General features: G+C 51.9%; 35 protein-coding genes and 2 pseudogenes (1 of these 37 running past the window's edge). 14 read left to right on the top strand and 23 right to left on the bottom strand.

Features of this window, described 5'->3' with window-relative positions; genetic code table 11:
* The 12 genes from QLH52_RS05755 to qatD all read left to right on the top strand — a co-directional run.
* Positions 1-225, top strand: partial view of a hypothetical protein gene (locus QLH52_RS05755; protein WP_319960879.1) — the 3' end only. Its footprint begins 312 nt before the window's first position; the window shows 225 of its 537 coding nt (coding positions 313-537); its start codon lies beyond the left edge, outside the window; it ends in the stop codon at positions 223-225.
* Between the two features lie 4 nt (positions 226-229).
* A complete protein-coding gene (gene pglX / locus QLH52_RS05750) occupies positions 230-3,790 on the top strand; it encodes a BREX-1 system adenine-specific DNA-methyltransferase PglX (protein ID WP_319960878.1) in 3,561 nt (1,186 codons plus the stop codon).
* Between the two features lie 72 nt (positions 3,791-3,862).
* Positions 3,863-4,951 (top strand): PDDEXK nuclease domain-containing protein, encoded by a 1,089-nt coding sequence (locus QLH52_RS05745; RefSeq protein ID WP_482194186.1) that lies wholly within the window; start codon positions 3,863-3,865, stop codon positions 4,949-4,951.
* The gene (gene pglZ / locus QLH52_RS05740; protein ID WP_319960876.1) at positions 4,944-7,493 is read left to right on the top strand and encodes a BREX-1 system phosphatase PglZ type A; all 2,550 of its coding nucleotides are present in this window, start codon (positions 4,944-4,946) and stop codon (positions 7,491-7,493) included. The genes QLH52_RS05745 and pglZ overlap by 8 nt, the downstream gene beginning before the upstream one ends.
* A gap of 12 nt (positions 7,494-7,505) precedes the next feature.
* A complete protein-coding gene (gene brxL / locus QLH52_RS05735) occupies positions 7,506-9,605 on the top strand; it encodes a BREX system Lon protease-like protein BrxL (protein ID WP_319960875.1) in 2,100 nt (699 codons plus the stop codon).
* Positions 9,598-12,174, top strand: a complete 2,577-nt coding sequence (locus QLH52_RS05730) for an AAA family ATPase (RefSeq protein WP_319960874.1) — start codon at positions 9,598-9,600, stop codon at positions 12,172-12,174. Before brxL ends, QLH52_RS05730 begins: the two co-directional genes overlap by 8 nt.
* A gap of 198 nt (positions 12,175-12,372) precedes the next feature.
* Positions 12,373-13,629 carry a metallophosphoesterase family protein gene (locus QLH52_RS05725; RefSeq protein ID WP_319960873.1) on the top strand — a complete coding sequence of 419 codons (1,257 nt, stop codon included), beginning with the start codon at positions 12,373-12,375 and terminating at the stop codon, positions 13,627-13,629.
* Positions 13,630-13,636: 7 nt separating this feature from the next.
* A complete protein-coding gene (locus QLH52_RS05720) occupies positions 13,637-17,095 on the top strand; it encodes an AAA family ATPase (protein ID WP_319960872.1) in 3,459 nt (1,152 codons plus the stop codon).
* Between the two features lie 587 nt (positions 17,096-17,682).
* On the top strand, positions 17,683-19,569 hold the full coding sequence (locus QLH52_RS05715) for a KAP family P-loop NTPase fold protein (RefSeq protein ID WP_319960871.1): 1,887 nt from the start codon (positions 17,683-17,685) through the stop codon (positions 19,567-19,569).
* A complete protein-coding gene (qatB, locus tag QLH52_RS05710; protein WP_319960870.1) occupies positions 19,569-20,435 on the top strand; it encodes a Qat anti-phage system associated protein QatB in 867 nt (288 codons plus the stop codon). Before QLH52_RS05715 ends, qatB begins: the two co-directional genes overlap by 1 nt.
* A complete protein-coding gene (qatC, locus tag QLH52_RS05705; protein ID WP_319960869.1) occupies positions 20,432-21,697 on the top strand; it encodes a Qat anti-phage system QueC-like protein QatC in 1,266 nt (421 codons plus the stop codon). The genes qatB and qatC overlap by 4 nt, the downstream gene beginning before the upstream one ends.
* Positions 21,694-22,434: a Qat anti-phage system TatD family nuclease QatD gene (gene qatD / locus QLH52_RS05700; protein ID WP_319960868.1), complete on the top strand. Its 741-nt coding sequence runs from the start codon at positions 21,694-21,696 to the stop codon at positions 22,432-22,434. The genes qatC and qatD overlap by 4 nt, the downstream gene beginning before the upstream one ends.
* Positions 22,435-22,704: 270 nt before the next feature.
* Here qatD and QLH52_RS05695 read toward each other — a convergent pair whose 3' ends face one another.
* The 3 genes and pseudogenes from QLH52_RS05695 to QLH52_RS05685 form a co-directional block, all read right to left on the bottom strand.
* Complete coding sequence (locus QLH52_RS05695; protein ID WP_319960867.1) at positions 22,705-23,520, bottom strand: retropepsin-like aspartic protease family protein; 816 nt, start codon at positions 23,518-23,520, stop codon at positions 22,705-22,707.
* Positions 23,521-23,907: 387 nt separating this feature from the next.
* Positions 23,908-24,056: pseudogene (locus tag QLH52_RS05690) on the bottom strand (cold-shock protein).
* A 65-nt stretch (positions 24,057-24,121) separates the two neighbouring features.
* Positions 24,122-24,244, bottom strand: a complete 123-nt coding sequence (locus QLH52_RS05685) for a hypothetical protein (protein WP_319960866.1) — start codon at positions 24,242-24,244, stop codon at positions 24,122-24,124.
* A gap of 60 nt (positions 24,245-24,304) precedes the next feature.
* On the opposite strand from QLH52_RS05685, the gene QLH52_RS05680 reads away from it, so the two are divergent.
* Entirely contained in the window at positions 24,305-24,538 is a 234-nt protein-coding gene (locus QLH52_RS05680; RefSeq protein ID WP_096876861.1) for an AbrB/MazE/SpoVT family DNA-binding domain-containing protein, read from the top strand.
* Positions 24,525-24,941: a PIN domain-containing protein gene (locus QLH52_RS05675; RefSeq protein ID WP_096876862.1), complete on the top strand. Its 417-nt coding sequence runs from the start codon at positions 24,525-24,527 to the stop codon at positions 24,939-24,941. Before QLH52_RS05680 ends, QLH52_RS05675 begins: the two co-directional genes overlap by 14 nt.
* A gap of 185 nt (positions 24,942-25,126) precedes the next feature.
* On the opposite strand, the gene QLH52_RS05670 is transcribed toward QLH52_RS05675, so the two are convergent.
* The 20 genes and pseudogenes from QLH52_RS05670 to QLH52_RS05570 all read right to left on the bottom strand — a co-directional run.
* Complete coding sequence (locus QLH52_RS05670) at positions 25,127-26,164, bottom strand: hypothetical protein (protein ID WP_319960865.1); 1,038 nt, start codon at positions 26,162-26,164, stop codon at positions 25,127-25,129.
* Entirely contained in the window at positions 26,136-27,548 is a 1,413-nt protein-coding gene (locus QLH52_RS05665; RefSeq protein ID WP_319960864.1) for an MBOAT family O-acyltransferase, read from the bottom strand. Before QLH52_RS05665 ends, QLH52_RS05670 begins: the two co-directional genes overlap by 29 nt.
* 16 nt (positions 27,549-27,564) lie before the next feature.
* On the bottom strand, positions 27,565-27,921 hold the full coding sequence (locus QLH52_RS05660; protein WP_319960863.1) for a hypothetical protein: 357 nt from the start codon (positions 27,919-27,921) through the stop codon (positions 27,565-27,567).
* Positions 27,922-27,929: 8 nt separating this feature from the next.
* Entirely contained in the window at positions 27,930-28,421 is a 492-nt protein-coding gene (locus QLH52_RS05655) for a thermonuclease family protein (RefSeq protein WP_319960862.1), read from the bottom strand.
* A gap of 14 nt (positions 28,422-28,435) precedes the next feature.
* Entirely contained in the window at positions 28,436-29,068 is a 633-nt protein-coding gene (locus QLH52_RS05650; protein WP_319960861.1) for an IncC plasmid conjugative DNA transfer DtrJ family protein, read from the bottom strand.
* 2 nt (positions 29,069-29,070) lie between these two features.
* Positions 29,071-29,469, bottom strand: a complete 399-nt coding sequence (locus QLH52_RS05645) for a hypothetical protein (protein ID WP_157199239.1) — start codon at positions 29,467-29,469, stop codon at positions 29,071-29,073.
* On the bottom strand, positions 29,447-31,291 hold the full coding sequence (gene traD / locus QLH52_RS05640; protein WP_319960860.1) for a conjugative transfer system coupling protein TraD: 1,845 nt from the start codon (positions 31,289-31,291) through the stop codon (positions 29,447-29,449). Before traD ends, QLH52_RS05645 begins: the two co-directional genes overlap by 23 nt.
* Positions 31,291-33,375 carry a MobH family relaxase gene (mobH, locus tag QLH52_RS05635; RefSeq protein WP_319960859.1) on the bottom strand — a complete coding sequence of 695 codons (2,085 nt, stop codon included), beginning with the start codon at positions 33,373-33,375 and terminating at the stop codon, positions 31,291-31,293. Before mobH ends, traD begins: the two co-directional genes overlap by 1 nt.
* A 15-nt stretch (positions 33,376-33,390) precedes the next feature.
* On the bottom strand, positions 33,391-33,840 hold the full coding sequence (locus tag QLH52_RS05630; protein WP_319960858.1) for a hypothetical protein: 450 nt from the start codon (positions 33,838-33,840) through the stop codon (positions 33,391-33,393).
* Positions 33,841-34,849: 1,009 nt separating this feature from the next.
* On the bottom strand, positions 34,850-35,887 hold the full coding sequence (locus tag QLH52_RS05625; protein ID WP_319960857.1) for a phosphorylase family protein: 1,038 nt from the start codon (positions 35,885-35,887) through the stop codon (positions 34,850-34,852).
* On the bottom strand, positions 35,884-38,376 hold the full coding sequence (locus tag QLH52_RS05620; RefSeq protein WP_319960856.1) for a GAP1-N1 domain-containing protein: 2,493 nt from the start codon (positions 38,374-38,376) through the stop codon (positions 35,884-35,886). Before QLH52_RS05620 ends, QLH52_RS05625 begins: the two co-directional genes overlap by 4 nt.
* Positions 38,373-39,200, bottom strand: coding sequence for a TRAFAC clade GTPase domain-containing protein (locus tag QLH52_RS05615; RefSeq protein WP_319960855.1), 828 nt, complete (start codon positions 39,198-39,200; stop codon positions 38,373-38,375). Before QLH52_RS05615 ends, QLH52_RS05620 begins: the two co-directional genes overlap by 4 nt.
* Positions 39,187-40,170, bottom strand: a complete 984-nt coding sequence (locus QLH52_RS05610; protein WP_319960854.1) for a TRAFAC clade GTPase domain-containing protein — start codon at positions 40,168-40,170, stop codon at positions 39,187-39,189. Before QLH52_RS05610 ends, QLH52_RS05615 begins: the two co-directional genes overlap by 14 nt.
* Positions 40,171-40,178: 8 nt before the next feature.
* Positions 40,179-41,486 (bottom strand): GTPase-associated system all-helical protein GASH, encoded by a 1,308-nt coding sequence (locus QLH52_RS05605; protein WP_319960853.1) that lies wholly within the window; start codon positions 41,484-41,486, stop codon positions 40,179-40,181.
* 755 nt (positions 41,487-42,241) lie between these two features.
* Entirely contained in the window at positions 42,242-44,413 is a 2,172-nt protein-coding gene (locus tag QLH52_RS05600) for a putative Ig domain-containing protein (RefSeq protein ID WP_319960852.1), read from the bottom strand.
* A gap of 50 nt (positions 44,414-44,463) precedes the next feature.
* Positions 44,464-45,342 (bottom strand): transglutaminase-like domain-containing protein, encoded by an 879-nt coding sequence (locus QLH52_RS05595; protein ID WP_319960851.1) that lies wholly within the window; start codon positions 45,340-45,342, stop codon positions 44,464-44,466.
* Positions 45,339-46,244, bottom strand: a complete 906-nt coding sequence (locus QLH52_RS05590) for a rhodanese-like domain-containing protein (protein ID WP_319960850.1) — start codon at positions 46,242-46,244, stop codon at positions 45,339-45,341. The genes QLH52_RS05595 and QLH52_RS05590 overlap by 4 nt, the downstream gene beginning before the upstream one ends.
* A gap of 126 nt (positions 46,245-46,370) precedes the next feature.
* Positions 46,371-46,901, bottom strand: a pseudogene (locus QLH52_RS24580) (REP-associated tyrosine transposase).
* Entirely contained in the window at positions 46,837-46,989 is a 153-nt protein-coding gene (locus QLH52_RS05575; protein WP_319960847.1) for a hypothetical protein, read from the bottom strand. The pseudogene QLH52_RS24580 and the gene QLH52_RS05575 overlap by 65 nt, the downstream one beginning before the upstream one ends.
* A gap of 127 nt (positions 46,990-47,116) precedes the next feature.
* Positions 47,117-57,671 (bottom strand): RHS repeat-associated core domain-containing protein (locus tag QLH52_RS05570; protein ID WP_319960846.1); only part of this gene is annotated, 10,555 nt, incomplete at its 5' end.

Raw genomic sequence — 57,671 nt, 5'->3', positions numbered from 1 at the left:
AAGGTGGAAAAGCCTGTTCACTATGTCTGCCTTATTACTTTCGACAACGCGCTGAATACCCGTATGCAGAAAGCACTAAAGCAGGAACTTCCCGTTGGCAAAGCATCACGCCGCTGGGTTCAATCGCTAGCAACAAGTTGCCAAGTAGTCAACTTAGATAAGTGGAATGAAAACTTCCCCAAGTGGCCGGTCACACGCTTAGCTGCTGCAACCGGTGGAGCATAAAAGGATGGAAACTACCAAACTACGCCGCTTTGCCCAATATGCCCGCCGCAGCCTGATCGAGCAGGTATCGGCCAAGCTCAAATTAGTATTGTCTGAAGATAGCGCTGCTCGGCGTGAAAGTGTGGAAGCGGTCAGAAAACTGGAAGATGCGATCCATCTCCTGGGTAAAGACCAGGTCATCGAGCGGGTCGCCTACATTTGGTTCAACCGTTTCTGTGCTCTGCGCTTCATGGACGTGAACCGCTACAATCGCGTCGGCATCGTTTCGCCTGCCGATCCTGGACAATTCCAACCCGAGATTCTGGCCGAAGCCAAGATGGGCCATATCGATGACGAGATGGTGCATGATAAGGTGCGACAGCAAATCTTTGCGTTACTCGATGGCAAAGCGCCCAGCCGTGATCCGCAAGGCGAGGCCTATAGGCTATTGGTAGTCGCCGCTTGTAACTCCTGGAACAAGGCCATGCCGTTCTTATTCCAGCGTATCGAAGACTATACCGAATTGTTGATGCCGGATGATTTACTCTCGGGCAACTCCATCCTTGCCTATACCCGCGAGGCGATGACACCCGATGCCTGCGAGGACGTCGAGGTGATTGGCTGGCTCTACCAGTTCTACATCTCTGAGAAAAAGGACGAGGTATTCGACGGGCTGAAGAAGAACAAGAAGATCACACCGGAAAACATCCCCGCCGCCACCCAGCTGTTTACCCCACACTGGATTGTCCGCTACCTGGTGGAGAACTCGCTCGGTCGTTTGTGGCTGCTCAACCGTCCCGGCTCGAAACTGGCCGAGCAAATGGACTATTACATCAAACCCGAACAGCCCGAGACGGACTTCCTGCGCATCAGCAAACCGGAAGAAATCAAAATCTGCGATCCGGCTTGCGGTTCCGGCCACATGCTCACCTATGCCTTTGACTTGCTTTACGCCATCTACGAAGAGGAAGGTTACGAGCCTGCCGAGATACCGGAGAAGATTCTCACTCACAACCTATACGGTATCGAGATTGATGAACGTGCCGGCGAACTGGCCGCCTTCGCGCTAACCATGAAGTCCCGCGCCAAGCATCGCCGATTTTTCAACAAAGAGGTCAAACCAAATATCTGCGTACTTCAGAACATCGACAGTATTACGCATGAACCAGAGTGGCTCAAAACTTTGGAAGCGATGCAAAACAGTGGTGTTGACAGAAGCAGCTTGATCCAAAATATCACCCTATTTGCTGAAGCAAACAATTTCGGCTCTCTGCTTCGACCAACCCTGACAACCGAGCAGGCTCAAAAAGCAATCGCTGCGCTGACGGCCTACGATGAATCAGTGAAAACCCCAATGATCGGACATCGGGAGCTTATCGATCAATGTAAAACAGCTTTGCTTCAAGCTGATTATCTGAGCCAGAAATACCATATAGTGATTGCCAACCCACCTTACATGGGTGGTAAAGGCATGAATGGACGAATGGCAGCCTGGCTTAAAGATAACTATACGGATGTGAAATCTGATTTATTTTCTGCCTTTATGGTCCGCAACACCGAACTGGCTTTGCCAAAAGGACAGCTCGGATTTATGTCACCATTCGTGTGGATGTTTATTTCGTCCTACGAGAAGCTGCGTACTTTTCTGATTAACCAGAAAACTATCACTTCGCTCGTCCAGTTGGAGTATTCAGGCTTTGATGGGGCAACGGTGCCAATTTGCACCTTCACGGTTGAGAATGCTCAACACCCAGATTTCAAAGGAGGCTATGTACGACTTTCAGATTTTCGAGGTTCGGATAACCAAGGGCCGCGAACGCTTGAAGCTATAAAGAATCACGACTGTGGATGGTTTTATCGTGCCTCTACTGTTGACTTCAAGAAGATACCTGGCTGTCCGATTGCTTATTGGGTGAGTGATAAAGTAAGAGAAATGTTCTCAAGTTCTGAGAAACTTGTTGGTGACGTTGCTAATCCAAATCAAGCCTTAGTAACTGGTAGCACAGATTTATACATAAGGAAATGGCATGAGCTTCCGTTCTTTAATATTGGCTTCGGTTGTAATTCGAGAGATGAATCAAAGACATCAAAAAAACGATGGTTCCCGTATAACAAAGGCGGTGATTTTAGAAATTGGTATGGCAATTTAGATCATGTCGTAGATTGGGAAAATGATGGTTATAAGCTGCAGACTACCTTGCATCCATCGGGGAAACGAATTTGGGCTCACAACTTCGTCCTTGATAGCATTTTTAACGAAGCGCTTGTCTGGAGCAAGATAACATCAGGAAAGCCATGTTTTCGCTATTCACCTGAAGGCTTTTTATATGACGACGCCTCCGGTGTATGCTCTTTCGAAAATGGAAAAAAAGAAGTATTGCTTGGTCTGTTTTGTTCGAAGGTTAACTACTTGATACAAAAGTTAATCAATCCTACGCTTAACATTCAACCTGCAAATCTACGCGCAGTACCATTACCAAAGAAAGAGTTGGTCGGAGTTAAAAATACTGTCAACCTCATTCTGAATATTTCCAAATATGATTGGAATTCCTATGAAACCTCCTGGGATTTTACCAGCCTGCCGCTGCTGAATCCCGACTATCGCCAGCCGACCCTAAAAGTCACCTACCAAAAACTCCGTTCCCACTGGCGGGAGATGACTGTTGAGATGCAGCGTCTAGAGGAAGAGAACAACCGCATCTTCATCGAAGCCTACGGCTTGCAGGATGAGTTGACGTCAGAAGTACCGCTCAACGAAATCACCCTGACCTGCAATCCACATTATCGCTATGGCAAGGACAAGAGCGAGGATGAGCTGGAGGCGCTGCTACTGGCCGACACCATGCGCGAGCTGATCTCCTATGCCGTGGGCTGCATGTTCGGTCGATACGCGCTGGATAAGCCGGGCCTGATTTTGACCAACCAGGGCGAAACCATCATGGATTACCTGAAACAGATTCCAGAGCCGAGCTTCCCGGCCGATGACGACAACGTCATCCCCATGCTCGATGGCGACTGGTTCACCGACGACATCACTGAGCGCTTCCGCCAGTTTTTGCGCGTAGCCTTTGGTGAGGGACACTACGAGGAAAACTTGAAATTCGTCGAGCAAGCGCTCAACGTAAAAGGTAAACGTGAGTACACTATTCGTGACTATTTCCTGGGCGAGTTCTATACCGACCACGTCAAGCGCTACAAGAAACGGCCCATCTATTGGCTGTTTTCCAGTCCTAAAGGCAGCTTCAACGCGTTGATCTATATGCACCGTTACCGCTCGGATACGGTCAGCGTAGTGCTCAATGACTATCTGCGCGAATTCCGCACCAAACTCACTGCCCATAAAAATCATTTGGAAGCGGTCAGCATCAGTGGCAGCGCCGCCCAGGGCGAGAAAACCAAGGCTCTAAAGGAAATCGAGAAGATCAATAAGATGATCGCGGAGCTGGAAGAGTACGAGCGCGAAGTACTCTACCCACTGGCTACCCAACAGATCGATATTGATCTGGATGATGGGGTGAAATTCAACTATGTCCAATTCGGAGCTGCATTGAAAAAGATTGTTGGCTTGGATGCACAGGAGGATTAAGGCATGACTAAGCCTCTTGCCGCAGCTGACTTCGCCACACTGGTAGCCACTATTGCCGAGATTCACCATTCCTTGGCCGAGCAAGCCGCGCGTGCCGTCAATGTAAGCCTGACTTTACGGAATTGGTTGATAGGCGCTTATATCCGTGAATATGAACAAAAAGGTTCTGATCGAGCCCAATATGGCGAAGCCTTGCTTGAACGCCTGAGCCAAACCTTGGCGCAAACCGGGACAGTTCGTTATCACGCGCGAGAACTGCGCCGATGTCGGGCGTTTTATCTGACTTACCCCGAAATTCGGGGGACACTGTCCCCTCAATTCACTGATCTGCCAGAGCTGGTTATTCCTGCGGTACCAGACGGCGTGGACTCTGCTTTTGCGGAAGTTCCAAATCGGGGGACACTGCCCCCCGAATTGGCAATTCCAGCGCAGCGGTTGGTCAAGTCATTATCTTTTAGTCATTTCGGCGAATTGCTTGCCGTCGAGGACCCGCTGAAGCGGCGCTTTTACGAGATTGAATGTCTGCGTGGTAACTGGTCGGTACGCGAATTGAAACGCCAGATTCACAGCCTTTACTACGAACGCAGTGGGCTTTCCACGGACAAAAACAAATTGGCCGACTATGTGCTAACTCAGGCGGAACACGCCCTGCCGGTGTTGAACGTTAGGGATCCATACGTTTTCGAATTCCTTGGTTTGAAATCCAAAGAGGTGATGTACGAGTCTGTACTGGAAGATGCCATTCTCGATAATCTCCAGGAGTTTTTGCTCGAACTGGGACATGGCTTTTGTTTTGAAGCCCGGCAGAAACGCATATTGATCGGCGACGAGCATTACTTTATTGACCTGGTTTTTTATCACCGCATACTGAAATGCCATGTATTGGTCGAGCTAAAGCTGGCGGAATTTAGTCATGAAAATATTGGCCAGCTTAATACCTACGTGAGTTGGTACAAAAAAAATATGACGCGTGATGGTGACAATCCACCGATTGGCATTTTGCTTTGCACCCATAAAAAACATTCGTTGGTCGAGTTTGCCCTGGCCGGGATGGACAATCAGCTCTTTGTCTCCAAATACCAACTAGAGTTGCCTAAGCGGGAGGAAATTGAGCGATTTCTTGCAGAGAAACTTGAGGAAGCGAGGGATATCAATGAGTGAAAACAAAATTGCCCTCGCATTGAATCGGTTGTTTGATAAGCATCGGATTGTGTTTTGGTTCGACGCCAAGCAGGAACTACGCGACGACTTTGAGGCACTTGCATTACCCGACATTGAGAAGCTAGAACTAATCAACAACGAGTACGCCATCAAATACCGGATATTGCGCGAGCAGCCTGAACAAAAATTCCTACTGTATCGGGATGGTCCGCAACCGGTCGACTTAGACAATTGGCTACTGGATGTGCAGTTGGCTCATGGCGAGTTTCGAACCGATCAAGCTGCGCTGTGGCTGTCAGAGCTGGAGCTTGGCTTCCAGTTTGTCGATTTGGTCCAAACGCATGCCGAATTCTTTCAAGCCATTAAGCGTAGAGATGCCCTCAAAAAGTGGCTGAAGCCTGACGACACCAACGGGCTGATTCGGTTGAAAATGCTAGCGGTCTGTGCTGGCAGCGAGGCGCGCATAGACGCCGTCATTGAAAATTTATTTCAGGAATTGGCGGATGGCCGCAACGATAAAAGCAAACTAATCGAACGCTGTGGATTGGATGTGTTTTTATGGGAACAGTTGTTACGAATCTACGATTACCATTCTCCAGAGAAAAGTCTTAAAGATTTTCTGATTCGGCTGTTTCATGACTGCTATGAAATGGAACTTGAACCCGGAAAATACGCCGACCTGAGAAAACGAGTCCACGGGGGGGAGAAATTACCTTCCCGGATGTCTCAAGACATCCAGGTTTTTATCAAACGCTGGAAAGATAGTCGACAATTTGAAACGGGTTTTGAAACGCTTTCTGCTGAAGTGGCTGAATTGCTGGGGATTGAGCAGGATCTTGCGAAGCGGGATTTTCGGCAATTGATCGAGCTGGATTACTTTCGTCTCATCGACCAAAAAATTATCAGCGATCTAGTCAAGGTAGTGGTTGAACGGACCGTTTCCGGCGGAGATGTAGCGTTATGGGTGCGCCGGCGTCGGCAGGGACACTGGTACAGAGAGTTTCGGCATTTATACGAGGCAATCGATTACGCCGCGCAGTTTATCAATACACTCGGTGAAGCCAATCTTACGATGGATGGTCTGGTGGACGGTGTGCAACGTTACAGCCGCTATTGGTATCAACTAGACCAGCTTTACCGTAAGTTCACATTTCATGTGCGAATGTCAGGTCAGGCGTCGCTGATGAGCATCCTGACCGAACAAATCGAAAATCTTTACACCAATAATTTTTTGCTGAAGATCAACGATTGCTTTCAGGCTTTTGTCGATGACGTCCAGGTTTGGAACGCCTCCCCGGTTACTTTGCAACGAAATTTCTTCGAACACTGGGTGCGACCGTTTTTGCGGAAAGATAACAAGGTTTGCGTGATCATTTCCGATGCTATGCGATATGAGATTGGGGATGAACTGCTCAGTCTTATCCGTCAGGAAGATCGCTATAGCGCAGAGCTTGAGGCCGCATTATCGATGCTGCCGAGTTATACCCAATTGGGTATGGCGGCGCTTTTACCAAACGAGACGCTTGCGATTACCGACAATGATACCGGCACGGTGCTGGTCGATGGGCAAAGTTCCCAAGGGACGGCCAGCCGTAGCAAGATTTTGCAGGCCTCACTCAATGGTCGAGGACAGGCTGTAACCGCTGAAGACTTTATGTCCATGAACCGTGATGACGCACGCGAGCTGCTCAAGGCTAACGATGTGGTTTACATCTACCACAATCGCATTGATCACACCGGCGATAAGATGCATTCCGAAGGGCAGGCATTTGAAGCCGCAGAGCAAACGCTTGATGATCTGGTTCGTTTGGTGAAAAAACTCGCAGCCGCCAACGCCAATAATTTACTGATCACTGCCGACCATGGATTCATTTATCAGCACCGTGTACTGGATGAAAGTGACTTTTCCAGCGTAGAGGCCGAGGGAGCCAATATTCTTTACCGTGATCGTCGCTTTGTATTGGGCAAGGGGCTCAAGTTATCACCGGCACTACACACCTTCTCACCCGCACAATTAGGCTTGGAAGGTAATGTTGAGGTTCAGATACCCAAGTCGATCAACCGCTTACGCCTTAAAGGTTCTGGGAGCCGCTTTGTGCACGGCGGAGCATCTTTGCAAGAAGTTGTTATTCCGGTGCTGAAGATCAATAAGAAGCGCCAGAGCGATGTCACTAGCGTTGAGGTTGAAATCTTGCGAGGAGCCAGTTCGGTTATTACCTCTGGCCAATTGGCGGTAACCCTCTATCAGTCTGGCCCTGTTACCGACAAAATCCAGCCCAGAGTGCTACGTGCAGGCATTTACACTGAGGCAGGAGATTTAATATCCGATAGCCATGAACTGACCTTCGATCTTAGCTCGGAGAACTCACGAGAAAGAGAACTGCAAATACGGTTTGTACTCACGCGTAAAGCCGATGATGCCAATGGCCAGGAAGTTATTCTTAAGCTGGAAGAAAAGCATGCCGGTACTTCACATTATAAAGAATATAAATCGCTTCGCTATGTGATGAGACGTTCGTTTACCAGCGATTTTGACTTTTAGGACAGGTGATAAATGAACCAGCTTGACGAGAAAATCAATACCCATTTCCCAGGGCTTGTCGTTCGAAAAGATCTCGTCAAGACCGTTAAGGGGAATGCGATCGTTCCCTCTTACGTGTTGGAATATTTGCTCGGCCAGTATTGCGCGACCAGTGACGAGGCAACGATTCAGACGGGTATTGAGACGGTCAAGGAGATCCTTCGCAAGCATTATGTCCATCGCAACGAAGCCGGCCTGGTGCGATCGACCATTAAGGAGAAAGGTCGCTACAAAGTGATCGATAAAGTCAGTGTCGATTTAAACGACAAGGCAAACGTTTACGAGGCAATCTTTGAAAACTTGGGCTTAAAAAAGGTCTTGATCGATTCAGGAACCATAAAGAAGCATCCTAAATTGTTAGTCGGTGGTGTTTGGTGCATTTGCGACCTTGAATATGATTTTACGGAAGATCAAAACGCATCGCCGTGGATATTGTCATCGTTAAAGCCCATTCAGCTTTCCCATTTCGACTATGACAGCTATATAGAAGCGAGAAAACAATTTACGACAGAGGAATGGATTGATGTTCTGCTCCAAAGCATTGGTTTAAATCCAGAAGTCTTTGGTCGCAGAAGTAAGTTAATCCAGCTTGTCCGCTTAATCCCATTTTGCGAACGCAATTACAACCTATTGGAACTAGGGCCCAAAGGGACGGGCAAGTCTCATATTTACTCCGAGTTTTCGCCCCATGCCACTTTGGTATCAGGTGGCGAAGCGACCCTGGCGAAGTTATTTATCAATAATACGACCGGCAAAATCGGCTTGGTCGGATATTGGGATGTTGTCGCCATGGATGAGTTTGCCGGAAGCAACAAAAAGCCTGACATTAAGCTGATCGATACGTTGAAAAACTATATGGCTAACAAGTCATTTAATCGGGGTACGGGGCCGCAAGGTGCCGAAGCATCCATGGTCTATATCGGCAACACTTCGCATAACGTTGCCTTCATGCTGAAGCACGAAAACCTTTTCATGGATTTGCCGGAGACTTACCGAAATTCTGATGGTCAGGCCATTTTGGACCGGATGCACTGGTTTCTTCCCGGCTGGGAAATGGAAAATTTGCGTAGCGAGATGTTTTCGGATGGTTATGGTTTCGTCGTGGATTATCTTGCCGAAGTCTTACGATCTCTACGTAATCATGATTATGCAGATCGCTACGCAGAGCATTTCTCACTTTCGTCTGATATTTCGACGCGTGACCGGGACGGCATCAATAAAACATTTTCCGGCTTGATGAAAATCTTGTTTCCACATGGAGGAGCTTCCAAAGACGAAATTGAAGAACTGCTGAAATTTGCAATTGAAGGTCGAAAACGCGTCAAGGACCAATTGATGCGGATCGATCAGACCTATGCCAAGGTCAATTTTGCCTATCTGGATTCCTCGCAGCATTTGTATCAAGTCACGACGCTGGAAGAACAAGAGTACCCGCATTATTATCATCGTTCGGTTGGCGACGGTAGTGACGAGGAGGAATTGATTCAATCAGAAATTCCCACTTCATCGGTTGAAAGCCCTTCGATATCGCCTCGGAATATTGCCGAGCCAGTCTTGAAAGAAAAACACCTAACATTTCAGGAAAACCAGAAAGGAATCTCATTCGATTCTTTATTTGGTCCCTATCTGGCGGGCGCTAACAAGATCACTATCACTGATCCTTATATACGGTTGTTTTATCAGCTTCGTAATTTTATGGAGTTTCTTGAAACCATCGTCAGGCATAAATCCGACGATGCTGAAGTTGAAGTTCATTTGATTACGACTGAGGACGATTTTAAGGGCGAGCAGCAGCGGGAAAGTCTGGATAAAATCGCCGAATCTTGTAGCGCGGTCGGCATCCATTTCACATGGGCATTTGACGAAACTGGGACGATTCATGCCCGGCACATCTTGACCGATCACGGATGGAAAATTTCATTAGACCGTGGTTTGGATATTTTTCAGAACTACGAAATGAAGGAAGCTTTTACCTTTACCAATCGCCTACAGCAGTATCGGGCTTGTAAGGCGTTTGAAGTGACGTTTATTAGTTGCGCGGAAACAAGACCAGTGGGAGAGTCACATGAGTGAGGTTTCGGCATCGATTACAAAGTGGTTTTCTGAACGGCCCAAATGGCTTCAAATTGCTGCCACTCGGCTTTTAGAGCAGACCGAAATTTCAGACATGGATGTTGCAGACCTTGCATCGCTTTGCCATCAAGAAGCAGAAGGAAAGCTTACCCAGGCAAACAGCTCTTTTCCGGCATCCGCATTTTCCCAAAGTACGGCTGGTAGCCTTCGCTTATGTTCTATTAGTGACATAGAGGGAGTAAATGCCCTTGCCCCCAAGAAGCCCCTCGAATTTGGCAAGGGCAACATAACCGTAGTTTATGGGCACAATGGATCGGGGAAATCAGGCTATGTCAGGCTGCTCAAACATGTTTGTGGTGCCCGTAACCTCGGAACTCTTCACCGCAATGTTTACAAGCCCCCTTCAGTCACACAAAAAGCCAGTATTGCATTTGAAAAGGACGGCGCAGCTCAGAGCCACACTTGGTTGGGGCAAGGCATTTGCGATGACCTCAGTAGCGTCGATATTTTTGACACTTCGTTCGGCCGGGTCTTTGTAAGCAGTGAAGATGAGGTAAGCTACGAGCCACCCGTATTGTTGTTTTTCAGTTCGCTCATAGAAGTGTGCGAAAAGGTTGCGCGTGCATTGGATACAGAGAGCAATCGGCACCAGTCCAAGAAACCGAATATGCCTTCTGATAAAAAAACAACAGTTGAAGGCATTTGGTACGACAGCATAAGTTTCAAGACAACACAACGAGATATCGACAAACATTGCTCTTTTGAAAGCAAGGACGAAACAGAGATCCAGAACCTTCAACAACGGCTCGCTGAACAATCGCCAGCTGAGAAGGCCAAACAACTTAAAAAGCAGAATCTGCACATCGATACGCTCGTTCAGGATGCCCAAAAATATCTGAGGCAACTGTCTGATCAAAATTGCCGACGAATAATTGCGGCCAAACAGAAATCGATTCTTAAGAAACTCGCAGCAGACACTGCTGCAGATAAGGTCTTTAGCAGTAGCCACCTGGACGGTATTGGTTCTGATGTTTGGAAAGAACTTTGGGAAGCTGCCCGGAGTTACTCAATTGCCGCGGCCTATAAGGAGCTCGATTATCCCAATGTATCTGATGACTCCCGCTGTGTCCTTTGCAATCAAACTCTAAGTCAGGACGCCAAGGATCGGCTCGTCTCTTTTGAAAGTTTTGTAAAAGGTGAACTGCAGCTAGCTTTCAAAATAGCGGATAAGAGATATAAACGCATATGTAAACTACTAAATGGACTAAACATCCCGATTGACCAGTTTTTGAAAACCAGAATTGATGCCACAGGTATCCAGCAAGAAGAATTTAAGACCCGGGTGACGGAATATTTCACGCAGTTGAAGGCCCGTAAAGATCAATTGGCCGGATTTGATTCCAACGAGGCGATTCCAGCCTCACCAGAGCCATCAAAGTGGGTTGAAGAGGCACGTTCCCAATCGAAGAACTTGGGCGAACTTGCAGCGCAATACGAAGAAGACGCGAAAAGTGACAACCGCGATGAGCTCAACAAAACGCTGAACAGCTTATTAACCAAAAAGTGGCTGTCTGAGCATCGTGAAGCCATTGAGGCGGAAATTAACCGTCTGAAGTTACTAAACCAGATCGAAAAAGCCAAGAAGTCGACCAATACCCTAGCGTTGTCAAAAAAGAAAGGTGAGTTGGCCGAAGCATTGATCACCGATGCCTTCTTACAGCGGTTCAACGCAGAACTGAAGGGGCTCAGCGCTTCGCATGTCAAGGTCGAGCTTTTGAAGTCAAAGGTCTCCAAAGGTCGGGTTCTTCATAAACTCCAGCTTCGCGGCGCTGCTCGGAATGCCTTGGCCGATGTGCTCAGCGAGGGTGAAAACCGAATCGTCTCTATTGCGGCATTCTTGGCTGATGTTACAGGTAAGAGCAGTCAGGCTCCGTTTATCTTCGACGACCCGATATCCTCGCTTGACCAAACCTATGAAGAAGCCGTGGTTAAACGGTTGATTGAGCTATCTCACGACAAGCAGGTTATCGTCTTTACTCACAGGCTTTCTCTATTGGGAACGGTCAAGCATTTCGCAGAAAAAAAATCCATAAAGCCAGATGTCGTTAGCATACGTTCTACTGACTGGGGGACCGGGGAGCCTGCTCCAATTCCTTTATCACAAGGTGAGATTAAATCTGCGTTGAACATACTTATGAACCAGCGCTACCAGGATATAAAGAACGCAAATGACAATGGCGAGTTCGAGTACGCCGAAATCCTCCTGAAATCCATTTGTAGCGATTTTAGAATACTTGTGGAGCGCTCTATTGAAAATGACCTGCTCTGCGGTGTTGTGCAACGTTTTCAGCGCCCAGTTATGACCCTTAAGCTGAAGGAGTTGGCGAAGCTCAAGGATTCAGATTGCAATCTCCTAGATTCGCTTATGACAAAATATTCCGGGTTTGAGCATTCTCAACCGACGGAATCACCGATTGAGCTTCCTAAACCAGATGAGCTTCTTGCTGACATGGTTGCACTGAAAGAATGGCGGGAGGAATACTTGAAGCGCCCCGCCTCAGTTGCATAACATCATGAAAAACTTCATACCTCTGACTGACATAGGAAGAACTCTTTACGGCAGAAAACGTTAGGAGGAATTCGAAGCGTTTTTCAAATGTTGGAGTGAGTAATATTGCCTTTTCTGATGTTATTGATCGTTGGCGAAAGTAGTGTGGAAAATACACATCATTTAGTTTAGATACACAAAACAAAAGGGGAAAGGTCAGTGAAATTCATTCATGCCGCAGACATCCACTTGGATAGTCCATTAACTGGATTATCCGCATACGCCGATGCTCCGGTGGAAATGCTGCGCACGGCGACTCGCGATGCTTTTTCCAACCTGGTGACCGAAGCGATTGAGCAAGCGGTTGACTTCATGGTGATTGCCGGCGACCTGTATGATGGTACTTGGAAGGATCACAACACCGGCATTTATTTTTGCAAAGAAATGGGGCGCCTGAAGAAAGCGGGCATTCCGGTTTACCTGCTGTACGGAAACCACGATGCCGAAAGTGAAATGACCAAAAAACTGCAACTGCCTGACAACGTCTTTGCCTTCGATAGCCGCAAACCCAGCACGTTTCGTCTGGATAACCTCAAGGTTGCTCTACATGGCCGCAGTTTTAAGGAAAAAGAGACTTTAGAAAACCTCGTTACAGGGTATCCGGCACCGGTACCAGGCATGTTCAATATTGGTGTTCTACACACTGCGCTTGAGGGCAATGCGGCGCATGCCAGCTATGCCCCGTGTAGTTTGGATGAACTGCATGCCAAAGGCTATCACTACTGGGCACTGGGCCATGTGCATGAACATCAAATATGGGAAGGTGCTTCGACAGTGGTTTTCCCTGGCAATCTTCAAGGTCGTCATATCCGGGAGACCGGACCACGTGGCGCCGTGAAGGTGACGGCAGACGGGCAGGGCATTCAGGACATTCAGCGCCTGTTCGTCGATGTTCTGCGCTGGGCCTGTCTTGACGTCGATGTCACCGAGTGCAAAATGCTATCGGAAGTAGTGTCAATGATAGGCAAAGCCCTCGACGAACTGGTAGAAAGCAGCCCGTCGACCATTCCTATAGCTGTTAGAGTCACCGTCACCGGCAAAACAGCCGCTCACGGTGATCTTTTCGGGCTGGAGTCGCAACTGCGCGCCGAAGTCTTAGCCTTGGCCGTCGCCATGGGGGCGGAGCGACTTTGGATTGAAAAGGTGAGGGTGGCCACTTCGGCGGCAGATGAGGGCAAGGCGCTACGAGCACGTGCCGATGCGCTATCCGATTTACAGGACCTGCTGCAGGCCGCTGAATCAGATGCCGACTTTCTTAAAAGCCTGCAAGACGAGCTGCTGGGCTTGGTCAACAAAGCGCCCCTGGAATTACAAACGAGCGTCCCTTACTTTAAAGCCATCCGTGCAGGGGAGTTAGTGGACTTGGTTCGCGAAGTCCGTCCGGGGCTGCTATCTCATTTAGCCAAGGTGGAGTGAACTGACGATGCGATTCCACCGCTTAGACCTGATCAAATATGGCAAATTCTCTGACCGCTCGGTTGAGTTTCCCGTGGCCAAACAGGACTTTCATCTGATTGTCGGACCCAACGAGGCCGGCAAGTCCACTTTGCGGTCCGCCATTGTTGATTTGTTGTTTGGTATTCCTTCGCGTTCCGTTCATAGTTTTCTGCACCCGCTTAACGAATTGCGCTTAGGGGCCTACATTAGCAATGCCGCAGGTACGCTTGAATTTCAGCGCGCTAAAGCGCAAAAACAAACCCTGCGCTCGCCAGTGGATGCTATCTTGTCGGATTCCGCGCTGACACCGTTCCTTGGGACTTCGGATAGAAGTTTCTTTGACCAAATGTTCGGTCTTGACCATACCCGCTTGGTGTCCGGCGGCAATAGCATCCTCAATGCCGAGAACGACGTGGGTCAGATACTGTTTCAATCGGCCGCCGGCGTTGCCAGCCTGGGCAAAATTCGCGATGCGCTGGTCGCCGAGGCGGATAAGCTGTGGGCCCCCCGAAAATCCAATGAGCGGGCCTATTACATCGCTTCAGATCAGCTCGATAAGGCAACCACCGCGTTAAAGGAAGCTACTGTTCGCACTAAAGTCTGGGTAGACGCCAATAGTAAAGTCGAATCTCTGCAAGCAGCACTCAGTCATCAGCGCGAACGCCATCAGCAACGCCAAAGCCAACGTAATAGCCTGGAACGCATCCGTAGGCTAGCCCCGTTTCTGATAACGCTTAGGGAAAACGAACAGAAACTGGCTGAACTCGGCGAGGTGATAGAGCTACCGGCAGACGCCGCGGCCACTCTCGCAAGCGCAGAACGCGAGCTGGCTATCGCCCTTGAGCGTCTGGCACTGCGCAATGGCGAGGTTGAAAACCTCACGGAAGCGTTATCACACATCGAAGTAGACGAAGCCGTACTTGAACGGGCTGCCGACATAACCAAACTGGATAACCTCCGCCTGCAATACAGTGCCTATGAAGGCGATATCGGCCATCGAAAAAAGGAAATAGCCGTGCTTTGGCAGGCGGTTGGTCAGGCCTGCGCCCAGCTGGGTTGGGCCCAAGACACTGAAAGCGCCATTGCCCAGCGCCTACCCACACTGCTGGTACGCCGGGAACTCAGGCAACTGGTCCGCGACCGTGGCGGAATTATTCAGACTCTACGGGCAGCAGAACAGGCTGAAAAGACCAAGGATTCTGAAATCAAAACCCTATCAGCTCAACTGGCTGACTTGCAAATGGGCGAGATCAAGCCCGCGCTACGTGCGGCGTTAGCAAACGCCAAATCATTGGGTGACACCGAACTAGCCCTCCAAAAGCGAGAAGCCACGCTGACCAAGGCGAAATCAGCGTTGGACGGTTTATTGTTTGATTTGGGGCAATGGCGCAAGCCCTTACCTGAGTTAATGGCACTACAGCCGCCTAGCCAAGAAAAACTAACCCGTTTGATGCAAGAGCGGCAGGCCCTTATTGCAGATCGAAAAGCAGACTTACTGCGACTAAAAAATCAAACCGCCGAGGTTGCCCGGATTGAATTGCAAATGGCCCAGTTTAAAGCACTGCATCATCCCACGACACTGGAGGCGGTGATTGCAGCACGGACTGAACGCGATACAGCGTGGGAGGCGATTAAAACGGGTGAGATTGATCTGAAACGTGAGGGGCACACATTTGAGGAGAAGATGACCCATGCCGACCAAGTAGCCGATAGGCGGCTCGACGATGTCGAAGAAGCAACCGAACTGCAAAGCTTGAATCAACTGCTGGAACGCGAGCAGCAGAGCCTAACGCTGATCGAAAGTCAATGTTCACAATGGGCAGACGATCTTCAGCGGTTTGATGACCGATGGGCACAAGCGGCAATCGGCATGGATTTGGCCGGCATGCACTTAGAGGACATGGGTGCCTGGCTGCTTAGGCGGGAGAGGGCGCTGTCTGCTGGTATTGCCTATCAAGAGGCACAGAGTGACGTGGAGTCATTGTGTCAATCAATTGCCGCATCCAGATTATCCCTCGCCAAGGCCTTACAAGAAGCCGGGCTGCCTGTGGTCGAGACCGATAGTTTGTCTGTCCTGTGCGTTCAGGCAGAACAGCATATCCAAGCCATCGACAGTGCTAAAATTCGGCACGAAACCTTATCGGCTCAATTACTTGCCGCGCAGTCACTGGCCACAACGTTAAAGCAAACTACTGAGGAAGCGAAAGTGGAGGTAAGCCGCTGGTCTGAGACCTGGTCTACGACGCTCACCAAGACGGGGTTATCCCCTGACAGCGATACTGGCACGGCGGAAGGCGCTCTTGAGCTCATTGAGCAAATCGCTGAAAAGTTAGACAAGATGCGACAGATTCAAGTCGAGCGTATCGACACCATGAATGCCGACCTGAAGGGGTTTTCTGTTGAAGCCAATCGTCTCGCGCAAATCATTGCCGCTGAGCTCAAAGATCAGCCGGCCGAGCAAATTGCTCTCACATTAGCCCATCGTTTAGATCGCGCCCGCGAGTCTTTTGCGGAACACAGTCGGCTTAAAGAAGCCCTGCGTATTGCAAACAGCCAGGTATTGGAAGCCAAGGAATCCAGTCAAACCGCCATGGCGAGTTTGAAACCGTTAATGGAAAAAGCAGGCGTCGACACCACGGCTTTGCTAAATGAAGCAATAGGTCGATCTGACGAGCAGCGCCGCCTAAATGCTGAGTTGGCAGAGGCTAAGGCTACTCTTCTCAATGGGGGCGATGGCCTAACGCGGAGGCAAATCGAAACGGAGATTGATGCGGCTAACCTAGTCCAGCTGGCCGCTGAACTCGCACATATCAACGATGAAATTGCTGATGCAGTGCAGCAGCAAACGACGCTTTCGGCTGACCATGCAAATGCCTTGCGGGCTTTGTCCGAAATCGGTGGATCAGACACGGCCACACAGGCGGAGGCCCAACGCCAAGAGGCGCTTGCGCAAATGTCGGATGCCGCCGAACGCTATGTCAAAGTTTTTACCGCCGGGCGCTTGCTCCGTTGGTCTATAGACCGCTATCGAGAAGAGAAGCAGGGGCCACTGTTACAACGAGCAGGTACGATCTTTTCGACCTTAACGTCTGGATCGTTTTGTAAGCTGATTGTGGATTTTGAACGAGAGCCGATGGTATTGGAAGGGCTGCGCTCCGATGGCAAGCTAGTCGGTATATCTGGTATGAGTGATGGGACACGAGACCAGCTTTATTTGGCACTTCGACTGGCGGCCCTAGAAATGCACCTGGAACAGGCCATGCCGTTGCCATTCGTCGCCGACGATCTATTTATCAACTACGATGATGTCCGATCAAAAGCGGGGTTTGAAGCACTTAAGGCATTGTCAGAACAAACCCAAGTTATCTTCCTGAGCCACCATGACCATTTGATTCCGACGGTGCAAGAGGTGTTTGGTAAGCAAGTGAATGTGGTGTGTTTGTGAGAATGGCCGCTTCATTAACAATCTCACTTGGACGAATCGTCGTAATCGACCCATTACTGACAACGGAACCTCCAAATCAGACGCCGAAAAGCGGCCGGTCAACGTTCGAGGTTAGACGCAAAGTGCAGCATGCTGCACTTTGTCGGCTAGACAGGGTGTAGGTGAAAGGGCATAATTCACGAGGCCTGCTACCCTGGGCCCTGCGTCGGCTGCGGCTTGACTTTGACCGGCCGCTAGGTCGCACCAGTTTCTGCAAACTGCTCTTCTGCTTGCGGTACTCCTCCATGAGCCCGTCGAACAAACGTCCTAGTGCTCCGATCAGCTCAGCGTTGATGGGCTTGAACTCCGTCTTCCGGCGCGCGGTGTACTTTTTGATCAACTGGCTGCGGACATACACCAAGTTTCGATACGGAATCTTACGGTCGGTGCCCCAGATATCCGCTCGGAGAGAAGTGAATACGGGGGAAGGATTTTTCCATGCCGTTGGATCCAAACGGTTTTGCCTTATTACCCGGTGACAGGGTGCTACACTGCCCGCAACCGAATATAAGCTTGAGTCGCTACAGATAAAAGGGAGGTTGATTGAGATGTGGTCAGACAATGAAACGACCGTCGACTATTTAAATTTTGGCGTTGTAGCGGACGCATGCGCAAAGCTTTTGCAGCAGGCGAACGGAACGCCGATTTCGGTAGGTGTCTCTGGCGGCTGGGGTGTCGGCAAGACCTCGTTGGTAAGGATGATTGAATACCGTCTGAAACAGGCCGACACCCCGGGGACGAACTCCTACATCGTCGTCACCTTCAACCCGTGGCTTTATCAGGACTTCGAGGGCGCACGGGGCGCCCTGCTGCAATTGGTTGGCGACGAAGTTCTACGTCTAGCGGCTAAGAACGAGCCGCTGTTGAAGAAGGCAAAGCGCCTCCTCAAGCGCATCAACTTCCTTCGCCTCGCCCAGTTGGGCGGTGAAGCGGCCGTAACGCTTTACACGGGTGTGCCCGTCGGCAGCATCGGCTCAGCTGTCATGAAAGCTGCAGGGCTCTTCGGAGTTGGCGAGGACGACGATACCAAGGAGTCGGACGACGGAGAGGGCAAGAAGAAGGAAAAGGCCACCGACAAGGGAATGCCCAACGACCTGCTCAAGACGGCAGAGCCGGTCTCGTTGCCCAATGAAATTCAGGCGTTCCGCAATGCCCTCGAAGAACTGCTCGAAGAGTTGAAGGTTACGCTGGTCGTCTTCGTGGATGACCTGGACCGCTGCCTGCCCAAGACCGCCATCTCCACGCTGGAGTCGATTCGCCTTCTTCTCTTCCTCAAGCGCAGCGCCTTCGTGGTGGCGGCCGATAACGAGTTCATTCGCGGAGCGGTACGGGTGCACTTCGAGGGCACTGGTATATCCGGCGAAGTCGCAACAAATTACTTCGACAAGCTAATCCAGGTCCCGCTGCACGTTCCGCGACTCGGCATCAATGAAGCAAAGGCATACCTAGCACTACTGCTGATGGAGCGTGCCCATGCCGACGACATCTTCAACAAGAGCGGATTTGATGCTGCGAAGGAGTCTATCCCGAAGCGCCTGCAGACCAGTTGGAAGGGCGACGCCGTCACGTCCGAGTTCTTGCAAAGCCTTGTTGGCTCAAGTAACGCGCCCATGCTCGCATTGATGCAACTCGCTGAAGGTCTGGCGCCGTTGCTTACCCAGTCGAGCGCCGTGAACGCGAACCCGCGGTTAATGAAGCGGTTCTTGAACACGGTCTACCTGCGGTCGGCCTTGGCTGCACCTCAGGGCATCGACCTCGACATCCCGTCTCTTGCGAAATGGCACCTTGTCGAGCGGTGCGACGAGACGCTAGCCAACGCATTGGCCGCAAGGGTTTCGTCGGATGCCGACGGGCGAGTGCCAATCTTGCGTGAAGCGGAGGCCGCGGCTGCTGCGGGCCCCGGTACGCCCCTCCCAGAGCCATTCAAGGATGACCCTTTTTCGCGCGAGTGGTTGCAGCTCAAGCCATCGCTGGGCGAGGTAGACCTCCGGCCCTTGCTGCACTTGAGCAGGGACACTGCAACTCGGGACTTCGGCGCAGACAACATGACCGACGAAGGACGAGCGTTGCGCGACGCACTGGCCGCTGCGACGAATTCGAACGCGCCGCTAACCGAAGCAATACGCACTGCTGGCGCCATCCAGGCAGGTTTGGCCATGGGTAAAGCTTGGCAGTTGAAAGCCGCTAAACGGACTTGGCGCTCGGGCGAAGACGTCGTCCCACTCATCGAGCCCTGCAAAGTCTTTCCAGAACTTGCTGCGCAAGCCTCGGCGCTGTTGGCGGAAGCGCCGGTGGGGAAGGTCGGCCCTGGCGTCATTCCCCTTCTGTACGCGCAGACGTGGGCGCGTCCCACCCTCGACAAGTGGGAGTTGGACGCCTCAGTGGATAAGCCCACTAAGGCGGCCATCCAGCAATCGAAGAAGGGAGTCAGGTAGTGGGAACCTCAACGTCAAGCTCCGGTGGCAAAGCCGGCTCGCCGTTTGACCCGGAATGGCTGACGCCAGAGGCAGCGCCTGCCGGTAATGCCGGTGGCGGGGATGATGGTTCTGGAGAGGGGGGTGACCACAAGCCCGCTGACACGGGCACGGAAGCTGGAGCAGACGGACCGGCGGGTGCCGGCGAGCCAGCAACAGCTGATGAGGCTTTTGCCCCCAGTCGAAGGTTCGCCGAGGCGCGCTCCAAGATGTCCGCCGCCCTTGGCGGTGGCGGACGCGAGTCATTGCGCGCTGCGGCCAAGAGCATGGTTACCAATGGCATGGGCGGTGCGCGACGCGCGGCCTCCACAATGCGAAGCACAGCCCAGGGCGCAGGTGCCCTCGGGCAGTTCTTGGCCTCCGCCCGCGATGGGTCCGACCCGCAGGTTGTTGACTGGGTAAATCGTACGCGGACCGCGAATCTCGCTGCTGACGACCTCATCTTGGAATTGGTAAAGGAGGTCATGCCAGATACGGGCAGTGTGGATGACGAATCGCTGCGTAATGCCGCAGCCGAGGCGCTCGGACTGCTTTACGAGCTAAATCCTGGCATCGACGTATTCAATCTCACGGACGCGCAGATTCACGACGTTATGGCCATCACCATCGCCAACGATGTCTGCAATCGCATGGACCTGCAACTCGGGCAGACCTACGAGCGGCTGAGGCACGACCCGCAACAAGTCCAGCTGTTTCGGAAGGACATGCGGGAGTACGTTCAGTCGGAAGTTCGCGTCGTCATGGAACAACTCGGTGGAACAGGGCTCGACCCCAAACGGCTCTCCCGTGAAGTACTGCAGTCGGCAATGGAGGTATTTGCATCATGATTAAGGTGCTGTGCACGTCCGTCGATCACCTGCCAGCAACGCTCGAAGATGGCGAGCACACGTTCACACTGTTCAAGAGCGCAAAACGTTCTGGTGTTGGAACCATCGCACAGGGCTGGCGTGGTTCCTTGAAGCGAAAGGGTTTCACGCCGAGCGCCCAGGCGTGGGATTTCATACAGTTTTGTCTGTCCGTTTGCGCAGCAGACCTCTGTTGCCTTCGGAGTACCAGCTCTGATGGCTGGACGCGAACCATCGAGCTCACCGTCGCATTGCACGAGCCACTTTGGTGGGCGCCGTGGAAGGCTCATGCCGAGAAAATGTTGAAGGTACTAACCGGAGACTACTGGACACTCCACTTTGTGGAGGGCGGGGTTGCTCCTCCGAACGGAAGACCTCAGCCGCTGGCTCACGATTGTATCTCGTTGCTGTCAGGAGGCCTTGACAGCCTTATTGGGGGCATCGACCTGGTGGCCGCAGGGCGTCTGCCGGCTTTTGTCTCACAGCTGGCTCACGAGGATTCCGAGCGGCAACGCAGGTACGCTACGTTGCTTGGCGGCGGCGCCACCCACATGCAGTGGAGTCATGGCATCAGCTTTACCGGCCGCCGTGAGCCCTCGACCCGTGGAAGGTCGCTGGCATTCTATGGGTTCGCCGTAATGGCGGCGTCCAAGATTGTCGGTCGGCCTGTGCAGGTCTTCGTCCCCGAGAACGGCTTCATTTGCGTCAATCCGCCCCTCGTACCTGGGCGTGTTGCCAGTCTCAGCACCCGCACGACGCACCCGCTGTTCATCGCGAAGCTGCAGGAGTTGGTCGATGGTCTGGGCATCGGTGTGCGGTTCGAGTTACCGTATCGGTTCAAAACTAAGGGCGAAATGCTTCGCGAATGCGCGGACCAAGTCTTGCTGGACACCATCGCTTCAGATTCCACGAGCTGTGGCCGCTTCCGAACCTACAACCGCACGCACTGCGGGCGCTGTGTTCCCTGCATGATTCGACGGGGAGCGTTCCTCGCATGGGGCTCTGGCCGCGACAGGACTACATATGCCTTTCCGTCGCTGGCCGGTTCCGACAAGTCTAGCGGACCGGACGACCCGATGGCGGCAACCCTGGCAGTACTATCGGTGCGTGAACAAGGATTGGACCGCTTCCTTGGCGCCACGCTGGCATTTGCAACGCCTAGCGAGCGAGGTTCCTATCGGAGTGTGCTCCAAGCTGGTCTCGGTGAACTGGAGGCGTTGCTCCAAGCTGACGGACTGCTATGATGGATTTTCACTGCCACCTGGATCTCTACCCTGGAGCAAGGGAGGTTTATCGCGAAGCCGCTCGGCGCAATGAGTTCACCTGGTTGGTGACCACGAGTCCAAAGGCGTTTGCGGCTACGTCGAGTGCGCTCGAGCCCTTGCCCTCAGTACTCATCACACCTGGACTCCATCCCGAGATTGCCCAAGAGCGCGCCGCAGAACTGGACCTACTGCTGGAGCAGATTGCTAGGGTCAAGGCGGTGGGTGAGGTGGGCCTTGATGGATCGCCTCGCTTCAAAGTTCACTACGAAGTCCAGCGCAGGATTTTCGGCGCCGTCATAGCACGTTCCGCGGAGCTAGGTGGAAGAACTCTTAGCGTCCATTCCCGCTGCGCCGTCAGAGATGTTTTGGCCGAGCTTAAGCGACACCCGAATTTCGGAACTGTGGTCATGCACTGGTTCTCTGGGAGCTTGGCCGAACTGAAGGCCGCCGCAGCGCACGGGTGTTGGTTCAGTATCGGTCCGGCGATGTTTGAGTCTGCAAATGGTCGAGCTTTGGCAGCGGCGATGCCGCGCGACCGCGTTGTGCCTGAAAGCGATGGGCCTTTTGCGAAGGTCGCTGGCAAACCAATCATGCCTTGGAACGCCATCCGAACCGCCGAAGGCCTAGGCCCGCTGTGGGGCCTTTCAAATGACGAGGCTGCTGAAACTCTTGCCCGAAACGGATGCACACTCCTGCGCACAATGGACCGGGGCTAAGCACCCCTCTGCAGACCACCTCTCGCACCTAGCTTCTATTCGATTCCTCCTAGACGAAGCCCCGACCTTCACGTCTGAGACGTCCAAAGTGCACCGAGCCGACTGGAACGGCCACACAACCTGCAAGCGGACAGTCATGATCGTCTGCTCCTGGCCGGTCGGCACCACTGGCGGATTTCGATTGGAATGCCTGGTGGTTTTGACATTGGAATCGGTGGTGGATTTAATTGGAATACGCAATGACCAAGAATAAGGTATTTGATACTGATGTCAGCGGTCGCTGTATTTCGTGGTGCATACTTTGTTGGCATCACAACTTACAGTTCTTTTTATGGTTGTTGGTCGCTTAATTTCTGGTTTTGCAATGGGTTGTTCTACAGCCAAAATATTTGGTCGAACAGGGGATGGCGGCATGATTGAAGCTGAAGCCCTAGTAATCTGTTCGGGCGAAGAACCATTGGCCACCAGTGTCATGGTGTTGCCGCTTTGGGTGATATTGAAATACTTCAAGGTATTCATGCCGATCAGCACTTCTTCCAGATGCTCGTTGATGGCCGCATCAAGATTTTGGATTTCCGCATTGCCGATTTTCAGGTGGCTTACTTTAGTAAGCCGGTCTACAACTTGGCCTCCGGCTGTATGTGCGTTTATTTGGGCACCAACGGGCAGGCGAGCAGCATAGGCTAAGCTGGCAGGAATTGAGGTTATGGTTGCGCCGGTATCAATCAAGAAAGGCATTGGAACGTCATTGATATATGTCGTCCCTCGGAAATGTCCTTGCCGGTCGGCCGTTATTTCAAGACCGCCTGAAATGGGAATAGCAACAGGATCAGAACCACCAGGAATGGAAATGGTTGGCGATGTTGGGTGATGAGCCGCTCTTTGTTTCAGCAATCTATCTGCACCTTGCCAAAGCCCGAACAGCATCAGTGCCGGCATCAAAAGATATTTAAAACCGCCAGCGTTCTGTTTGGCGGATTTCTTGGTGTATTTATTGCGCTTGAGCAATTGGTCAAAGTCACTGACATTCGATTTTGACGCTGATTTATGTTTTTCCCAGTAGTAATCTCTATCCTGAATGCCCATGCTTCGCTCTCACGGTGGTAACGTTCGTCATAATTCGCTGATTATCACATGAGAGGCATCGTCAGGATGATAACTACCGCACGCTGCACGTAAATAGTTATCTGATAATTTTTGAATAACTTCGACGCGATGTCATTCTGGCGGGTTCATGGTCATAAATGCCTTCATAGCTTCCGACTCCCGGGTAAATTAACGCGTGGTTAAGTGACTCCAGATAGGACATTTCAACTTTGCTAAAACAGGACATTACTATATTGCATTAACAAATGTGACTTCGCATAAGATGGATTATGTTAAATTAATGCAATTTCAAGGCATTTCCTATAATAAAAACGATAGCTTAGTTAGGATTTGGTTTCACGTCTTGCCGAGCCATTGCTTCGACAACTATAAAGGGGTCACGTTTTCGGCTTGCGGACCTTTGGGCCTCGAAGTCACTTCCATGGCCGCGCGCTGGCCTTCCTTCAGACTTTTCCGACCGCTGCCGTGAATCACACCAAAGAGTGCAAAGTGATCTCTACCGCGATTTGTTCAATGAAACCAAAGCCTTTGTCATCCTAGAAAGAGTTGGACGCTCGTTTTGATCAAAAATTGGAATAATTTACACGCCGGTTAACACCGGTGGCGGTTTTAATCGGAATGGGTGGCTGGTTTGCGCCAGAACGGCGGGGTTTCCGCAGACTTCGATCATCGGCTTAGGGTTGACCATGAGAGGCAATGGCATTCATTGCCTCATGGATATACAATGTGCTATGTATATCTTTTAATGAGTCGAGAGAGGCACATGCAAGTCGCAAAATGGGGTAATAGTTTAGCTATTCGTTTGCCCGCCACGGTGGTAGAAGCGTTAGAGTTAAAGGAAGGCGATGACATTGAAGTACATATCGTCGGCGAACGGGTATTTGAACTAGATAAAAAACCTTCGGCACAGACGTTGTTAGCCAAATTGCATCAATTTCGTGGGCGCCTACCCGCTGATTTTAAGTTTGACCGCCTGGAAGCGAATGAAAACCGCTAAGCCGTTTCTCGATACCAACGTCTTGCTGTATTTACTGTCTGAGGACAATCAAAAAGCAGACCGCGCCGAAGAGATTATCGCCTTCGGCGGAGTAATCAATGTGCAGGTGTTGAATGAATTTGCGTCGGTAGCGTCGCGCAAGCTGAAGATGACGTATGTCGAAATCCGCGAAACCTTGTCGGTTATCCGAAGTATCTGTGAAACTCAAGCTTTGAGCGTCAGCATCCACGAACAAGGTTTGGCGATTGCCGAACAATTTGGTTTTTCGTTGTATGACAGCATGATTGTCAGCGCGGCGCTGGACGCCGGGTGCTCAATATTGTATTCGGAAGACATGCAACATGGTCAAGCTATTGGCTCGTTAGTCATTAACAATCCATTTTTACCTTCACTTCCTAACTAAAGAGCTTTCGCAGCCTCCCCCAAAGGAAGATGATTCGGTGGGTTCCTAGGCTTCAACCGCAAGCGAGGTTTCTGTAAAAGCAGCCGCACGTCCCCAGCCCCAAATGACGCGTTTTTCGCTCCGTTGGTCTGTCGTGTTCCACTCGATATCCTGTATCATTTCAAGTGTGCAAATACGTCTGTCGATCACCTGCCACTCTGCTGTCGACTTTGACTTGAGCCATTTCCTAACGCACAGTCCAACACCGTTGTCGATTCCGTCGTCCGAAAATGCTTGTAATCGTAAAATCGGATATTCGCGTTTTCACTCAGCAAGAGTGAGCAGTCGGGAATAGTCCGGCCACCTGTTCTACTCGAAATCCGGGTTTTGAACTCCTCCAATCCCGATGTCCCGTAGACTTTCGCAATACTCGGATGTAGCGGGTTCAAATAATAATAAGCTTCGATCTGTTGGCTATTTAAAAACTCCACCAGCGATTTAAACTCGTCGAATCGCCTCATTATCCAAGGCGAAACAGACTTGGGTCCCCTACCCTGCTCGAATTGTCTGTTGACGAATTCAGTTTCGTTTCTCTGTATTTCCGTCTCGTACCGGACCAACTGATACCGGCCGGTATGGTCTATATCGTATCTAACGGAAATGGTGTGGTTTAAGGCGTCGAACAGGTAGCCTATCCCATCGCCAAGGCTGGGTTCGAACAGGTAATTCAAATAGAATTTCCAGCGCGATTCGCCGGTCACGATCGGATGCAATCGATTGGCTGGGCCTTCGTTTACCGGGTCGGAAAAGGCGAACGGCTCCAATCCGTAGACGATCCGCTTAAGTGGCAGTCCTTGCGCGATCAACGCGTTTAACGTGGCCAGGATCTCACCCGGCCGACCCGCCAAGAATGCCAGGTTGTAACACCGGCTTTCAGGGAAATACTGCGCCAAGAGCCGTGGGTCGAGCAAGCCCATCACCGATGACCCGACCATAAGGCAATCAATCGGCTGCTCCGGGTCCGGCGCCGATATCTGATTCAACAGATGGCTCACCTTGCCGTAACGCTCGTTGGTCGCCGGGGATGTGTAAGGTTCGCCGATGCCTTGGTCGACATCGAACACTTGGTAGGGATTCACCAGCCAGTTCCACACCGGCATCGCCCCGCCAATCAACACGCTCACGGCCAAAGCGGCACGCCAGAAATGGCCGAAATTAGAACGACCAGTAGATGAAGCTTTCATGGGCTGCCGATAGCCAGGTGCCGGCGAAGAATAAACCGGCAAACGTCGCGAGTGCCTTCAGATCCGGGGTGAAAGTGTCGAGTTGCGCTTGTGCATTGCGGTAGCGTAGACAAATCGCCAGTAGGAAGCCGATGGCGAGCATGTCCAGGCCGTTGACCAGCCCCGATATCGGAACCGTCTCGGACCTGAACCAGCCGGCGAGCATGACCGGCACCGATATCCCGTTGAGTCCCAACATCGCCCGCCAGATGTCTAGTGCCTGGTCAATACTCGCCGCCCGGAATAGCACCCAGGCGAAAAACACTCCAAGCAAGGTCAAGGTTCTGGCCAGATAACCCGGCATCGTATAACCGGTCTTGGTCCATAGCCGATAAAGCGCGATCATGGCGCCGTGCATCGCTCCCCAGGCGCCGAAGGTCCAGGCGGCACCATGCCATAAGCCGCCTAGTAGCATCGTGATGGCCGCGGCCCACAATCCACGATAAAAGCCTTGCCGGTTACCGCCCAAGGGGATGTACAGATAGTCGCGCAGAAACCGCGAGAGCGTGATATGCCAGCGCTTCCAGAAGTCGGCGATCGTACCGGCTTGATACGGCGAAGCGAAGTTTTGCGGGAGCACGAGTCCGAACATCAATCCGACGCCGATGGCCATGTCGCAGTAGCCCGAGAAGTCGAAGTAGATTTGCAAGCCATACCCCACGGCCGCTACCCAGGCCTCGCACACGGTGAGCTGATCGCTGAGTCCAAACAAGGGATCCACCACGGCCGCCAGGCGATCGGCGATCACGGTCTTTTTGGACAGTCCGGCCGCAAACAGGAACAAGCCTTTGGTCATGCGTTCCGGATCGAAGCGGATGCCTTGCCGGAGCTGCGGCATGATGTCGGAATAATGCAGGATCGGGCCGGCAATCAGATGCGGAAAAAACGAAATGGAAAACGCAAAACGGCCAAGATCGAAATCGTCGACCCGGCCTTTGGCACAAGCGACTAAATAGGCAATCGCCTGAAAGGTGAAAAACGAGATTCCGAGCGGCAGGATCACCTGCAGCAATGGCCATTGGCTACCGGTCAGCGCGTTGCTGGTCTCGATCAGAAAATCGGCGTATTTGAAGTAGGCCAGAAGCCCCAGGTTGTACACAACGCCCAAGACTAACCTGATTTTGGAGTGAGTGACGGCAATCCGTTTGCCCCAATAGAAATTCAGTAAGGCGTTGACGACCAAGAGCAAGGCGTACTCGGCGCTCCATGCTGCATAGAACAGCACCGAGCAGCCGACGATGAACCATTGTGCGATCTCTCCGTAGTGTCGCGACATGAGCCACCACCACAACAGCACGGTCGCCGGCAGAAACAGGTACATGAATTCAGGGGCAGTAAACAGCATGCCGACGTCTCCTCTGTTATTCCGTGCCGTCCGACGCAGACTTGGCCATTGCCGCCAGTGCGGCTAGCGTGTCGGGGTGATGCTCCAATGTGCTGGCGGTGGGGTCCACGACCTTGTTTGTCGGATCCAGCAACACGGTCATTCCCATGACGACGCGGAACAAGGACGCGCTGCGTGCCAAGCGAATCAGGTATTCGCACACACGCCGGCAATTCTCACTGTCATCAACAGAAAAGGGTTCGGTGTCGTCTTCATCGTCTTGCGGCTTGGCGATTTTCTCGGGCATGGTAGCGCCGTATCGGCTGCTGATGGCTTCCAGCGCGTACGCCAGTTCAAGGGCCATATCGAGGTCTGCCGGATTCGCTTTCGCCATCGCCATCTTCATCTTGCATCCTCGGTACGTCTAAATTCCCAAGACGCAATAGGACTTGGATCTTGCCATAACCCGAGGTGACTAGCTTGAGCGGTGCGCTCGGCTTGAAGAAATACCGGATCATTGCTGTATTGCCGATACACCCAGGCCAAGCCCTTGGCTACTTGTGCCAAGTTAACGTCCTGACCGCCCACGTCGACGTGGCCAATAAGGCGGCCGTAGCGGTCTTGCTGGGTATATTCGACCGTAACTCGGCGGCGGTAGGTGGTGTCGGATAGTCCGTGTTTGGCGGCCTGACCATAGGCTTGACTGAGTTCAGGCGCATCGATCTTGGCCAAGCGCACTTTTAAGGTCTGCCGGTCGTCGGTGAGTAAGGTCAGCGTGTCGCCGTCGTGCACGCCTATTACGACACCAACCAGTCTCTGTGCCTGAGCGGTACCTGCTAGAAGAAGCAGACTTAACAGGACTACTAAGCGGCCGGTCTGTCCGGATGGATTCATACAGGTTCTCCTGGCTATACTCGTTTCTGGGTGTGAGCAAAATAGACGTTCATCGCAAAGGCGATACCGACACAGGCCATCGGCATCGCCTGCGGCGGGATCGGAAATGGGAAGGTCAAGCCGAGCAGCAGCAAGTAGATAATGCCGATGACGGTGTAGAAGCTATACCGGTGCGCCAACGGGCTGGAATAATCGAAGTTGGATTGCTTGATTTTGCGTTGCACCAAGCCGTCCACCGCACTGGGTATGGCTGCGGCGATTAAAAACGGCCACCAGGACAACAGTAAGAAAAAACGCCGCAGCGATTGGTAAAACGTCCCGAATAGCACGTCCAATTTGCTTTGGACGAGGGGGAAATAATCGGTCTGCCCGAAATGTTCAAACCCAACCGATTTCTCGCGCTCGGCAACGGTGGGGATGAAAAAATGGTACACGTTACGTTGAATCCCGGTTTCCACCAGCATGGCGTTGAATACCGCATTGGCTTCATCCCGAATCCGCCGATCGTTGTCAGCGCCCAGATATTCGATGATCATCCGGTCTTCGGCATCTTGCATATTGGTTAACCATTGGTCAGACACCAATACCGCAATCAAAAATACTTCGGCCGCCCACAAGATCAAGGTGACAATGAGGCTCTTGGTCATAATTACGCCGCTGCTCGCTGGATCAAGGCGACAACTCTGGGGTTGGTCACCAAGGCCTCAATCGATACGTCCATTACATACCTGTGGAGCAAAAAGCGCTGAATCGATTCGACCGTCCGGAGCAGACGATATGCATCGTCCGTATGATGCTGCCTGGATGCCTGCGCGTAAGCGATCAGTACCTGAGACATCAGTTGCGTGATCACGTCCTCCAACTGATCTGCCTTATGGTGATGATCGGTCATGATCTTGATCGCCGCTTGGAGAATGTCGATCGCAACCGGCCAATCCAATTCCAGTATTTGCAAATCTCGATTCTCGGTGGGGTTTAATTTGCGCCATCGATTCAGCATGATTTCTTCCGCGGTTTGTTTTGGTTTACGCATTTTTTTGCGAGGCATGGGTTTTTTCCTTGTCCAGGTCAGAGATCAGTATTGGCAGACGGCCCTTGACGATGCGGCCGCCAGACAATTTGGCGATGTAATGTAGATCAGGCAATTGGCCTAATAACTGCGGGGCGAATAAGTCGCCCTCTTCCTCCATTAATCGCTCGCCGATATTTCCGGAAAATACCGCTGGATTCGCTGAATGGGTAGAAACTCCCTGAGTTCTCATGATGTACTTCAATCGGGTTTTGGGCAGATTGTCGGTGATATAGGTCTGGGTCTCGGCGTCCATCACCCGGAGCGCGATCAAGTTGTTGAGGTTGGCCAGTATTTGTCTGGCCTTGGCTTCGGAACCCAGTCGGGCCGAAAAGTCCGCAAAGGTTTGGGTGGCAATAAACAACCGGAATTGTGCGCCGCGGCCTTTATTCAAGAGCTGGATGCAAGGGTCGTTAATCACTTCGGCCGCTTCATCGACAAAAATATTGACCGGCCGGTTATCGACGCCGTGGTTGTACCGGTCGCCGGCGACAGCCGCCAGATCGGCCAACAGAATGGAGCCTATAGCACTGCCGACCATGCTGTCCGATAAGGAATCCAGACCGATGTATGCGACTTTAGCGCCTTTAATGATTTCGGCCGCGTCGGTAATTGCCCGTGTATCGTTCGAGTCGCTTTGGTCCGGCGACAACAATGCGCCTAAGCTGCCGGAGGTCAGCATATTCATCAGCGGCAATAAGGAGGCGATCATTTTGCTGAAATGCGTGCGGTCGTGTTCGAACATGGAAATCAGCCCCTCCAGGTCGGTGTTCTGCCGTTCCCGCTGGACTCGCTCCCGGTAAAATTTGACCAGCAACTGCGCAGTTTTGTCGTTCAGATCCATTCTTTTCATTCCGATACTACTGCGCCAATCGAATTGGAGCACCTTGTCGAAATATCGCACCAAGGCCTTAATCACCAACGGCACCGGACCGCCTTCCAGGTAAGTCCGTAACTTCACCAGGGACGGTTGTTCTTCGGCCGCAAACAGGCCTTGGACGATGTTATCCAAGGCTTTTTGCCCAAAGGCCTTGAACGGATCCGAACCGGATTCACCAGGACTGACCGCGGCAATTCGGCTGGCCAACTCGGACGAGCGGTTGAAATTCTTTAACGGATCGATACGGACGCTTTCGTCCGGAAAAGCCGGATGGAAGTAGACAAACCGGTCCGGGTTCCGCGAAAGTCGGCACGCGCGTTCGGCGCACCATTTCAGATCTTTGTCGCCTTTGGGATCGATAATAATCACGGCTTCGTTACGCAACACCGCCTGTGTCACCAAGATGTCGAACAAGCGGGTCTTTCCGGCACCAGTGGTGCCAACGATCAAGGTGTGGCCGGCGCTGTGCGAGATCGCTTGCCGAATGTAATCCTCGGTTAAGCCTAACCCATGGATCCATGTCGCCCCCATCCGATCATGATTGACCGGGATTAATCCGGTTAAATCGCGCTTCTGGATGTCGTAAGCCAATTGGGCGTGCTTTTGGTTCCACTCGAATCCCCAGCCCAACCACCATTGATCCGGGTGGCGCCGAACAATACCGGCCAGACTGGCGACATTGAACCGCTGAAATTTGAAGTAATTGAGCCGGTGCTTTCGATACCACACCCCGGCCGAGGCCGGCACGCGCTTGACCGCCATAAAGACGCACGCCACCATGAGTCCGTTAAAAGGTTCGCTCGGTAATTCCGAAAACCGATACATCAAATACGACACAAGACCAAAGGCGATCCAGACCACAATGGCCGTAATCTCGTAATTGGGCCGCCAGGGTAATTGATAGTCGTATTCGTCTTTCATTACTTTTTAACGATGAATTTTTTATTGGTGTTATCGATCGAAATATCCGGTCGTTCGAAGGCATATCGCAATAACTGTTTCATTTCGAATAACTGCCGTTCCTCGATATAACCTCTCAGTAACACCATATCCACGATCAAGCTATCATCCGTTTGATCGACTGCAAGCGGCAGTTCGAAGGCTTTAATCGCTTGTATGAGTTGATCAATCTCATGGGTCGCATTGCGTTGCGCTGTATGCGCTCTCTGGGGTTGTCCGCGACTTGGTGTTGGGCGGTTGGTACCCGGAGGGGTGGCGGCGATTTGAGGCGGTGTTGGGGGAACCGGCGGCGTTTCCGCGTTTTGGATCAGTACCGTTAGGTATCGGCTGGTTTCTTTGTTCAGCAGTACGCCCTTGACGCCGCCCAGTTCGGTAACCTTGACCATGGGTTTGCGCGGATCGACTTCGATCATGCCGGCGGCGTCTATTGTCGTGATGATATGGATGGGCTTTTGGTCCAATGCCGCTGCGATATTCAGATGCAACATCAAGACGCGGCCATTCGGTTGTATTTGAAAATATTCCGCGGATATCGCGTCAAGACTTTGCATCAACAAGGCGCCGGCCGCGTGCTTTGAGGCCAACCACTGTCTGGCGGCTTTGGCCTCCGCGGTATTGACCTTGCTATTGTCATCTGCGTTCAGCGCAGGACTGGCCGGACTCGGTTGGGAATGATTTGTTGGCGCCGGGGGCGGCGTTGCTGGTTGAGCCTTTATCGAGGTCTCTATTTCCACGACGCCTCCGGACGGTATTTCCGGTTCAGATTCCGGGTTCGCCTGCTCCGCGTCGATTGAATTCTCGCTGTCGTGATTTGTTGGGGTTACGGCCGCTTCACCATCCTGTGCTACCGCATCGGATTGACCGTCGGTCTCGGTCTCGATGTGAATCACATGTCCGTCGACGATCAAAGGCAGTGCGTCGGTATACACGTTCATCGGATCCACCAACTTGAGCACCCTAAGCGGCAGGTCCATGCTGCCAGGCTTAATGGTCCAGTAGCGCCTGACGGTTTGCGGATTCAAGCGATATGGGACGGCAAGCTGGCGATCGATCAGAATATCGGCTAGCGTATCCGGGTGTTTTGGTATTCCAGGAATATTGCTTTTCGTGATCAAACGGCTAATATCTTCGGCCGCTTCATTCCACAGGATAAAGGTGCCTTCTTTTAGACGCCAAACCACCGCCCCTTTGGCATTATCGGTCCACGTTCCCTTTTTAATCTGTTGCCGCATGGCGTCTAATATGAACCATTCGATCGGTGCGCCTATCGACGGGTCAATGGGTATGCAGTTATTTTTAAGGTCTTTCTCTACGCTGAGGTAGTCGGCATCCATTACCAGTGAGTACATCTTTGAGTTGTGTGAGGTGCCGGCAATTGTGAGCAGCATTTCTTTGTAGATTGTCGGCCCGTATTCATTTAAATACTCCTGAACTTCGGGTGTGATGACCTTATTGATTAAAGTCGGTGAAACAATTTCATGGTCACCATTCCGATTGACTCGCCAGCTCAGATAATACCGTTGGATTTTGCGCTTCCTCGCCCAGGCTTCAATATCGTCCCCCACTATATTGCAGTTATAAGCGCCATCCTCGGATTTAATTTCAACGTCGGTGACCGGCTTGCCTAAATCATGCAACATACCGGCAATGAATATCGCCAATCGCCAGCGTGGCGTCAGTTGTTTTCGTCTACCTGGGTTTTCATCCATGCCGTACAGCACGCCATGGGATTTATAAACAGCTTCAAAACCGACCTCTAGTCCATGACGGAATAACCCGCCGGCGCCGCGGTGGTGATGCTTTTCCGACGCAGGTAACAAATGCACAAATCGCGCGTAATTGAATATTAAGGGGTATACCCGCCCTTGATATTCCTGGTCGGTGACACCTAAATAGTGTTTGATTTTTTTAATTAATTCGTCTTGAGACTCTAGGATTTTAATTGCGGGGATCACCGGCAGCCCTTTGGCGAATGGTGGATATCGAGGCACCTCTTCATCCGGCTCGGCAATCCGCAATATCGTATTGAGCAATTTCGCTAACATCGCCGATAAACCCGTTTATTTCTTCAAGCTTTTTGGATTGCATGACGCTTTCAGTCTGGCCGGCATGGTGGTGGTGCGAATAATCTCCTGATCGCGATCGGTCATGTCCAGCTTATGCCGGCAGTATTTCCGCCAGGCTCTTTCGATTTCGTCGCCACTCGGCTGAAAACCAGGTTGCGCTAAGGCTGCGTCCGCTTCGGCCAATGGCAGAGTTACGAATCCACTCGCATCTGCCAAGGTACCGGCTGCGGCATGCGGTTTACGGGTGACCACATGCTCCACGGACGATTGCCGTACCGCCGCCCCGCCAGTTTCGGAGGCAAAGGCATCCATTCCAAGCTGCCAGTCGCGGTGAGGCTCGACGTCGGTTATCGATGTGATGACTTGCTGGGAAGTGGCCGGATCGATCGGCGCCTGGGCGCAACCAGCCATAAAAGGTAGAAGTAAGAATATGGATGTCCTCATTGGCCTGTCCTCTGGTTAGGGTCAGGTCAGCATATCGCATTCCGAATTTTGAACCCGCTGGCTAGATGCATCTGTAATGCACTTTGCCAGCGGGTCTTCCCGTCACTTGTTGGATCGCGCGCGCAATTACTGTTGCGGTCTACCCCGCCACCATAAGTCAACGGGCTATTCACATTTTCAATTGACCCACGCCTCTGCCACATTATATTTTTCCACCTGCTTGCCCCATTTTATAAATATGGGTCTTCATGGTGGAAAACTATAATGGTGTAACTCGATATTTATGATAGATTTTGCGATGGTTCTGCCTTGAAAACACCAGAGATTATTGGAGCGAAAACAATATCATTTCTTGCTTAGTGATTGATATATCGATGGATTTATTAATGGTGCACGCTTGTGAACCAATTAATGTGGCAGCGCAGTTGATTAATTATTGCTTTTCGCGCGTCGAATTTTTACGTCGTTCCTTTCTTTCCGCTTTCAATTCAATAGGTTCGCGGCGATGCCACATTGTATTTTTCCCACTACGCAATGACGTTAAACAGAGCCGTCTAACAAGCTCTATCTGAGCAATGGGTACTACGTCATCCTGAAATCGGCAGTCGTTTGCACGAATATCTCGTTTCATGTGATGTGCTTTGCTAATGCCTAGCGTAAACCGGCCGACGGACTCAAGGTAACCGTAATGCCCTTTCTTCCTATCGAAAGATGAAAAAACCTTTGAATCAACAGAATACAGCCCTTACAACGACTCATTTCGCCTGTATGTCGACAAATGATCGACTGAGTTCGCCATTTTCATAATTCACATGCTGTCGAGGCAACTTGTCGATCATTCGTTGCTCACCAGTCTACTCGCTGAACCAGGAAGATTTTACAATCTAGGCATTCTGGCGAAACCATCAATTGCGGACATTCACAAATCCAATGCAAGGGTTTTAAAACTCATTCACTGATTTGCACTCAGTCGGTCTCGGGTTCGATTCCCTTCAACAGCTCCATTTATTTAAGGCCTGTATAGTATTTCCTTAACATCTTTGTTATCTCCATACTCTTCTGCAACAGTTTTAATCAAACTATCGATAGTTATATTACCCCCTCCACCTAAATTCAAAGTTCTAATAGCTTCGACCCATTGACCTTTACCTGTTTGGCCTAGGTTTATTAAAGACAAATCCCCACCAGCAGCTATCCATATTTGATTATCTCGCAATCCTCCTGGATAAAGCTTACACATAATTTCAACTACTTTTTGCTCTCGGGTGCATTCGGTTGTGGCATCTGAAAAATTCAGTTGTTCCAGTAGACCAAACAGGAAGGCAGCTACGTTGGCCGAAGCGTATGGTTGTGAGCCCTTGCCGTCCATTTGCCCTTTATCTTGCACAAGATCGGAAATTCCGCGAAGAAGCAGGGTTTTGACGAGCGGACGCATGCGGCATACTTCGAGAAAACCGAGGCCTTCCATTTCGATGGCGAGGGCATGGCTGGCGTTTTGTTTCAGGAATTGATGAAGCTCTGAATCAATGGAAGAATCTACCTTTTCACCAGAAGCAATGGTGCCGGTGTAAGTACTGATGACGGGGGCAAATTCCGGGTTCAGAAGCTTCTCAGTTGTTTGTTTCCAGGCTTCGCTTTTTGCATACTGACCAGCCAATCGCTCCAGTGCATAAGAAGAAGCACCAAATTGTGGCCGGGGTTTAAAATTGTTTTCTTCGGCCTTTCCGCGCTCGTAACCGTAAACATCCCGACCAATGACAATGTCTCCGACTTTTACGTCTTTCAATCCACCGGCCACACCAACAAAAAAGGTGTATTCGGGACCAAAATGGGCGATAGCGCGTTCAGTCTCTATGGCGGCATTGATGTTGGTTTGATCGGTCCGGGCAACGAACACTTCAAGGGTTTTACCATTGCAGCGGTATGTACCTTTTGTGTAATCGGTGCCAGTTGAAGTGTGTGCTACCGGCTCAATGTTATTTAAATGTTGCTCGATGGCCAGGCGCTCCACTTCCAGAGCGGTGAGGATAAGGATAGGTTTCTTCATAGTAATTGAATAAGCTGTTTTAATTTGAAATCTCCGTGAAATTCTTTCTGCATCTCTTTCAGTAGTTTTTTTACCGGTGGCGAACCACCCTTTCGAATATGATTTATGGCGAACGTCCAGCTTTGCTTTCCTGAGACACCTTGATAGTGGAGTTCTTCTAATTTCCCGCCTGAGTTTGCCCACAATCCATTTTGAGTCGGTCCCAAAGGGTATAGCTCCACCGCTCTGGAAAGAAATGCCTCCCACCACTCATCTTGCGTAATTGCATCAGATTTCAATCCAGTAACCGAAAGACCTAGTCGTTGAAAAAAACCAAGTAAGTCGCTACATTGCAATAAGGCTGGTACCAAGTCCTTTCTATGAGATCCAAGTTTGAACAGATCGTCAGCTACCGTTTCCCATCTGTTTTTGGAAACAAGCCGACCAAATTCTTTCGCTTCTGCGGGTGAAAATTGATTGTCCCGTATCAACTGCTGTGCGTGACATTCTCCCAAACTAGGCAGTACATCGAGCAGCCGCAGTTTCTTGGTAAGCGGAATGGTTTTGCTGCTGATAACAAGCTGTTGCACATTCTGCGATTGCACTCCGTTTTTTAACTCAGCTTCGAGGTCGTTGAAGCTTAATTTGCTGGTGGCAAGGTCATCGAATAGCTCAAGAAGCGTTGCGGTAATGAACCCGGTACGTGCTTTGTCTGGAAGCGCATGCCAGATGGATGCCCGCTGTGGATAGTCTTTCAGGCTGCTATACTTTCCAGTGCTTATTGCATTAAGCAGAGTTGCGCTAAACGCATTTCCAGCCAGCTGGTGATCGAGAACTTCGAACAGGGTGTGCTGTGGGTTAGAAATGCCCGACCACACATCACTGCCTCGCTGAACGGCTAATTCCCAGCACTTCTGCCAACCTTCGCTGGCAATGTCGATGCCTTTCAGTAACTGTTTGTTCTCATAAATAAATTTTCCAGCGATGCGGTGCAAGCGGGCATCGGTATGACTGGCTGCTACAGACACAAAGGAGCTTTTGCTGATGCATTCAGACAAGGCTTCTAGCGCTACGGTATGATCTTCATCAGTGTCGATACGCAACTGGGCTTCAATGGCTTTTTCAGCAGAATAAAGCTGCGCAGCCACTTTCGCGTGTAGCACAAGCCAGCCCTTTTGTTCTGCCATGTGCAGAACCGCTTCGGCAACTGCTGTTTCCAGCTTTGGGATTTTTGGGGTTAGCTCGTTTTCAGCATCATCCGGCAACCAAGAAGTGTGTTGGGTGATCAACGCAGGTTCATTTTTCATCCACTGCCACAAAATGGAGGCATCGCTGGGTTGTCGTCTTTTCAGTCGGTTATTGACATACTCCAAAACCGCATTGACCCACCAGTTTTTCGTTTCAGCTTCCAATGCTTTTACAAGCACAGCCCCGCACTCTTTAACTTGTCTTCCTTGAAGAAGATGGTTGGTGAGCCAGTCAAGTACCGCACCAGAAACGGAAGTTATTGCATTCGGGAATCCTTTCCAGCTTTGGTACGTGAGAGCCATGAACATCTTGACCGGTGCAGTTGGAATGGCTTGAAGAATTGCGGTCATCAGCTTGTTTTTGCCTTTGATGCCAACCCTTTCATTTGGACTAATCTGTGAAACAAAATGGGCCAATACCAACAAGTGGTTAAGCCCAGGGGTCTTGTCGATTTGGTGGTAGGCCTTACCATAATCCTCAAGCCGGTTGAGCGTTTCTATGGAGTCAATTATCGGGGCAAAATCATTGAGCAAGGTTTCAAAGGGGATAGCCTTTTTAACATCTCCTACCAACCAGTTTGCGGCTGAGGATCGCAGGGGCTGTGATTCACCCACACCAAGCACACGAAAGGAATGCCGCTCCCATAGGGTTTTAGCGTCTTCGGGAATATAGAGTAGGCTGAGGCATTGTTTATTAACATAAGATGGACCGAATGCAGCTCCGATTTTTAGCATGTGCTTTACTTTGGCCGGTAGCTTGGGCCAGATTCGGGCTACCCACTCCCAGTAACCTTCCTCCCCCAACCAAACAAATGGCTGTTTTTCCAGCAAGGCATTGGTGGCGGCAGCTTCCCTTCCATTCACTGCCCCCGTTATCGTCATAGCTTCCTGCGAGAGGTATTCCAGTGAGTGCATTTTTGCTTCTTTTTGAATATCGGGCAGGTGATATTGAAACAGGTCGCTGAGCTCGCGAACTCGGTGCAGGTCAGCTTTTGGTATGAATAGGGCGTGCGAAAACACCCTCCCCGAACGAAGCCCAGGACTTTTATCGGGAAATGTTTTAATCAGCAAAAAATGATCTTCGGCAAAGAAACCACGTACCACGGGACTGGACAAAATTCCTCCTACAGGTCGGTCGGCCAAATCGGTGTAGCCGCTTACTCGTCTAAACAGCTCGTTTTTTTCATCGGAAGCAGCTAGCAGATCGTGCCCGGAGGTTTTCCCCTGCAATTCTCCGTATATGGCCTGGTGGATAACTATCATAGGCTCAGGACTTCTTCGATGAGGCGGGTCAGGTCTTTTTCCTTCGGATTGTCGTCCAGCACCAGATAGCCGAAATTTTGAGGCATCTCGTCCAAGTATTTGTCGCGGGCCTCATCAGTTTTTAGCGGGAATTCCTGCGCGGATACTCCAATGATCTTAAAGCCTCCTGCCAACCAGTTGGCGGCAATAAAATGGGCGAATAGTGGCAACTTCTGCCGCAAGATTTCTTCCGGTGTCGAATCGGTGCTCAGCTCGTCCCAGCAGGTTAATGCAATGAGCAATCGGGGAGTATCAATTGGGTTTTTCATGCCTGTGCCGCGCGCGTGCAGCAGCACTTGCACCAGCTCAATGAATTGCGATTGATCGGATGTGCTGGAGATTGTGGCATTCCTTTCTTTCGGATCTTTTGTAGCATGCCCCTTCTTGCTTAAATCGAAGCGGTGTTCAATTTCCGACGGGCGAATGAATAGGATCCATCGGTCGTTCGTTTTCGCCCGAACAATCCACGTCTTGTCGTATTCCATCAGGGCCACGAGGTCGCGTACCTGTTCCCCGCCATAATCTTTGCAATGCAACACAAAATCCTGCCCTCCATAAATGACCGGGATTTTTACCTCCAGGTTATCGGTAGAAGCAGTTGGTTCCGTTTCTTCCCCGACAGCTAATCGATCGTAGGCGTTTTTGATACCATCGATGTTTTCAGGTGCGGAAGCCAGTTGCAGCTTTCCTTTTTTATCCATCAGGCGACCATATAATTGGGCCAGAAAGGTGGTTTTCCCTGAGCTCGGCGGTCCGATGATCAAAATCTCGTTATTTGCTGCCATAGCGGCCTCGGTATAAAAAGAAATAATCATCTGTTTGGATGGCTGTAGGCGTGATTTGCAGCGGCTGAGGGTTGGCTAGATGGTTAAGCACTGTTTTTGCGACGCCTACATTATTTATGTGACAAAACTGGTCGGAATCAGATTTCGAATAATTGCTGATCTCCAGTGATACGGCTCCTGGAAAAGTTTCGGACAGGCTTCGTCTAATAACCTCCACAATATTTCCACGCATCTGCTCGGCTAGGTCGGCCTTAGACCATACAATCACCACCGGTCTGCCCCGCAGGTCTCTTTTAACTTGTTCGGCTAATTGAACGATGTCGCGCTTGGCTCTGCCCCGCTGCTCGATAATTGCCTCGCAATCCACAAACAACAGGAATGCATGGGCGTTGTCATAGATCCAACGGGCATTTTCAGCAGCGGGGTCGTTCACGTTATCCGCCCATTTTGAAAATACTTCGCCAGATGAGTCAGCAAACAAAATATCGTTTAAAAAACCATCGTGGCGCAGCGCTAGGTGGTAGAGGCTGTAAAAATCCTTGTCAGAAGGCGTGGCATCAGGATTTCGAATTGAACCATCTTCTTGAATTTGCAACGTTTTTGCCTGCAACTCCCACCCGTTCAAAGTATAGCTTCCCGCAAACTCCCAGTTTTCGATGCGTTTACCGTTGAACAAGAGCAAGTACAGCATGGCGAGGTAGGTGGTTTTCCCTGCCCCAGACGATCCGACCAAACCGATGATCCTGGGCGTACCTCGGTGCGTCAAAAGGTCGAGCTGATCGGGTCGCAACCATTCTCCCGTCCAAGGAATAGACTTAGCCACAGCCGACCTTTTCACAGCTTTTGCCGGTGCTTCTACTACTCCTACTTTTTCGAAGAACTGACATTGCTCGTGCAGTGGTCCAGCTAGTTCCAGACAAAAATCATCAGGAGCATAGCAGTCATCTTTGTTACATCTTCGCTTTGCCATATCCTGCCTTAGTTATCAATTGCCAGTTTTTGCGCTTGCAACCCGTGAAACAACCACACTGCCAGATCGGATGCAGTCAGTTTGGCTGTTTTGTCGATACCCGTTTCGCTGAAAAAGTCGGTGGGATCACCCGATTGGACGACATTGGCCCATGCGTTAAGAAAGGGCTTACGTTCGTCTCCTCCAGCAGCATGTTCTTTCAACGCTGATTGAATACCACCGTGCAGGCTGCCGCGGTCCATTAACCAGTCGGCGATCAAGCGTTCTTCCTCCGCTTGTTCACCATACACGTCTTTCAGGGTTTCCCGCAGCAGGTAATCTACACTTTCCGGGGAAATAGCACCTACTTCTTCGGCCAGGTCGAGCGCCATGCAAACGGCTGCATTCATTGGGTTTAGGCTGCGGTAGCTGGCGTTCAACAAACGGGAATACATCGATTCCTTCCACCAGAGCAGCTCGCTGCGCTTGTTGTTGGCAGTGATGCTGTTGGCGAAGGAAGTATTCAGGTCTTCAAAAAAAGGTTGAAGCTGGGCAAAGTAAGTGTCCAAGCTATCTTGAATGGAGGTAGAAATAGAGGAAATGGACTTGGCTTGTTGGGATAAGGCGGAGTTCACAACTTTAGTAATTCCCATAGCTGAATGTTCAGCCATAAACTGAGGCCACTGGTGACTCTGGACACCTTGATGTGATGGATTTTTTCCTCCTCCAGCCTGCGAACTCCATCCAGAGTGGACCATCGCATCGAGTAAATGTACCTTTAGAGCTTCTCCATTAATTTGAGCCGCGTTTACTGCAGAAATGGAAATCTCAGCACCTTTAAATTTATTTGCCTGAAATTTGTGGCTGATTCCCCAGGCCGCCCGTCCATTTTCCTCCGTTCGATCGGCCAACTCCTGTAAAAACCCGCTGATCACGTTCTCTTCCGAATCAAGCTGGTAATGCCCGATCACATCGCGGGCTGTCAGCCAGACCAGTGCTGTCGTAGCCGCATCGTCTTTCGATAGTTGGCTCAGCGATTCTAGGATCACTGCCCGTATGTAGGTGGTGGATTTATCCTGGGTGGCAGTCACACTGTTTTTAAAAGTAGGCCACTTTTTGATAATGATCGTTTCAACCTGCTGCACCACCGGGTCGATGTCTTTCACCTTCGGGTCGAGCGCCACTAGGGTATAGGGGATAATGTCGGATTTTATCTTTCTTCTTGTTAGGTATTTTTTAACTTCGTTCACTGCCTTATTCAGGCTATCAATGTCTTCTTGGACATGAGTTTTGATGTGCTGTTCGTTAAGGTAGGATTGAAGTATTGATTCAGTCATTCAAAATTGTTCCTTTTATATTGTCAAATTGGTTGTAAAAAAAGCCATATAACAAGTGTTTATCAAGACCTACATAATCTACGCTCAGAATTGGCCAAAATGCCACTGAAACCACTTTAGGATAATTTGTCAAAACTGGATAACAAGCGAATCGTAAAGATGGCTAGAAACTAGATATCTACCCATCATATTTGCTAAAAAAATTGTATTCGATAATCTCTGTACCATACAGTTATTGATAGGACTCGAACACCAAATGGTCAAATTAAGTATAGGAAACAATATATTTCACCGTCGGCAATGGAGAAAGTTACTTGCTGATATACCAAAAAAGCTGCCTTTCATTAACTGCCGCTTTTGGTCGAGTTGAATAGCCGAAATGGATCGACAGGCGGCCCTCCGCTCTTCACACATCGCCCGATAGCTGTCATAAAATTTCGATTTCTGTTTGCGGGCAGTCGCCACTGTGTCCAACCCACCCTAACTGCCGGTCGCGCTTTTCCAAAGTTGACGGTCAACCAAAATCGGTTTCTACAGGCTAGAAGTCTACAAAGCAGCCTTTGACGACCCAATCCAATCGGCCGAAAGGATTTATTCGCAATTGTCAAATTTACGGTAATCAATCTAGCGGATGAGGTACCAACCGCTAGTCAGGAGAATTTGGTCTTTGCAATGAAAAAAGACGTGTTTGTGAGCGGCGAAATATACCCATCCAACTTCTTTAAGCACACACCAACCGCTCAATCCTTAAACGATCACTCGCAACCCGGCAAAGTGATTAATTCCTGCTTGATTGCATTGACGATCAGACCGTCTGTTACACCAATTGGAAAATCGACACCGATGGGCTGATTCGCCTGGCTATCCCATCCGCAGCTTTCAAAGCGACCATTCGATTTATTAAACGATTGCGTCAAACTGACTTTGGACTTGGTTAAATTAGCCACGTCGTAACAGCTAAAACCTACTGGCGCCAGAGGATGTCCGACGTAATTGGGCCCGGGATTGACAAACCACACCGGACAGATTTTTTCGCCGTCGAACTGCAAGGTTTTCTGTTGCAACATCTGTATCGCCAATGCGTCACCGGCCTTGATGGCAAAGTCGCCAGCACTCGCGTAGCTGCATTGCTCGACCTTCTGGCTGGCTGTATTGAAGCGGCTGATATTTGCCACCACCGTTGCATCGCCCAAACTGTTCAACAACCCGAGACAGGTTTGATGTTGAACGGCCACTTGTACCGGATAAGTAAAAATGTTGAATCCAGCTTCAAAAGACACCTCGTAATTGGCAGTTGCCACCGGCGCGTCGATAACAGTGATTTTGGCCGTACGCTGCGCTTTCAGCGCGCCGTCCGATGCGGTAAAGGTAATGTAATACACACCTGCCTGATCATGGTTTGGCGTCCAACTGAATAAACCGACTCCGTCGCGGCGATCCGCGAACACAGCACCGGCGGGCAATTGCGCCACCGTCAAAACCGGCACCGTACCGTCAGCATCGCTTGCCTCAACGATAAAGCCCACCGATTTGCCTTCGCTGACCGTTTTATCCGCAATAAATTGCAATACCGGCGCATGCGGTACCACCGGGAAATCATCCATCGTCAAACTATAGTGTCCACCACCATTTTGGTCGAACACGTTGATGAAGTAATTCCAGCCGTGGTTAGCTGCGCGGGTTTTGGAGAGCCACACGTTGGCCTTGTTTAAAGCCTTGCCATCCGCCCGCAGTAAACGCGTCACGTCTTTCTTGCCGGCCTGGGGATCCGGAATCCGCGCGTAAAAGAACCCGACCGTTACCGGCAGATTCAACTGGTAACTGGCCGAGCCGCCCTGCTGTCCGCTGACAGCAATACTGGCAAATGCCGATTGATCAGTCACCTGGGTATCGACACCATTCGATTCATAGACTCGCAAAGTGCTACCGTCGCTCGCCAGAAAATCCTTGATTGCATCGCGCCCCGGCAAATCGACAAGCACATCGCGCAGAAGTTGATGGGTATTGACCGCCGTCATCAACGAGGTCAACTCGCCTCCCAATTCGTCGGCATGCGAATAGTCAGCCGTAAATTCGATGAATTTGCCGGACAACGTCGTCTCCATTTGCCAGCGACCCATCTTGGCCGAATTCGCGGCAATGTCGCCGAAATCCAGCAATAAACTGGGCGCAACCGCCGCATCGTTAACAAAGCCGCCATTGATGCGAAAATTTATCAACAAACCTAGCTCGTTCTCGACGATGCGCGGCTGCGCGGAATTGATTTTCAAGGCCGGCGCCATGCTCCGGCCTTTGTTGCTGACACGGACGCCCAAGGTAAACGGCTCCGGCGGTTCGATACTGGGGGTGAAGGCATCGTCCCCAAACACGTCGGAAGGTAAAAAGTAATCTAATGTCAACTGCGGCATCGGCTTGACGTAGATAAAATCAGGCGTAATTTCGGTGGTTTTGGTTTCGCCGTTCAGCGTGTATTGCAAGGTGGCACCGACAAAATACAACTTGCCGCCCGCCAGTTGTCCGGCGGCACCGGAGGCCGGAATGATCAACCAATGGATATCGGCGGACGATGCCGGCGCGACCACGCCGGTCCCGGTCACATTTTCGATACCGCTCAAACTGTCTTGACGGATAAAAAACTTGGCTTGGGTGTTATCCGGGTCAAAACTGCCGATTACCGGATTGCCGTCTTCATCGGCAAATTTCACATCCACCCGCACGTTTTCCACCGGGAAACCTTGGACGCCGTTGTTGATCCGCATATGCGCATCGAAAGCCTGGCGTTCCAGCGTTAATTCCTGTTTGATTTCGATACTTACTTTGGCGCAAAACGTGTCCTCGGCCGCCGCGACGCCTGAAACTGCCAACCAAAACAGCACAAATATCCAGAACACGGCTCGATAGTTCTCAAGGTTAGCGGTGCGACTCATCTCAGGTATTCCTTCTCGGTTCAAAGCAGGCGAACGGGGCAGACAAACATCTATTCCATATCCACTTCCAAACCCTCGCCGTTAAATTGATAACGAGAGAATTTGAAAGTCGCATCCGGTCGGTTATCGACCAACCGCATCGCCACATAACTACTGTAGCGGCCATCGTAATTGCGTTTTTGCGGATCGGCGATTCGCCAAATGCCGCCGTCATCGAATTCGGCCCATTCGTGGTAAGCCGCAGCCTGCAATAAGCCGTTGTCATCCAGCACATAGCCGGCCACCGCACGAGCCGGCACCGAATTGGCTCTTGCCAACGCGGTAAATAAATAGGCGTTCTCGGTGCAGTCGCCCTGGCGTTGCTGCAAAGCATACAGAGCCCCCCGCTCGTCCCGAACGTAACCTATGTCGCGCACGTTATTCACCACCCAGTCATAGATGCCACGCAACGTTTGCGCCGGTTCGCCAGCCAACAGGTTGGCGGCGGCCGCTTGGACGGCCGGGTGATCGCTTTCGATCAACGGCTCAGGTTGCAAATACCGATCCGGTAAAAATCTCCAAAACTTATTCGGCTGGGAATTCATCCGTAATTGCGCGGTAACCCGGATCAATTTCACCCCGTAAGGCGGCATATGATCAAAGCCAAAACGCAACACCTGATTACCCAAATCATCGCTTTCCAATGTGTAAGGCTGCGACACCTCCACCCGTTCGCAGCAGGCTTGTGCCGCGGTCTGCCTGACCGGCAGATACGTGCGAAACTCGGCATGCTCCAAAACCCGATTCGAGGCATTTCGCAACACAAAACTGTAACTGACCGTTTTACTGCTATCGTATTGCGGCGCCGTTACCAACTGCCAGCCATACCAAGCCGCACCCGACAACACCAAAGCGGCAAACGCCGCTAACAAAAGCTTTCTATGATTCATCGCCGCCTTCTACCGCATGTAACAATTTTTCCCTGTTTTTCGGCTGGCCGATTCCACACGGCCAATTGCCGTTGCAAATAGGTCCGATAGCCTTGTTTGCCGCCTTGCAGAAAATACAGCGGGGGTAGCCCTGCTTTATCGGCAATTCGGCGGAACCGATCGTAGTCGAGGCCGGCATCGGTCATCAGTAAAATCCGCGCTGCCGCAACTTGGCGTTCTCCCGGCCCGGCAACGGCTTGCCGCAACAAGCGGCGCAAATCGTCATCGGATTTTTTATCCGGCGCCTGCCGGGAAAAATCCAGGAGTTTGATGTCGCTGAATTCGCGCTCGGCATAGAACTGCGCCGGGCTGACCTGGTCCAGCGTGGCATGGATTAACGAATCGCCGCTCACAACCCCGCCCGCATGGCGCCATGCGTTCAAGCCGCCAGCCAACACCCGGACGTTATTAAAGCCCGCCGCTTGCAATTGCCCGAGCAAATCCAGGTTGCGGGCCGCGGCAAAGCCGTTGTCGAACAGCAGCAGCGCCTTATTCCGCAAAAACACCTTACCCGCTAAATCTCTGGCGGGAATATGGATGCTATTAGGTATCGTCGCACCTGCGTCTGGTTTGTCTTCGCGAATATCCACCCAGAGCAAATCGGCCGATGCCGGCAAACTTTTGACTTGCTCGGCACTAACAAAAGCCGGATTTTCCAGCTTGACGGTTCCCGGCTTAAAACGGCCTTGGTCCAAATCCTCCAAGGCCGGCAATCCGAACTTTTCTAAGCTCTGCGGACGCACTTCAATTTCGGAACAGGATTCGAAATCGCCGTCGGCGGCATTATTCGAACCCGCGGCCGCACAAGCCGGTAGGACCAACAAAGATTTAATTAACCAAAACAGCCGTAACCGTACTTTCACTATTCGCATCGAATATGGCTCGAATCTCTCAATTGCTTAATTACGATTTCAAATTCAACTAACAATTCTTCCGGCATTCGATCAACATGCCAAAAAAAATTTAATTTAGGTTCGGAAATATTAATTTTAATTAAATTGTTCGCAATCATCTATTTCATAATCAATGTCGCCCAGCCAATTTACAGGATAAACACCTTGCTTGACATAACGGTGAAAACTTGAATAAGGCCAATCGATAACCTTTTTAACCCAACCAGGTTTCACCGGATTGAAATGTAAAAAATCCATGTGGTTTTCGTAATCCTGTTCGTCTCGAATAAAATGTTCCCAAAATCATCGTTGCCAGATTCCGCATTCTCCTCGCTTGACTCGCACATTGGAACGTCTTTCCTCCAAGGGGATGCTTTTGGAAAAATGGGTTTCAATCAATTTCCAACGGCTGGAAAAATCATCATCACCTTCCGGCAAGGTCCAGATGGTATGCATATGTTCCGGTAACACCCATCCAGGCATCAATATACCCGCAGGGCACAAGTGAAAAGGCTTTTGTCCTTTACACAATCGAACCGCATCCCTCAGCAAGTCGATACGATCAATCAATAAGGTATTCTTCCTTTCCAGCAAATTCACCGTAAAGAAATAACACCCGGCCGGCACCCGATAACAGAGATAATTCGGCTTCGCTTGTCATCTCCAACGGGCGGAAAAGCGATAGCGCATTTATGCCCAGTGGGTATTCCGCCATATCACCGCCCAAAAACCCAAAAACTCAGCAACCGGAACAGCCACAATCGAAATCAACATCACCGGCTTCGAAATGTCGGATTACCGCTCATCCAACTTACTCCCGTTCGATTATTCCGTCTTACGGGTTACGGACTTGGAGAACCACGTATTACCCAGCAAACACCCCGATTCGGTTCGCAAACTAATGTGTCATAGTTATCAGGTTTTGTTGTTTTCCGAGCGTCGTCCAAAAACTTGTCTAGGTCGTCACCAGGAAACTGAGGATCACCAATAAAATAATCCGGATCCGGCGCGGACGAGTTCTCACATTTCATTTGTTTTTCTAGTGGCTTGTCTAACACCTTATTAGTTGCATCTAATAGATCATTTGCCCGTTCAACTTTCTCTCTACTTTTACCTGTTTTTTCTAAAATCTTTTTCCCAATTCTTTCTAAATGTGGTTTACACTGAGGCATTTTCCAACACTTAATCGCTCCAGCAACACCAATACGGGCCAAACCCATAAATATACCGGCAGCGGACTCACCGCGATAGTCAAACATTCTCAATGGATTGTTTTGTACGTAGTAATAGAAGTTAAATCCACCTTCCAATCCAATCGGATCCTCCTGAACATATCTCCCCACCTTCGGATCATAATCCCTAAAATAGTTATAGTGCAGCCCAGTCTCTTGATCATAATACTGCCCCGGAAACCGTAAATTATTCCCCACCGCAGCCAGCGAGACATGCATATTGCCGAACGCTTCCTGCCGGGCGCTCCATACCAGCAAACCATTACTGTCGACCATTTTCTGCGGCGTCATCAAATGGTCTTGCTGATACCAGTAATATTGACCATTGACCCTCTGAAATAAAGGCCCGGTGGTCCACAATGAGTCCGGCCTATAACCATAGGATTTGATCAACCCGCCCTGTCCATTAAATTCCCCAACCAGACCTTCCTCAGCATACGCGAAATAGGTTCTAACGCCGGCCACGTCTTTCCACAAGCGACGACCGAACGGATCGTAGTAATAGTCGGCTACCGCCGAGCCGTCGGTCCGTTCGACGCGAGTCAGGCGGTTGGCAATATCGTGTCGATAGACGCGCTGGCTACCCAGCGCGGTTTTGATTTGCAGATTGCCGTTGGCATCGTAGGCAAAGTTATTGCCCGGATAAGACAACAAGCGGTTGTTGGCATCGTACTGCCATTCACCGACGGTGTTGGCCGCGGTTTTACGGTTACCCAATGCATCGTAGGTATAGGCTTCGTCGGTCAGGGTCGGGTTGTCCACGCCGGACAAACGATCCAAGACATCGTATTGATAGGCATAGTCGCCGTGCTCGGTCAGTTTGCCGGTAATATTGCCGCCGGCCGAACGCTGGTACCGGTAATTCATTAAGGTATTTTGCAGCGGGTCCTTGCTGTGAATTTGGTTCACCCGCTGCAAGGCGTCGTAGCTGTAATTGGTGGTGACGCCACCCGGCAACGTCATGCGGTTCGGGCTGTTCCAGGTGTAACCGTTGTAAGTCACCCGCTTGCCGTCCGGCAGTTCGACCGCAGTCAGGCGATTGGCATCGTCATACAGATAACGGTAAGTGACGCCGTCCGGGCCGGTGAAACTTTCCTTCTGGCCGTTGGCGTAGTAGCTGTAGGCCGTGGTCAGCGTAAAGCTGCCGTAATCGGTGGCGGTGGCGGTCAAGCGGCCCAAGGCATCGTAGCTGTAGGTGGCCGAGGTGGTGCCGTCGTCGTAACCGGTGAGTCGACCGAGCTTGTCGTAGCTGTAATGGATGGTTTTGACCGGCGTCTGACTCTGGCTGTCGGCAAAGTGCTGCTCGCTCAGCAAGCGGTTGGCGGGACTGTATTGATAACGAATCGCCTGGCCTTTGGCATCCAGCAGCACGATTAGGTTACCGGCTGCATCGTATTGGTAGTGCGTGGTTTCGCCCATCGGCCGGATTTCGGCGGTGACTCTACCGTTACGGTCATACTCGAAGCGGGTCACGCCGCCGTTAGGATCGGTCAACGCCATCAGCTTGCCCAAATCGTTGTAGGCAAACCGGGTTACGCCGCCGGCCGGATCGGTGGTTTGCCGCAAGCGGTTTAACGCATCGTATTCATGGTAGGTGGTGCGGCCTTCTTGATCGGTTTCCGCAGTTACGTTACCGCTGGCGTCGTATTCGCGGCTGACGCTTTGTTGAGTATCGGCATCCAATTGATCGGTGTTACGCACCACGCGTTGCAGACGGTCGTAATACAGGCGGGTGCTGTATGTTGGGTAGTCGATTTGTACCGGTTTGGACGAATCGGCAAACGCTGCAGCGGTTTCATCGTAATGGTAACGAGTGGTGTAGCCGAACGCATCGGTTCCGACTTGGGTCGATGTTAACCTTTCCTCGTTGTCGAATTCGTTTGCCACTCGATTGCCCAACTCGTCGGTCGCCAAAACGGGCAAACCGTCGCTGTTGTAAGCAATCGCCTTGATGTTACCTAACGGGTCGATGGTACGTACAATTTGCTTGCGTTGGTTATAAGCAAACTCACGGCGCTGACCACCAGCATCGATAGTTGCCACCCGATTGCCGACGCCGTCGTATACGAATACGGTTTTGTTGCCCTCCGGATCGGTTTTACTCGTCAAACGGCTGCTGGCGTCGTAGGAAAAAGTCCATTCGTTGCCACGAGCATCTTTGACCTTTAACGGATTTCCCGATAAATCGTAGGCTAGGAATTGAACCTTGTTCCCTTCGGCATCCGTAATGCTGGTTAGGTTGCCGCTAACTCCGTAGCTTAAGCGAGAGGTCGCAGCCGCTGTGTTGTCGTCACCCTGCAATGTTGCTTCTATCAGTTGTTGCTCAGCATCGTAAGCATAGGTTACGGTCTTTTCGGCATCGGTACCTTTGGCTTCGACTCGGCGTGTCAGGTTTCCGTTGCCGTCGTAACTGTACTCCGTCACGTTGCCACGTCGGTCGACTTCACGTTTAATTTGATGGTAAACGTTTTCATACTCAAACCGAACTTCGCTGCCGTCGGCGTAAACGATACGGGTAATTTTGTCCCATTCGTCATGACTGATTCGAGTGACGTTACCTTTTTCGTCGGTGGTAACGTCGGTTCGGCCGTCGGTCTCTTTCGTTTTTATCCGCCGCCCGTTTACTGCCGCGCGAAGCACATCGCCGTCGTCGTTGTACCAGACTTCGGTGATCTTACCGGCTGCGGTTTTGATTTGGGCATACCGTTCCTTCAGGGCTTTGTCGTAGCCAAATTCAAAATAAGTGGCCCGCCCTTCGTCATTGACAACCGACGCCACGTCGCCGCTGCGGTGATAGCCAATGTGTTCGGATCGTCCCAACGCGTCGGTTTTACTAACCAGACGATTTTGTCCATCGTATCCGTAAGAGGATTCCGCTCCGGTTGGGTCGACGACCGTGGTTAATAAGCCACCGGAATAGCGGTATTGGACTTTTCGGCCCGATTTGTCGCTCGCATTCACCAGGCGGCCATCGGCATCGTATTGGAACCACAGCACCGGATCGCCGTTTCGATCGGATAGTTGCGACGGATGTACGGTCTCCGCATCGGCATAGGTCAATTGCCACATCCGCGATGCTTTGCTCCCGTGCGCCAATACCCGACCGTTTCCGTCATATTCCTCCCAGTTGCCGTTTGCGTCTTCCCACGTAAAACCTGTTTGAGTTTTTACGATTCGATATGCCTCATTACGGAAAATCTGTTCCGAACCGAAGGACGCTGGCTTATAAGCGACTCCGCCACGATCAATAGCGATGATCAAACCCGAATACAGGTCACGAGTCAGTTTCAGCCGGGTACGTTCGTGCTCCCAATGCCACGAATCATCGTAATAACGGCGTTTGATTGTTGCATAGCCACCGACTACTTTGACGGTCAAATCAGTCATCTGGTCCTGATATTGACGCATGACGGAATCCACCCAACTACCGGTGCAGTGTTTGACAAGCGGGTCCGGTTTGTCTTCGGGCTCTTTGGGTTCGGCCGCCGGCTTGCATTGATCGTCGTCCAGCGGCTTGGGGGCCGGTTTAGGCAAACTAGGAATACTCGCACCACCCGGCGAAGCGGAGCCAACCGTGCCGCTACCGCCGGCACTGCCGCCAAAACCACCTCCACCACCGTAGCCGCCGCCACCGCCGCCGAATCCTCCACCGCCGCCGCCAACACCGCCGTAAACTGGCGGTGCGCTGCATTGGCCGTAGGGGTAATACGCATAGTTTTGGATTGCATCACGGCGCCAAGTGCCGTTGACGCAGTGATAGGTGTAGGTCACGCCAATCGGCAGAGCCTTCATCTGACATCCGGCGCCGGAGCCGCCGTCCTGACCCTGATCCAGCGTTTTCAGAGCCACGATCCGGTATGGAACCGTTACGGTTTCCTTGGCTTCCAGACTGGTAGGCAACCCGCCCAGCAACTCGATTCTGAAGGCATCGTCCGTCGGCAAATTGAATTGCAAATCTTCGGCACGGATCAGGCCGTGGTTGGTCAAGGTAAATTCGCCGTAATACACCTCGCCGGCTTTCATTTTCGGCAGGTTAATCGCCCCCGGCTCCATCACCACTACCGGCGCCGGCACGTCGGTTTCGTAGGTGGCATTCAGCGTGATCTCGTAGCGGTCCTGCAGCGGCACCTCGGTGACGCTCCATTCCACGCTGACCAAATCGTAATCCAGAAACACTTCCTGAACCTGAGTCAGACCGGGTTTGACGGTCAAACGGCCGATGACTTCCTGGTGGTTGGCGGCCGTGGCTTTAAATTTGTAACGGCCCGCCGGCAAGTCGGTAAACAAGGATTCGCCGGCTTGATCGCTGGTCTGGGTGCGGTCGATCGAGGTAACCGCCTCGTTTTGCAGGCGAATCTGCGCGCCCGCCAGGCCGGGAATCGCAACGCCGTTACGATCCAGCGTTGCGGTATAGATATTCGATAGATGGAATTTGACCTGGCCGATACCGGACTGGGTGACTGCGGCATAGACATTTACATCGACCGGATCGGTATCGGCGCTGGACAAGCGCAGACGGAACTCCTGCAAGCCTTCGGCTACCGCTTGATTGGGCGAGAAGGCCAAGGTAACCGCTGTCGTCTGACCAACGGCCAAAGTATCGATGCGAGCCGGCGACACCAAGGACACCCAGGACGGTGCCGGATTGCCGCTTGGCGTCATTAAATCCAAGCGCAAGTCGTGTAAATCGGCCAGACCTCGATTGTCCAGCGTCAGGGTTTCCGTCGCCGAGGCGCCACGCGCCACGCCGGTTTCCAGATAACCGGGACTAAACGCCAATACCGGCTTGGCTTCGCTGAGCGTGTAATCGACGCGGACCTTGGCCAATGTTTGGCTGCCGGCTTCGTAACTCTTGATCGACAACACCACTACGCCGCTGGCTGGAGCCGTTCCATCCGCGCGGAAATTAACCGTTACCGGTACGGTGTCTCCGGGCGCCAGGTCGACCGCCGGCGGCAGGCTCAATTGAATACCGGTCGGCAGTGCGCCGAGCGGTTGGTCGGCCGCTTGGAACGCCACTCTGACCCCGGTCGCCGCCGCCCCGCTGCCTGCGCTCAGTCGCAACGGGATAGTTTGATCGACATTGCGCGGACTGGTCAGTTTTATTTGCGACAAGTCGGTTAAAACCCGGCCAATGTTGAATTCGCTCTGGAGCGGACGGTCCTGCAAATCCGGATGAATCGCTGCCACTTGGTAGCGGCCGGATTCTCCCGGCAGCGGTTTGAAGCGGTAACTAAACTGACCAAGACGGTCGCTCACCACATCAACCACCCGCTCGAATCCGTTGACGCTGATGACCAACTTCAGCGGCGCCCAAGCCAAAGCCTGGTTGCTGCCATTGTCCATCGCGCGGCCGCTGATCACGACATCTTCATTGCCGAACGAGTGCGCCGGGCTGATCGAACTAATCTCGCCACGGTAGGCAACATCCACCAATTTCAGCGGACGCTGCGTCTTGTTACCCGCGATCGCGGCCTGACCGTTCCGGCCCAGATGGTAGTAAAAGTGGTCTATTTCGCCATAAAGGTAGACGTTGTCCGGCGCCGCCAGCGGAACTGAAATGGTGACGGGTTCGGAAACGAAGGTCTCGCCGGGCGGGATACGGATTACGGTTCTACCATCCGGCAAGGTGACGGCTTTTGCATCCAACGACTGGCGGAATGCGCGAGTGGCCAGGACATTGCCGTCCTGGTCGCGTAACTGGAAGCGAATTTCGTCGGAATCGGCACCGCCGCGGCCCAATGCCGTGACAATTTCGATTTCGGCGGAGCTGCTGTTGAACAAACTGAAGCGAACTTGGCCATTGGCACCACGGACAAAATCCGAACTCAGCAAGTTTGCGACCAGTGCGCCTTCGCCTACCGATATTTTGGAGTTACGGATAATCCGCGAAATTTCCCCGGTTTCGGCAGCCACTTCGACGGTACTGGTCAAATCGGCGGTATCGGCCAGATCGGCATGGCCGGCGAAAATGACCGGAATCACGCGCGACTCGCCGGCCGCCAATGTCAGGCCTTCGGAACTGTAATGGTAAGCGCCGATTTGCGCATTGACGCGCAAAACGGACAACGGCCGGTCACTGCCATTGGTGACGGTGTAATCCAGGCGATTCATCAGTCCTCGCGCCAGACCGCCGGTTGGCGCCGTCACGCTCACTTTAGGCAACAAAACTTCGCGGCGCGGACCTTCCGCGCCATTGGCATCGACTTGGGCTACTGCATAGTGCCGCTGGGTTTCCGCATAACCGGTATCGGTATACGTCGGCGCATTCAACGGATTTTGATTCAACTTCAACCACAATCCGTTGTCGCGCAGGTAAACGTTAAAGCCGTTATCGCCTCCGCTGGTTTGCCAGTTCAATTCAGGCAGGCTTTGATCGGTCTGCGCGACCACTAACTCGCTGACCGGCAACAAGGTGAAGTTCAGATATTGCGAAGCGGCCGGCAACGATTCGTTACCCGCGGCATCGACCGCGGTAACGCTGTAATAGTGGTCTGCGGGCGACGGCGATTGATCCAAAGCAAACAATTTGCTTATATCGCTGTGGATGGCCGTCAAATTCGCCACCGACTGAATCGCAGCGGCGCTGCGGTAATAGCGGTAACTCAAACCCTGTTCGTTCGCGGGCGCCTGCCAATCGGCGCGGATACCCGAGCCGGTCAAGACCAACGCCAGCCCGGTTGGCGGTGTCGGCGGCGTGGCATCCGCGTTGACCTCTACGATCTCGCCGTAACCGCTGACCGCTTCCTGGGCATTGGCGCTGCGCACCGATGCAATTGCGTAACGGTGAGCGCCATCGACACTGGTCTGGTCGGTCCATTCAGTCATCGAACCGGTACGCCGATACGGCGTCAGTTCGTTTTCGCCGGGCGCAGCCCGGAATAGTTGGTAATCGACCGCGCCGTTCACCGGTAGCCACTGCAATTTTACCCGGCCACCCGCCAAACCTTGGCCGGATAATCCGGACGGCGGATCCAAAGGTTGCAATTGACCTTGGTAGACCTGAAAGCGATTGCCGCCGACAATCGGCTGACTGGCGTTGCCGAGATCGTCTTCGGCCTGAAGCGAGAGGGTTAAGGTTTCGATTTCGGCCAAGCCGGCATCGGCGGGCAATGTGAAACTGGCGGTCCAGACCTTGGCCGATTGCCGAGTCAGGGCAGCCTTTTGTTCAGTCCTGGCCGGCCCCGAAAGCTGGTAGGCCAACTCGGGCGTTGCGTTGTGGGCCAATTCGGCATCCAGTTCTAATTCGACTTGCAATGCTGCCGGTTGCGGATCGTTTTTAATCGGATCGCCCGGCAACACATTCAAGCGGACCACTTTGGGACCGTCGGTATCGATCTGGATCGTCGCACCGGCATCGATTTCGGTTCCGCGATTACCGTAACGGTCGCGGGCGGAAAACACGGCATAGGCGGTACCGGTCAAAGTCTCATCGCTGATATCGAAGACGCCGTGGTAACGGGTATCGCTTAATTTGGCCAGTTCCACGGCAATCGGCGTACCACCGTCCGGGGTCAAGGTCAGGAACGGTTTTTCCGACAGTGTCTCGCTGACATCGACATCCACGGCAACCCGACCGAGCCCCATGCGCCCTAAATTGGCATCAAAGGCTCCTGACGGGGTATAGCTGATCGCGGTCGCACGCGGCGGAGTGGCATCGGCTGAAGCATTCGCCTGATTCGATACCGCACTTGTGGTGCCGGCATTGTTCACCACAACCAAACGGTAATAATACTGGCCGTCGATGCCGGGAAAATCGTCGAAGCTGGTCGCCGTCAATAGCTGATTATTGACTCGTGTGGCTTGTGCAATCGATTCGAAGGGGCTTGCGGAACGGTACAAAGCGTACCCAGCCACGCCGTTGGACTGGACTGCGTTCCAGTTCAGCCGGATCACGCCCGATTCGCGACTGACAGCGGTCAGACCGGCCGGTGTGGGCGGTATCGACGCATCCACAGTCACCAACACGGCATTGCTCAAAGCACTCCGGCCGCCTCGGTTTTCAGCGGCCGCCTGCAGCGAATTGCTACCGAGTTGCAACGCTATCGAACCTAGAAAGCGGTTATTGCTATCCAGTGCCAGCGGCCCGGCAAGTTGCACACCATTACCGAACAGCACGATCTGGCTGCCTTTTTCGGCAACGCCGCTAACCGTGGTCTGCAACTGGTTGGTCAACAAACCATTGGTCGGGGCCGCGATTGTGGGTGCGGCAGGCGCACTCAATGCGATAGTGAGATTGACGGTGGTTGTCGCTTTGTTACCCAAGGTATCGTAGGCGTCGATTTGCAAGACATGGGCGCCGTCGCTGAAGCTGGCGATGTCCCAAAACGCCGAGAAACTATTGGAGCCGATGCTGTCCGTCGCAAACAACTGGCCGTCGACGCTGAATTCGACCCGGCCGATCCCGTTGTTGTCGTCGGCGTTGATAGCCAGGGTTCCGGGCTTGCCCAAGGACGCTCGGCTGGTTAACGGTTGATTGTTGAAGCGGATGTTCGAAATCACCGGCGCCGATTGCGGTAAGGCGGCACCATCGATCACTGTAAAAATTGTCGACACTAAGCCGCTATTGCCCAGTCCGTCCTTGACCAAGGTACTGACACTATAGACATCCTTGGCTAAGGGCGAATTGGCGGTAAATAGCAATTCGTTGCCGGAACGGCTCCATTGGCCGGCGATTAAGCCTTGGGTTTGGCCGGCGACTCTGGCAGAGGCCAGAGCTTGAGCGTAATCCACACTACCCTGGCTATCGGACAGGCGAATGCGCACTTCGGACAAAGGCCCGGTCACTCGCGCACCGTTGGCCGGTGTGCTGCCGGAGATGGTCGGCGCCGACGTATCGCGAACAACTCTCAGCATCACGCTATCACTGCGGTGGCCTTGCTCGTCCACCGCATAAAGGGTCAGTAAATTGATGCCAGAAACCAGGGGAACCGTTACTGACCAAGCGGTCTGGGCATCGGGCGCCACCACGACCACACCATTAACAGCGATGCCGGTTGCAGCCGATTTCAGCCCGGATAGGGTAATTTCCGCTTCGGCGGTGGGCGAAGCCACTGGCGTAACTGACGGCATAGGCAACGTGATTGTACCGCCGTAAGCGCCGAGTTCGGACCCGTCGCTGCTGGCGGCTTTAGAGGGTGAATTTGCGGAAAGGTGGCGGTCGTTATCGGAGTATTGCGGGTCTATGGATTGTTCGCTGGCTTTCGGGGTATATATGTAGTTTGAACCAGTAGCTTGCCGGTCTGCACCGTTACCCCAGACGTTGTTGTGACTTCGAGCGAAGTCGTTGCCGTAATAGGCATAAAGCCCGATCCTGTTGCGCGTCACGATGTTGTTTTCGAACACCAGACTCGCTGACGGATAATAAAAATACACCCCGTCGCCGCCGTTCAGATCAATGGTGTTGTAGCGTATCCTCGGTGCCGCAGAACTGTTCGAATAGATGCCGTAACCGCTGTTATCCACAATCAGGTTGTTCTCGATGCGTGGCGAACCGTCGTAAACCATTACACCGTTAGCGCAGCCGCTGATCAGATTGCGGCTGATTTCGTGCACTGGGCCGTACACGGAAATACACGTGCTTGCACCGCTCATTCGCGCGTGTTTGATCGCGCTGCCGGAGGCACTCGCACTTAGGACGATTCCGTTCCACTGGCTACCGGCAAATAATGCTTCGAACACAATCGGCTGCTGCGCGGTACCGACGATGCTGGAGACGCTATCGACGGTCAGGCTGGCGTTGGCCGGCACTTTGATGACCGTGCCGGGCTCGATGTCCAAGCGCCACGGCCGCGCCACGGTAACGCTGCCGGTCAACACCACCTCGCCGCTCCAGCGTTCGTTTTGTGTCAGGCTGCCGCTGGTAGTCGGCGTGGTGCTGTAGACCGGATCAAAGACCGGGGCTTCGCCGCCATTGCCATAGGCGCCAAGCTCGCCACCGGTCGCAGAGGCAGTTTTCGATGGTGAACTCGCCGTCAGGCGGCGGTCGCCTAGGTACGGATCAAGGTATTGCGGGTCGCTGGAAATCTCGCTGGCTTTCGGGGTCGTTATGTAGGCTGCGCCACTAGATTGTCGATCAGTACCGTTGCCCCAGACGTTGTTGTTGCCTCGGCTAAAGTCACTGCCGTAATACGCATAAAGCCCGATCCTGTTGCGGGTGACGATG

Source organism: Methylomonas defluvii, from assembly GCF_033949435.1.
In the GTDB taxonomy this organism is placed as follows: domain Bacteria; phylum Pseudomonadota; class Gammaproteobacteria; order Methylococcales; family Methylomonadaceae; genus Methylomonas; species Methylomonas defluvii.
Note: the sequence above shows the minus strand (reverse complement) of the source record. Positions and strands in the feature narration are given on the sequence as shown.

Coding starts and splice junctions, on each gene's coding strand:
- pglX (WP_319960878.1), top strand. CDS start 230: ATGGAAACTACCAAACTACGCCGCTTTGCCCAATATGCCCGCCGCAGC.
- pglZ (WP_319960876.1), top strand. CDS start 4,944: ATGAGTGAAAACAAAATTGCCCTCGCATTGAATCGGTTGTTTGATAAG.
- brxL (WP_319960875.1), top strand. CDS start 7,506: ATGAACCAGCTTGACGAGAAAATCAATACCCATTTCCCAGGGCTTGTC.
- QLH52_RS05730 (WP_319960874.1), top strand. CDS start 9,598: ATGAGTGAGGTTTCGGCATCGATTACAAAGTGGTTTTCTGAACGGCCC.
- QLH52_RS05720 (WP_319960872.1), top strand. CDS start 13,637: ATGCGATTCCACCGCTTAGACCTGATCAAATATGGCAAATTCTCTGAC.
- QLH52_RS05715 (WP_319960871.1), top strand. CDS start 17,683: ATGTGGTCAGACAATGAAACGACCGTCGACTATTTAAATTTTGGCGTT.
- qatC (WP_319960869.1), top strand. CDS start 20,432: ATGATTAAGGTGCTGTGCACGTCCGTCGATCACCTGCCAGCAACGCTC.
- qatD (WP_319960868.1), top strand. CDS start 21,694: ATGATGGATTTTCACTGCCACCTGGATCTCTACCCTGGAGCAAGGGAG.
- QLH52_RS05695 (WP_319960867.1), bottom strand. CDS start 23,520: ATGGGCATTCAGGATAGAGATTACTACTGGGAAAAACATAAATCAGCG.
- QLH52_RS05685 (WP_319960866.1), bottom strand. CDS start 24,244: ATGCCATTGCCTCTCATGGTCAACCCTAAGCCGATGATCGAAGTCTGC.
- QLH52_RS05680 (WP_096876861.1), top strand. CDS start 24,305: ATGCAAGTCGCAAAATGGGGTAATAGTTTAGCTATTCGTTTGCCCGCC.
- QLH52_RS05675 (WP_096876862.1), top strand. CDS start 24,525: ATGAAAACCGCTAAGCCGTTTCTCGATACCAACGTCTTGCTGTATTTA.
- QLH52_RS05670 (WP_319960865.1), bottom strand. CDS start 26,164: ATGAAAGCTTCATCTACTGGTCGTTCTAATTTCGGCCATTTCTGGCGT.
- QLH52_RS05665 (WP_319960864.1), bottom strand. CDS start 27,548: ATGCTGTTTACTGCCCCTGAATTCATGTACCTGTTTCTGCCGGCGACC.
- QLH52_RS05660 (WP_319960863.1), bottom strand. CDS start 27,921: ATGGCGAAAGCGAATCCGGCAGACCTCGATATGGCCCTTGAACTGGCG.
- QLH52_RS05655 (WP_319960862.1), bottom strand. CDS start 28,421: ATGAATCCATCCGGACAGACCGGCCGCTTAGTAGTCCTGTTAAGTCTG.
- QLH52_RS05650 (WP_319960861.1), bottom strand. CDS start 29,068: ATGACCAAGAGCCTCATTGTCACCTTGATCTTGTGGGCGGCCGAAGTA.
- QLH52_RS05645 (WP_157199239.1), bottom strand. CDS start 29,469: ATGCCTCGCAAAAAAATGCGTAAACCAAAACAAACCGCGGAAGAAATC.
- traD (WP_319960860.1), bottom strand. CDS start 31,291: ATGAAAGACGAATACGACTATCAATTACCCTGGCGGCCCAATTACGAG.
- mobH (WP_319960859.1), bottom strand. CDS start 33,375: ATGTTAGCGAAATTGCTCAATACGATATTGCGGATTGCCGAGCCGGAT.
- QLH52_RS05630 (WP_319960858.1), bottom strand. CDS start 33,840: ATGAGGACATCCATATTCTTACTTCTACCTTTTATGGCTGGTTGCGCC.
- QLH52_RS05625 (WP_319960857.1), bottom strand. CDS start 35,887: ATGAAGAAACCTATCCTTATCCTCACCGCTCTGGAAGTGGAGCGCCTG.
- QLH52_RS05620 (WP_319960856.1), bottom strand. CDS start 38,376: ATGATAGTTATCCACCAGGCCATATACGGAGAATTGCAGGGGAAAACC.
- QLH52_RS05615 (WP_319960855.1), bottom strand. CDS start 39,200: ATGGCAGCAAATAACGAGATTTTGATCATCGGACCGCCGAGCTCAGGG.
- QLH52_RS05610 (WP_319960854.1), bottom strand. CDS start 40,170: ATGGCAAAGCGAAGATGTAACAAAGATGACTGCTATGCTCCTGATGAT.
- QLH52_RS05605 (WP_319960853.1), bottom strand. CDS start 41,486: ATGACTGAATCAATACTTCAATCCTACCTTAACGAACAGCACATCAAA.
- QLH52_RS05600 (WP_319960852.1), bottom strand. CDS start 44,413: ATGAGTCGCACCGCTAACCTTGAGAACTATCGAGCCGTGTTCTGGATA.
- QLH52_RS05595 (WP_319960851.1), bottom strand. CDS start 45,342: ATGAATCATAGAAAGCTTTTGTTAGCGGCGTTTGCCGCTTTGGTGTTG.
- QLH52_RS05575 (WP_319960847.1), bottom strand. CDS start 46,989: ATGGCGGAATACCCACTGGGCATAAATGCGCTATCGCTTTTCCGCCCG.